This is a genomic window from Polaromonas sp. (genome assembly GCF_035638815.1).
GTDB lineage: Bacteria > Pseudomonadota > Gammaproteobacteria > Burkholderiales > Burkholderiaceae_C > Polaromonas.
In genome coordinates this window covers 1-55,097 of the sequence record NZ_DASQZG010000029.1, presented here as the reverse complement: position 1 = coordinate 55,097, position 55,097 = coordinate 1, and the positions used below count along the sequence as shown (strand labels likewise).

Annotated in this window: 58 protein-coding genes (1 of these 58 running past the window's edge); 32 read left to right on the top strand and 26 right to left on the bottom strand. The window is 59.7% G+C overall.

Annotated features, from left to right (window positions below):
* Nucleotides 1–449: the 3' portion of a glycosyltransferase gene (locus tag VE934_RS17275; RefSeq protein WP_324889827.1), read on the top strand. The gene continues 421 nt to the left of window position 1, outside the view; the window shows 449 of its 870 coding nt (coding positions 422–870); the start codon falls outside the window, past its left edge; it ends in the stop codon at nt 447–449.
* Here the strand turns inward: VE934_RS17275 and VE934_RS17270 are convergent.
* The 11 genes from VE934_RS17270 to VE934_RS17220 form a co-directional block, all read right to left on the bottom strand.
* Nucleotides 433–1,593, bottom strand: coding sequence for a glycosyltransferase family 4 protein (locus VE934_RS17270; RefSeq protein WP_324889825.1), 1,161 nt, complete (start codon nt 1,591–1,593; stop codon nt 433–435). The genes VE934_RS17275 and VE934_RS17270 overlap by 17 nt on opposite strands.
* The gene (locus tag VE934_RS17265) at nt 1,590–2,330 is read right to left on the bottom strand and encodes a polysaccharide deacetylase family protein (RefSeq protein ID WP_324889823.1); all 741 of its coding nucleotides are present in this window, start codon (nt 2,328–2,330) and stop codon (nt 1,590–1,592) included. The genes VE934_RS17270 and VE934_RS17265 overlap by 4 nt, the downstream gene beginning before the upstream one ends.
* A gap of 15 nt (nt 2,331–2,345) precedes the next feature.
* Nucleotides 2,346–3,818 (bottom strand): ribonuclease G, encoded by a 1,473-nt coding sequence (rng, locus tag VE934_RS17260; protein ID WP_324889821.1) that lies wholly within the window; start codon nt 3,816–3,818, stop codon nt 2,346–2,348.
* 15 nt (nt 3,819–3,833) lie between these two features.
* On the bottom strand, nt 3,834–4,436 hold the full coding sequence (locus tag VE934_RS17255) for a Maf family protein (protein ID WP_324889819.1): 603 nt from the start codon (nt 4,434–4,436) through the stop codon (nt 3,834–3,836).
* A gap of 492 nt (nt 4,437–4,928) precedes the next feature.
* Nucleotides 4,929–5,396 (bottom strand): 23S rRNA (pseudouridine(1915)-N(3))-methyltransferase RlmH, encoded by a 468-nt coding sequence (gene rlmH, locus VE934_RS17250; RefSeq protein WP_324889817.1) that lies wholly within the window; start codon nt 5,394–5,396, stop codon nt 4,929–4,931.
* Nucleotides 5,393–6,178, bottom strand: coding sequence for a ribosome silencing factor (rsfS, locus tag VE934_RS17245; protein ID WP_324889815.1), 786 nt, complete (start codon nt 6,176–6,178; stop codon nt 5,393–5,395). Before rsfS ends, rlmH begins: the two co-directional genes overlap by 4 nt.
* 29 nt (nt 6,179–6,207) lie before the next feature.
* Nucleotides 6,208–6,864 (bottom strand): nicotinate (nicotinamide) nucleotide adenylyltransferase, encoded by a 657-nt coding sequence (nadD, locus tag VE934_RS17240; protein WP_324889813.1) that lies wholly within the window; start codon nt 6,862–6,864, stop codon nt 6,208–6,210.
* A complete protein-coding gene (gene hemF, locus VE934_RS17235) occupies nt 6,861–7,772 on the bottom strand; it encodes an oxygen-dependent coproporphyrinogen oxidase (RefSeq protein WP_324889811.1) in 912 nt (303 codons plus the stop codon). The genes nadD and hemF overlap by 4 nt, the downstream gene beginning before the upstream one ends.
* Nucleotides 7,773–7,777: 5 nt before the next feature.
* The gene (locus VE934_RS17230) at nt 7,778–8,416 is read right to left on the bottom strand and encodes a 1-acyl-sn-glycerol-3-phosphate acyltransferase (RefSeq protein ID WP_324889809.1); all 639 of its coding nucleotides are present in this window, start codon (nt 8,414–8,416) and stop codon (nt 7,778–7,780) included.
* Nucleotides 8,417–8,421: 5 nt separating this feature from the next.
* Nucleotides 8,422–9,741: a phosphoribosylamine--glycine ligase gene (gene purD, locus VE934_RS17225; protein WP_324889807.1), complete on the bottom strand. Its 1,320-nt coding sequence runs from the start codon at nt 9,739–9,741 to the stop codon at nt 8,422–8,424.
* A gap of 24 nt (nt 9,742–9,765) precedes the next feature.
* Nucleotides 9,766–10,491 carry a YebC/PmpR family DNA-binding transcriptional regulator gene (locus VE934_RS17220; protein WP_324889805.1) on the bottom strand — a complete coding sequence of 242 codons (726 nt, stop codon included), beginning with the start codon at nt 10,489–10,491 and terminating at the stop codon, nt 9,766–9,768.
* A 62-nt stretch (nt 10,492–10,553) separates the two neighbouring features.
* On the opposite strand from VE934_RS17220, the gene VE934_RS17215 reads away from it, so the two are divergent.
* From VE934_RS17215 to VE934_RS17170, 10 genes are all read left to right on the top strand, one after another.
* On the top strand, nt 10,554–12,038 hold the full coding sequence (locus VE934_RS17215) for a DUF853 domain-containing protein (RefSeq protein ID WP_324889803.1): 1,485 nt from the start codon (nt 10,554–10,556) through the stop codon (nt 12,036–12,038).
* Nucleotides 12,039–12,042: 4 nt separating this feature from the next.
* Nucleotides 12,043–13,293: a GTP cyclohydrolase II gene (locus VE934_RS17210; protein ID WP_324889801.1), complete on the top strand. Its 1,251-nt coding sequence runs from the start codon at nt 12,043–12,045 to the stop codon at nt 13,291–13,293.
* Nucleotides 13,286–14,518, top strand: a complete 1,233-nt coding sequence (locus VE934_RS17205) for a URC4/urg3 family protein (protein WP_324889799.1) — start codon at nt 13,286–13,288, stop codon at nt 14,516–14,518. The genes VE934_RS17210 and VE934_RS17205 overlap by 8 nt, the downstream gene beginning before the upstream one ends.
* Before the next feature lie 17 nt (nt 14,519–14,535).
* Nucleotides 14,536–15,177 (top strand): uracil phosphoribosyltransferase, encoded by a 642-nt coding sequence (gene upp / locus VE934_RS17200; protein WP_324889796.1) that lies wholly within the window; start codon nt 14,536–14,538, stop codon nt 15,175–15,177.
* Nucleotides 15,178–15,238: 61 nt separating this feature from the next.
* Nucleotides 15,239–16,414 (top strand): hypothetical protein, encoded by a 1,176-nt coding sequence (locus VE934_RS17195; protein ID WP_324889794.1) that lies wholly within the window; start codon nt 15,239–15,241, stop codon nt 16,412–16,414.
* A complete protein-coding gene (locus VE934_RS17190; protein WP_324889792.1) occupies nt 16,411–17,535 on the top strand; it encodes a HupE/UreJ family protein in 1,125 nt (374 codons plus the stop codon). Before VE934_RS17195 ends, VE934_RS17190 begins: the two co-directional genes overlap by 4 nt.
* Before the next feature lie 224 nt (nt 17,536–17,759).
* Nucleotides 17,760–19,037: an amidohydrolase family protein gene (locus VE934_RS17185; RefSeq protein ID WP_324889790.1), complete on the top strand. Its 1,278-nt coding sequence runs from the start codon at nt 17,760–17,762 to the stop codon at nt 19,035–19,037.
* Between the two features lie 16 nt (nt 19,038–19,053).
* Nucleotides 19,054–19,263, top strand: coding sequence for a hypothetical protein (locus tag VE934_RS17180; protein WP_324889788.1), 210 nt, complete (start codon nt 19,054–19,056; stop codon nt 19,261–19,263).
* A 160-nt stretch (nt 19,264–19,423) separates the two neighbouring features.
* Entirely contained in the window at nt 19,424–21,865 is a 2,442-nt protein-coding gene (locus VE934_RS17175) for a PAS domain-containing protein (protein WP_324889786.1), read from the top strand.
* A gap of 114 nt (nt 21,866–21,979) precedes the next feature.
* Nucleotides 21,980–23,452 (top strand): RNB domain-containing ribonuclease, encoded by a 1,473-nt coding sequence (locus tag VE934_RS17170; RefSeq protein WP_324889784.1) that lies wholly within the window; start codon nt 21,980–21,982, stop codon nt 23,450–23,452.
* Between the two features lie 29 nt (nt 23,453–23,481).
* On the opposite strand, the gene VE934_RS17165 is transcribed toward VE934_RS17170, so the two are convergent.
* Nucleotides 23,482–24,903, bottom strand: a complete 1,422-nt coding sequence (locus VE934_RS17165; RefSeq protein WP_324889782.1) for a DUF2867 domain-containing protein — start codon at nt 24,901–24,903, stop codon at nt 23,482–23,484.
* 14 nt (nt 24,904–24,917) lie between these two features.
* Nucleotides 24,918–25,241: a metalloregulator ArsR/SmtB family transcription factor gene (locus tag VE934_RS17160; protein ID WP_324889780.1), complete on the bottom strand. Its 324-nt coding sequence runs from the start codon at nt 25,239–25,241 to the stop codon at nt 24,918–24,920.
* Between the two features lie 185 nt (nt 25,242–25,426).
* Here VE934_RS17160 and VE934_RS17155 point away from each other — a divergent pair, with 185 nt between their 5' ends.
* A complete protein-coding gene (locus VE934_RS17155) occupies nt 25,427–25,699 on the top strand; it encodes a YkvA family protein (RefSeq protein ID WP_324889778.1) in 273 nt (90 codons plus the stop codon).
* A gap of 15 nt (nt 25,700–25,714) precedes the next feature.
* On the opposite strand, the gene VE934_RS17150 is transcribed toward VE934_RS17155, so the two are convergent.
* A complete protein-coding gene (locus VE934_RS17150) occupies nt 25,715–26,575 on the bottom strand; it encodes a LysR family transcriptional regulator (RefSeq protein ID WP_324889776.1) in 861 nt (286 codons plus the stop codon).
* A 130-nt stretch (nt 26,576–26,705) separates the two neighbouring features.
* On the opposite strand from VE934_RS17150, the gene bla reads away from it, so the two are divergent.
* From bla to VE934_RS17135, 3 genes are all read left to right on the top strand, one after another.
* The gene (bla, locus tag VE934_RS17145) at nt 26,706–27,614 is read left to right on the top strand and encodes a class A beta-lactamase (RefSeq protein WP_324889774.1); all 909 of its coding nucleotides are present in this window, start codon (nt 26,706–26,708) and stop codon (nt 27,612–27,614) included.
* Nucleotides 27,615–27,665: 51 nt separating this feature from the next.
* Entirely contained in the window at nt 27,666–28,130 is a 465-nt protein-coding gene (locus tag VE934_RS17140; protein WP_324889772.1) for an EVE domain-containing protein, read from the top strand.
* A gap of 101 nt (nt 28,131–28,231) precedes the next feature.
* Complete coding sequence (locus VE934_RS17135) at nt 28,232–30,139, top strand: PAS domain S-box protein (RefSeq protein WP_324889770.1); 1,908 nt, start codon at nt 28,232–28,234, stop codon at nt 30,137–30,139.
* Between the two features lie 130 nt (nt 30,140–30,269).
* On the opposite strand, the gene VE934_RS17130 is transcribed toward VE934_RS17135, so the two are convergent.
* Both VE934_RS17130 and VE934_RS17125 read right to left on the bottom strand, forming a co-directional pair.
* Nucleotides 30,270–31,166, bottom strand: coding sequence for a 2-dehydropantoate 2-reductase (locus VE934_RS17130; protein WP_324889919.1), 897 nt, complete (start codon nt 31,164–31,166; stop codon nt 30,270–30,272).
* 26 nt (nt 31,167–31,192) lie between these two features.
* Entirely contained in the window at nt 31,193–31,696 is a 504-nt protein-coding gene (locus VE934_RS17125; protein WP_324889768.1) for a hypothetical protein, read from the bottom strand.
* A gap of 54 nt (nt 31,697–31,750) precedes the next feature.
* Here VE934_RS17125 and VE934_RS17120 point away from each other — a divergent pair, with 54 nt between their 5' ends.
* The 5 genes from VE934_RS17120 to VE934_RS17100 are packed head-to-tail and all read left to right on the top strand — an operon-like array spanning nt 31,751 to nt 35,382.
* Complete coding sequence (locus VE934_RS17120; protein WP_324889766.1) at nt 31,751–32,791, top strand: ABC transporter substrate-binding protein; 1,041 nt, start codon at nt 31,751–31,753, stop codon at nt 32,789–32,791.
* A 14-nt stretch (nt 32,792–32,805) separates the two neighbouring features.
* The gene (locus VE934_RS17115; protein ID WP_324889764.1) at nt 32,806–33,402 is read left to right on the top strand and encodes an SCO family protein; all 597 of its coding nucleotides are present in this window, start codon (nt 32,806–32,808) and stop codon (nt 33,400–33,402) included.
* Nucleotides 33,403–33,416: 14 nt separating this feature from the next.
* Nucleotides 33,417–33,860 (top strand): hypothetical protein, encoded by a 444-nt coding sequence (locus VE934_RS17110; RefSeq protein WP_324889761.1) that lies wholly within the window; start codon nt 33,417–33,419, stop codon nt 33,858–33,860.
* Nucleotides 33,861–33,899: 39 nt separating this feature from the next.
* Nucleotides 33,900–34,649 (top strand): ABC transporter permease, encoded by a 750-nt coding sequence (locus VE934_RS17105; protein WP_324889759.1) that lies wholly within the window; start codon nt 33,900–33,902, stop codon nt 34,647–34,649.
* Complete coding sequence (locus VE934_RS17100) at nt 34,639–35,382, top strand: ABC transporter ATP-binding protein (RefSeq protein ID WP_324889757.1); 744 nt, start codon at nt 34,639–34,641, stop codon at nt 35,380–35,382. Before VE934_RS17105 ends, VE934_RS17100 begins: the two co-directional genes overlap by 11 nt.
* Before the next feature lie 124 nt (nt 35,383–35,506).
* On the opposite strand, the gene VE934_RS17095 is transcribed toward VE934_RS17100, so the two are convergent.
* Nucleotides 35,507–36,682, bottom strand: coding sequence for a PHB depolymerase family esterase (locus tag VE934_RS17095; protein WP_324889755.1), 1,176 nt, complete (start codon nt 36,680–36,682; stop codon nt 35,507–35,509).
* A 208-nt stretch (nt 36,683–36,890) separates the two neighbouring features.
* Between VE934_RS17095 and VE934_RS17090 the strand changes: the two genes are divergently transcribed.
* Nucleotides 36,891–37,859 carry a rhodanese-related sulfurtransferase gene (locus VE934_RS17090; protein ID WP_324889753.1) on the top strand — a complete coding sequence of 323 codons (969 nt, stop codon included), beginning with the start codon at nt 36,891–36,893 and terminating at the stop codon, nt 37,857–37,859.
* Between the two features lie 3 nt (nt 37,860–37,862).
* A complete protein-coding gene (locus tag VE934_RS17085; protein ID WP_324889751.1) occupies nt 37,863–38,528 on the top strand; it encodes a glutathione S-transferase in 666 nt (221 codons plus the stop codon).
* Between the two features lie 105 nt (nt 38,529–38,633).
* Here VE934_RS17085 and clpA read toward each other — a convergent pair whose 3' ends face one another.
* The 3 genes from clpA to icd all read right to left on the bottom strand — a co-directional run bounded on the left by clpA (nt 38,634) and on the right by icd (nt 42,866).
* Complete coding sequence (clpA, locus tag VE934_RS17080; protein WP_324889749.1) at nt 38,634–40,970, bottom strand: ATP-dependent Clp protease ATP-binding subunit ClpA; 2,337 nt, start codon at nt 40,968–40,970, stop codon at nt 38,634–38,636.
* 78 nt (nt 40,971–41,048) lie between these two features.
* Nucleotides 41,049–41,432: an ATP-dependent Clp protease adapter ClpS gene (clpS, locus tag VE934_RS17075; protein ID WP_324889747.1), complete on the bottom strand. Its 384-nt coding sequence runs from the start codon at nt 41,430–41,432 to the stop codon at nt 41,049–41,051.
* A 180-nt stretch (nt 41,433–41,612) separates the two neighbouring features.
* On the bottom strand, nt 41,613–42,866 hold the full coding sequence (gene icd / locus VE934_RS17070; RefSeq protein WP_324889745.1) for an NADP-dependent isocitrate dehydrogenase: 1,254 nt from the start codon (nt 42,864–42,866) through the stop codon (nt 41,613–41,615).
* A 207-nt stretch (nt 42,867–43,073) separates the two neighbouring features.
* Between icd and VE934_RS17065 the strand changes: the two genes are divergently transcribed.
* Together VE934_RS17065 and VE934_RS17060 are read left to right on the top strand one after the other, a co-directional pair.
* Nucleotides 43,074–43,517, top strand: coding sequence for a cell envelope biogenesis protein TolA (locus VE934_RS17065; protein ID WP_324889743.1), 444 nt, complete (start codon nt 43,074–43,076; stop codon nt 43,515–43,517).
* Between the two features lie 90 nt (nt 43,518–43,607).
* Nucleotides 43,608–44,060, top strand: coding sequence for a DUF192 domain-containing protein (locus VE934_RS17060; RefSeq protein WP_324889741.1), 453 nt, complete (start codon nt 43,608–43,610; stop codon nt 44,058–44,060).
* A 67-nt stretch (nt 44,061–44,127) separates the two neighbouring features.
* Here VE934_RS17060 and VE934_RS17055 read toward each other — a convergent pair whose 3' ends face one another.
* A complete protein-coding gene (locus VE934_RS17055; RefSeq protein WP_324889739.1) occupies nt 44,128–44,709 on the bottom strand; it encodes a Fe-Mn family superoxide dismutase in 582 nt (193 codons plus the stop codon).
* 75 nt (nt 44,710–44,784) lie between these two features.
* Nucleotides 44,785–46,080, bottom strand: a complete 1,296-nt coding sequence (gene xseA, locus VE934_RS17050) for an exodeoxyribonuclease VII large subunit (protein WP_324889737.1) — start codon at nt 46,078–46,080, stop codon at nt 44,785–44,787.
* 341 nt (nt 46,081–46,421) lie between these two features.
* Here xseA and VE934_RS17045 point away from each other — a divergent pair, with 341 nt between their 5' ends.
* The 6 genes from VE934_RS17045 (at nt 46,422) to adk (ending at nt 50,308) form a co-directional block, all read left to right on the top strand.
* Entirely contained in the window at nt 46,422–47,063 is a 642-nt protein-coding gene (locus VE934_RS17045) for a MotA/TolQ/ExbB proton channel family protein (RefSeq protein ID WP_324889735.1), read from the top strand.
* Nucleotides 47,064–47,145: 82 nt separating this feature from the next.
* Nucleotides 47,146–47,574, top strand: coding sequence for a biopolymer transporter ExbD (locus tag VE934_RS17040; protein WP_324889733.1), 429 nt, complete (start codon nt 47,146–47,148; stop codon nt 47,572–47,574).
* Between the two features lie 2 nt (nt 47,575–47,576).
* Nucleotides 47,577–48,653 (top strand): tetraacyldisaccharide 4'-kinase, encoded by a 1,077-nt coding sequence (gene lpxK, locus VE934_RS17035; protein WP_324889731.1) that lies wholly within the window; start codon nt 47,577–47,579, stop codon nt 48,651–48,653.
* Entirely contained in the window at nt 48,592–48,774 is a 183-nt protein-coding gene (locus VE934_RS17030; protein ID WP_324889729.1) for a Trm112 family protein, read from the top strand. The genes lpxK and VE934_RS17030 overlap by 62 nt, the downstream gene beginning before the upstream one ends.
* A gap of 10 nt (nt 48,775–48,784) precedes the next feature.
* The gene (gene kdsB, locus VE934_RS17025) at nt 48,785–49,543 is read left to right on the top strand and encodes a 3-deoxy-manno-octulosonate cytidylyltransferase (protein ID WP_324889727.1); all 759 of its coding nucleotides are present in this window, start codon (nt 48,785–48,787) and stop codon (nt 49,541–49,543) included.
* Between the two features lie 108 nt (nt 49,544–49,651).
* Complete coding sequence (gene adk / locus VE934_RS17020) at nt 49,652–50,308, top strand: adenylate kinase (protein ID WP_324889725.1); 657 nt, start codon at nt 49,652–49,654, stop codon at nt 50,306–50,308.
* A gap of 58 nt (nt 50,309–50,366) precedes the next feature.
* Here adk and VE934_RS17015 read toward each other — a convergent pair whose 3' ends face one another.
* Genes VE934_RS17015 through VE934_RS17005 form a run of 3 tightly spaced genes read right to left on the bottom strand, consistent with a single transcriptional unit; the run spans nt 50,367 to nt 52,250 of the window.
* Nucleotides 50,367–50,849, bottom strand: a complete 483-nt coding sequence (locus VE934_RS17015) for a DUF6152 family protein (RefSeq protein WP_324889723.1) — start codon at nt 50,847–50,849, stop codon at nt 50,367–50,369.
* Between the two features lie 15 nt (nt 50,850–50,864).
* A complete protein-coding gene (locus tag VE934_RS17010; protein ID WP_324889721.1) occupies nt 50,865–51,284 on the bottom strand; it encodes a hypothetical protein in 420 nt (139 codons plus the stop codon).
* 9 nt (nt 51,285–51,293) lie between these two features.
* Nucleotides 51,294–52,250, bottom strand: a complete 957-nt coding sequence (locus tag VE934_RS17005) for an asparaginase (protein ID WP_324889719.1) — start codon at nt 52,248–52,250, stop codon at nt 51,294–51,296.
* 136 nt (nt 52,251–52,386) lie between these two features.
* Between VE934_RS17005 and lexA the strand changes: the two genes are divergently transcribed.
* Both lexA and VE934_RS16995 read left to right on the top strand, forming a co-directional pair.
* On the top strand, nt 52,387–53,079 hold the full coding sequence (gene lexA, locus VE934_RS17000) for a transcriptional repressor LexA (protein ID WP_324889716.1): 693 nt from the start codon (nt 52,387–52,389) through the stop codon (nt 53,077–53,079).
* Between the two features lie 717 nt (nt 53,080–53,796).
* Nucleotides 53,797–54,804: a D-2-hydroxyacid dehydrogenase family protein gene (locus VE934_RS16995; RefSeq protein WP_324889714.1), complete on the top strand. Its 1,008-nt coding sequence runs from the start codon at nt 53,797–53,799 to the stop codon at nt 54,802–54,804.
* Nucleotides 54,805–54,882: 78 nt separating this feature from the next.
* Here the strand turns inward: VE934_RS16995 and VE934_RS16990 are convergent.
* On the bottom strand, nt 54,883–55,097 hold a 215-nt coding region (locus VE934_RS16990), incomplete at its 5' end, for a hypothetical protein (RefSeq protein WP_324889712.1).

The window sequence follows — 55,097 nt, the reverse complement described above, 5'->3', positions numbered from 1 at the left end:
TCAGCCCGGGCTGGTACCGACGCGAATGCCGGATGATTCGCAACACGATTCGCTCCTACGCGCCCGATGGCCAGTACTGGCTGGTCACCACAGAACACAAACGTCCACGTAATCCCAAGGCGGCGCTGGCCAACGCGCACATCTTTCACTACGGCTGGATCCGCCGCAACGAAGACATGCAGAAAAAGCTGGATCAGGTCAGCAAATACTGGGCGACTGCACCGCTACAGATTCAGTACAGCCAGTTTGATGCGCGGGCGCTGGAGCCTTTCACGGGAACCCACCCTGCAGCAGTGCAGGAATGGCTGAAAACTGGTGCTGAGCAGGAACTGCGCATAGACCCGGCCTACAAGCCCACATCCAAAGAAAACAAATACCACCTGATCCGGAAAATCGAGCTATTGACCGGACGCGACTTCAGTCGCAAGCATTTCAAGCTGGTCGCTTGAGCAGGGAGAGGTATACCGCTTCCTGCTGCTGTGCGATATCAGCCCACCGGTACTGGCTGGCAAATGTTCGGGCTTGTTGACCCAATTGCTGCCTCAGCGCGGCGTCCCCTGAAAGCTGATTAAGTACCAAGCCCATTTGCTGCGCATCTTGCGGATTCTCAAGAATGAACGCGTTCTGCCCGGGGCTTAGCAAACCTGAGATGCCGCAATAGGCCGCGCTGCTGACCACCACCGGCAGGCCGTGCGCCATGGCCTCCAGCACCACCATGGCAAAGGTGTCTTCCAGCGTCGGATGCACCAACATATTGGCGGCCCGGTAGGCAGACATCACGTCGGGCAGCGCGCCCAGAAAAAATACCCGTTTGCCGAGACCCGCTGCTTCCGCCTGCGTTTTATAAGCAGCGATATGTGAGGCGCTCCCAACCACGGCCAGAACCACATCATCGGGCAGGCTGGTCATGGCTTGCAGCAAGGTGTCCAGCCCCTTCTTCTTGTAGTCGTTGCCGACAAACAGCAGGCAGGGGCCAGCTTCGGGCAGACCCAGTTGCTGGCGGGCGGTGCTCTTGTCCAGGTCAGTGACCATATCCGGCAAATGCACGCCCGGGGTGATGACGCTGGTCGCGGCCGCCGATGCGGGATAGGTTGCTGCCATGGTCCCCTGCAAACTGGGTGAGGTCACCACCACCCGGCGCTCAGGCTGGCTTTTGAAACGCACGCGCTCCAGCCACAGATAGGCAAGCAGGCGCGGGCTGGTCAGCACCTTGACCCATCGCAACACGCGCGTGATGCCGGTTCGCCCGTGAAAGAGGTTGTGTTTGACCGGCAGAACATGCACGGTCTGAACCTGGCCGTGCCAGGTGTTCTCGTGTGAGTGAACGATGTCAAAACCGCTGCGAGTGGCTCGCCAGGTGGACCAGGCGTACCAGAGCTGGTTGATCCAGCGCGGCTTGCGCATTGGCATGCTCACCTTGTGATACGAGACGCCCGGAAAGTCATGTTTGATCTGCTGCGCAAACACATGCACCTCATGGCGCTGCGACAGGTGCTCGACCAGCGCAATAGAGTACCGCTCTGCCCCGCCGCCGGTGGTCTCAAAGACCCGGTTCAGCACCGCAATGCGAAGTCTGGGCGACGGCGAATTCATGTGCGCTTGCGGTCTTCGTATCCGGTTGCTACCTTGAGCCAGAAGACCGGCAGACTGGTGGAGCGCACCACAGGCACGCGCGGCAGTTCCATCAAATCGCCCTGCACCGCACTGCGCCCGCGCCGCGTCGTTGTGACGGTTTGAAAGCCAACCTGCCGCGCCATTGCCACATGTTCTGGTGCGTATTCGCCATAGGGATAACAAAAATGCTGCACCGGCGCGCCTAGCAGGCCCTGCAGCGCAGCCTTGTCCTGAGTCATTTCAGCCAGCGCGGTGGGCGCATCGCATTGCAACAGCCGCACGTGGTTCTGGGTGTGCGAGCCAACCTCCTGTCTACCCCTCACCCACTGGCGGAGTTGATCGGCGTTCATGAGCGGCACCTGCGCAATGCCAATGCCCTGGTCCCAGATATTGGTTTTGCCTAACAAACTGCTGACCGCATAACAGGTTGATGAAAACCCGTTGCGCTGCAAAACCGGGAGGGCATGGGTCAGGTTGTTCAGATACCCATCGTCAAACGTGATGCCGACGACCTTGCCTGTTTTTATTCCTTGGAGATAGGGGAGCAAACCACTCATGGACAGACCCTGATAACCGAGCAGTTTGAGCAAAGCCATCTGGCGTGCAAAAGACGCGGGTGCAACGTACAGCCCGCGAAACGGCGCGCCTTTGCGCGGAGCCTCGCTAATCTGGTGGTAGACCAGGATGGGAATTGACGGCTGGCTGACAGAGGGCATGAAAGTTGTTGCGCTTCAGAGCAGCACGATATCGTATTGCTCTTGCGCCATTGCGGCTTCGGATTGCAACAAGATCGGCTTGCCAATGAAGTCGCTGAGGCCGGCCAAATGATGGCTTTCCTCATCCAAAAACAACTCAATGACTTTGGGTGAAGCAATCACCCGGAACTCTTTGGGATTGAACTGCCGTGCCTCGCGCAGAATCTCGCGCAGGATGTCATAGCCAATGCTGCGCGCGGTCTTGACCACGCCTTTGCCCATGCAGGCACTGCAGGGCTCGCACAGCTGGTGGGCCAGCGATTCGCGGGTGCGCTTGCGCGTCATCTCCAGCAAGCCCAGGGCAGAAAAGCCGTTCACGCTGGTCTTGATGCGGTCGCGCCCCAACTGCTTTTGAAACTCAGCCAGCACCGCGTCGCGGTGGTTGTCCTTGACCATGTCTATGAAGTCAACGATCACAATGCCGCCCAGGTTGCGCAGCCGCAGTTGCCGCGCAATCGCCTGCGCGGCTTCCAGGTTGGTTTTGAAAATGGTGTCGTCAAAATTGCGCGCGCCAACAAAGCCGCCGGTGTTGACGTCCACTGTGGTCAGGGCTTCAGTCTGATCAATGATCAAGTAGCCGCCCGACTTCAGGTCCACGCGCCGGCCCAGCGCCTTGGCGATTTCCTCGTCGATGTTGAAAAGGTCAAAAATCGGCCGCTCGCCACTGTGCAGCTGCAGCCGTTGCAGCGTAGCGGGCATGAATTCAGTGGCGAAGGTTTTGAGCTTTTCAAATTGCTCGCGCGAATCGAGGCGTATGGTCTGCGTGTCCTCCACAACCATATCTCGCAGCACGCGCTGCAACAAGCTCAAGTCCTGGTGCAACACCGAGGTGGGCGGCAAGCGCAGCGCCGCTTCCTTGATGCGCTTCCAGGTCTTTCGCAGATAGGCGATGTCTTCACCCAACTCTGCGTCAGTGGCCTCTTCGCCATTGGTGCGCAGGATAAAACCGCCACCCATGTCGCCGGCAAGGGTCTGCAGGCGCCTGCGTAACTCTTCGCGCTGTGCTGGCGGGATTTTTTGCGACACGCCGATGTGGTTGTCCTGCGGAAGAAAAACCAGCAAGCGGCCGGCAATGCTGACCTGCGCGGTGAGCCTGGCTCCCTTCGTGCCTATCGGGTCCTTGAGAACCTGCACCATCATGGCCTGACCTTCAAACAACTGCTTTTCAATCGGTTGTGAAGGCACAGATCCGTTGTCAGCATCGGCATGCCGGTTGTTGATGCTGCTCATCAGGTCGGCGACATGCAAAAACGCAGCACGCTCCAGACCAATGTCGATAAAGGCCGATTGCATGCCCGGCAGCACCCTGACGACCTTGCCCAGGTAGACATTGCCAACCAGGCCGCGCTCCAGCGTACGTTCTACATGCAGCTCTTGCACCGCGCCGTGTTCCACCACGGCCACACGCGTTTCCTGGGGCGACCAGTTGATCAAAATGTCTTGTTGCATGTTTTGTCTCGGGAACTAAATTTTCAGGCCAGCAGCCCTGAGTAAAAGCGCCGTCTCGTGTAGAGGCAAACCCATGATGCCAGAGTAGCTGCCGCTGATATGCGACACAAACATCGCCACCCTGCCCTGTATCGCATAGGCACCAGCCTTGCCCAGAGGCTCTCCTGATGCCACGTAGGCTGCTATCTCCGACCTGCTCATGGGGGCAAAGGTGACGCGCGACACACTCAATGCCTGCACGCGTTTGCGGCCGTACTGCACGGCTACGGAAGTCAACACCCGGTGCGTGCTGCCTGCCAGTTCGGCCAGCATGCGCTGAGCATCGGCGGCATCTTCTGGCTTGCCGTAAATGCGGCGACCCTTGGCCACGGTGGTGTCCGAGCAAAGAATCGGCGCGTTTGGCAAGTCCCGTAGCTTCAATCGTGCCGCTGCTGCGTCTAGCTTTAGCCCGGTGACGCGCCGGACATAAGTGGTAGGCGCCTCTTTGATATGCACGGCTTCCAGCGCTTCGCTGTCTTCAGAGGCATCTGGCAGCAGCAACTGGCAATCCACACTGAGCTGTTCAAGCAGTTGGCGGCGGCGCGGGCTTTGGGAGGCGAGGTATATGAATTCAGGCATGAGAAAGGATCAATCTGGTCAGGTTGTCATCCCGGCCTCCGAGCCGGGATCCATGGTGGCTATCCCGTGACCTCACTTCTTGCGAAGCATGGATCCCCGATCGAGTCGGGGATGACACCCTTTTCATCATTCTCTGTGATACGGATGGTTCACCGTGATGCTCCAAGCACACTAGAGCTGCTCGATCAGCAGCACACTCACGCAGGCTGTCATCCCGGCCACCGAGCCGGGATCCATCTTGGCGAGCTCCTGACATCACTTTTTGCAAGGCATGGATCCCGGATCTAGTTCGGTATGACGCTTTTATTGTCATCATTCTCTGTGGTGGGGGTGATTGACGGTAAAGCGTCAAGCGCAATAGAGCTCGATCAGCAGCACACGCACGCAGGCTGTCATCCCGGCCTCCGAGCCGGGATCCATGGTGGCTAGCCTGTGACATCACTTCTTGCGAAGCATGGATCCCCGATCGAGTCGGGGATGACACCCTTTTCATCATTCTCTGTGATACGGATGGTTCACCGTGATGCTCCAGGCGCGGTAGAGCTGCTCGATCAGCAACACACGCACCATGGCATGCGGCAGGGTCAGATCCGACAGGCGCAGCCGCTCATGGGCTGCCTGCTTGAAAGAGGGGTCCAGCCCGTCCGGGCCGCCAATGATGATGGCGACGTCGTCACCTTCAAGCTGCCAGCCTGTGAGTTTTGTCGACAGTGCCACCGTGGTGACTGCCGTTCCCCGCTCATCCAGCGCCACGATACGCGTACCCCTGGGCAGCACGGCTTCGATGCGCTGGCGCTCTGCGGCGAGCAGGTTCTCCAGTGTTTTGGAGGCGCGGGGCTCGGTCTTGACGGCCTTGAGCTCGACCTTGAGCTCGGGCGGGAAGCGTTTGGCGTAGTCGTCGTAGGCAGTCTGCGCCCAGTCGGGCACCTTCTGGCCGACGGCTACGATCGTCAGCCTCATTTGCTCCGGGTTGTTGTTTTCTTCGCGGCGGGTTTCTTGGCAGCAGTTTTGGCTGCGGTTTTAGCGGCCGTTTTGCTGGCAGCCACTTTTTTGGCCACAGGGATTTTGACAATCGGTGTTTTGGCCGGCGTTTTTTTGGCCGCTGCCCTGGCTGGGCGGGCAGCAGGCTCTGCAGCCGGCGCGGTGGCGTTGCGCTTGGCAGTCCAGTCGTTGGTTTTGCCGACCCGGCCCACATAGGTACCGTCGTCAGTACGCGCGGCTTTTTTGGCAGCTGGTTTCGCGGGGTCTTTGGCTGGCTTGACAGCAGACTTGGCACCGGCGCGGGCCCTGGAAGGCTTGGACGGCTTCGCGTCCTCATCTACCTCAGGTTTTGCCGCCTTAACCAGTGGCGCAGGCGCACCCAGTTTCAGCTTCACGGGCTTGTCGCCCCACAACTCTTCGAGGTGGTAATACTGGCGAATCACGGGTTGCATGATGTGCGCCACAGCGGCGCCGCAATCCACAATGATCCACTCGCCGTTGTCTTCGCCTTCGATACGTGGCTTGGCAAAACCTGCGTCGCGCACGGCGTCACGCACGCTGGCGGCCAAGGCTTTGGTTTGGCGGTTGGAGCTGCCCGAAGCAATGATGACCCGCTCAAACAACGAGGTGATGTGCTCGGTGTCAAACACCTGGATATCCACCCCTTTCACATCTTCCAGTCCATCGATGATGGCCCGCTGCAGTTTCTGGACGTCTTTTTTGGCAGCGGTGCTTGTGGTGTTGGCGGGGGTAGAGGTCATGCAGTGGGTTTGCTTAAAAATAAAGGGAATTAACGGGAAAGGTACAGCCTGTGGCGCTCAATATAACGCGCAACCGGCTCTGACACCAACTGGGCAATCTCTTCCGGGTCCGCGTCGCCTGAGCCAATTTGTCGCCGAATGTTGGTGGCGCTCACCGCCATCAGCGGCAAATGCAGGGTCAAAACAGCATGCCTGGCCCGGGATGCAGGGTCAAAACCGGGGTTTGCCCTTTCAGGATGGACACGGTTTGCTATACAAATTATAGCTATGTCCAGAATGTCTTCCCAGCGGTGCCAATTCTCCAGAGCCGCAAACTGGTCGGCGCCAATGATCAGGTAGATCTGCGCGCCCGGATGGTCCGCCTGCAGGGCCTCCAGGGTGTCGATGGTGAAGCTTGGTCCTTCACGCCTGAGCTCCCGGTCATCAACCACAACGCCGGGAAGGTCGGCAAAAGCCAGTTGGGTCATGGCCAGGCGGTGCTCAGGCGCACTAAGCACCCTCGCCTTGTGCCAGGCCTGCCCAGTTGGGACGATGTAAAGGGCGGCCAGCTCCAGCTGCTCAACAGCGGCCTCGGCCAGCGCCACATGCGCTTTGTGCGGCGGGTCAAAGGAGCCGCCAAAAACGCCAATGCGTTTTTGCGGGCCCTCGCCCATGCGTTTTTTGCCCCTAGCGGCGGGTGCGCTCAAAGCCAGTCCCGTCGCACCAAAAATTCGCTGGTCAGCCGCGCCTCGGCAGAATCCGCTTCGACGGGACGCTGATAAGACCAGCTCGCCAGTGGCGGCATGGACATCAGGATGGACTCCGTGCGTCCGCCGGACTGCAGGCCAAAGTGGGTGCCCCGGTCCCAGACCAGGTTGAACTCGACATAGCGGCCACGCCGGTAAAGCTGAAAGTCGCGCTCCCGCTCGCCATACGGTGTGTCTTTGCGGCGCTCGACGATGGGCAGATAAGCTGCCAGAAACGAGTCGGCCACCGAACGCATCATGTCCAGACTGCCCTCAAATCCCAGCTCCTGAAAATCGTCAAAAAACACACCACCTACACCGCGCTGCTCGTTGCGGTGTTTGAGATAGAAGTACTCATCGCACCATTTTTTGAAACGCGGGTACTTGTCTTCTCCAAAAGGCGTCAATGCAGCTTTGCAAGTCTGGTGAAAATGCACGGCGTCTTCTTCGAAGCCGTAATAAGGCGTCAGGTCCATGCCGCCGCCGAACCAGCAAGCTTTGGCGCCCGAAGCCGGCGTGGCAACCAGCATGCGCACATTCATGTGCACCGTCGGCACATACGGATTGCGCGGGTGAAACACCAGCGACACACCCATGGCCTCAAAAGGTGCGCCTGCGAGCTCCGGCCGGTGCTGTGTGGCGGAGGGCGGCAGTTTGGGCCCGCGCACATGCGAAAACCCGCAACCGGCGCGCTCAAACACCTCACCCTGCTCCAGAATCATGGTGATGCCATTGCCCTGCAGCGGCTCATCGGGCTCCTTCTCCCAGGGATCCGAAGCAAACACGCCGCCGTCGATGGCAGCAATGCTGCCGGTAATGCGCTGTTGCAGACCCAGCAGGTAGCTGCGAACGGAGGATGAATCAATCATGGTCGTCATTTCGCAATGGTATCGGCCTGTACACGCGCCGATTTGATCAAGCGCACAGGTGCTGCAGCGCTGGCATGCAAGCCGCGAACATCCTGCAGGGCTGCCGCGATGCGTTCAAGGTCCTGATCTTCGTTGCCGCTGAGCCGTACAAAATCGCGAAACACGAGGCGTTTGTGCGAGTAGTCGAGTCCGGCTAGTCCAACGGGCACATCGGCCTGCAGCGCAAGGCGGTAAAAGCCGCTGCGCCAGCCGCCCGTGAGCCGACGCGTCCCTTCCGGCGAAAGGGCCAGCCAGAAATACTGGCCCAAGGCCTTTTTCTGTTTTATCAGCGCGGTCATTTGTTCGACTACCCCTTGCGGTGACGAACGGCTGACCGGCACGCCGCCCAGCCAGGCCATCCAGGCGCCGAACAGCGGAATTTTGAACAGAGTGTCCTTGCCCCAAAACATCACAGGAATCCCAACCGCCCATTTCAGCAAGAGGGCGACGGGAAAGTCCCAGTTCGAGGTGTGCGGATAGACCACAATCACGCCCTGCTGCGTCGGCAGGCCCTGGAAGTCCACACGCCAGCCGATCACTCGCAGCAGCCAGCGGGCTACCCTGCTCCCGCGAAACTGCACGGAGTACGGGGGCCGAAAATCCATGCCCATCAGGGCTTGATCGCCCGATAACCGATGTCTTTGCGGTACTGGGCACCGTCAAAAGAGATGGACTGCGCCACGTCGTAAGCGCGGTGCTGCGCCTCTTTGACCGAACTGGCCAGCGCCGTGACGCAGAGCACACGGCCTCCGCTGGTAGCCACTGTTTTGCTGCCTGCCGGTCCTGAAGCAGTGCCGGCATGAAAAACCATCACGTCGTCCTGATCCGGATTGATTGAGTTGACCGGGGGCAAGCCGTTGACTGTATCGCCCTTGCGCGGGTTCAGCGGGTAGCCGTGTGCGGCCATGACCACACCCAGCGCCACGCGACGGTCCCATTCCAGCTCCACTTGGTCAAGCTTGCCAGATGTGGCGGCCATCATCACGTCAAAAAGGTCTGACTTGAGGCGCAGCATGATTGGTTGGGTTTCAGGGTCGCCCATGCGGCAATTGAACTCCAGCGTTTTGCATTTGCCCTGGGCATCAATCATCAGGCCGGCGTACAAAAAACCCGTGAAAGGAATGCCGTCTTTTTCCATGCCGCGCACGGTCGGCATGATGATCTCGCGCATGGCGCGGGCGTGAATGTCGGGGGTGACGATGGGTGCTGGCGAATAGGCGCCCATGCCGCCGGTGTTGGGGCCCTGGTCACCATCCAGCAAGCGCTTGTGGTCCTGGCTGGTCGCCATCGCCGTCACGTTTTTGCTATCACACATGACGATGAAGCTGGCTTCCTCGCCCTGCAAAAATTCCTCAATCACCACCCGCGCACCGCCCGCGTTGTGCTTGACGCCTAGCGGGTTGAAATCCGGATCAGGAGCCAGCATGAACTCAATCGCTTCATGCGCCTCGTGCAGCGTCATCGCCACCACCACGCCCTTGCCTGCCGCCAGCCCATCGGCCTTGACGACGATTGGAGCTCCTTTTTCGTCCACATACGCGTGGGCTGCAACCGCATCGGTAAAGGTTTCGTACTCCGCGGTCGGGATGCCGTGGCGCTTCATAAAGGCCTTGGAAAAAGCCTTGGAGCTTTCCAGTTGCGCTGCTGCCTGCGTGGGGCCAAACACGCGCAATCCATGCGCGCGGAATTCGTCCACAATGCCCGCGGCCAGCGGCTGCTCTGGCCCCACCACCGTCAACGCTATCTTTTCAATAGCAGCCCACGACCGCAACGCCTCGACATCCGTGATATTGATGTTCTCAAGACGGGCATCAAGCGCTGTACCGCCGTTGCCTGGCGCCACGTACACAGCCTGCACCTTGGGCGATTGCGCCAGCTTCCAGGCCAAGGCATGTTCACGGCCACCGCCGCCAACCACTAAAACTTTCATGCAAAAACTTTCATGATTTGATTCTTATTCCGAGATGGCGGCGTTGTGGAATACGTCCTGCGTGTCGTCCAGGTCTTCCAGCACATCCAGCAATCGCTGCATCTTCTGCGCATCGTTTCCTGCCAATTCAATGGGGTTCTCCGCGCGCATCGTGACTTCTGCCATTTCAGCTTTCAGGCCCGCCGCCTCCAGCGCGTGTTTGACGGCTTCAAAATCCGCATATGGCGTCAACACTTCAATGGCGCCGTCCTCATGCGTGATGACATCGTCGGCTCCGGCTTCCAACGCAACCTCCATGAGCTTGTCTTCACTGGTGCCGGGCGCAAAAATGAACTGTCCGCAATGCTTGAACTGGAAAGCAACCGAGCCTTCCGTGCCCATGTTGCCACCGTGCTTGGAAAAAGCGTGCCGCACCTCGGCCACCGTGCGCACCTTGTTGTCGGTCATGCAATCCACAATGATCGCAGCGCCGCCAATGCCATAACCCTCATAACGCACTTCTTCATAGTGCACGCCTTCCAGGCTGCCTGTGGCTTTGGCAATGCCGTACTTGACGTTTTCCAGCGGCATGTTGGCCGCCTTGGCTTTTTCAGCGGCCAGACGCAGGCGCGGGTTGGTGCCCATGTCGCCGCCGCCCATGCGTGCGGCCACCATGATCTCGCGCATCACCCGCGTCCAGATGCGCTGGCGCTTTTCGTCCTGGCGCCCTTTGCGGTGCTGAATATTCGCCCATTTACTGTGACCGGCCACGGAAATCCTTGGTTATTGCTTTAATCTACCTCTTCATTTTACTTTTTCATCACGGGAACCCCATGGCCGAACCCTTATTGATTGCAAAAAACGCGTCGGTCCAGTGTGAGCTTCTCCCCGGCTTGGCCAATCGCCACGGTCTCATCACCGGCGCCACCGGTACCGGCAAGACGGTCACCTTGCAGACCATGGCCGAGAACTTTTCCAAAATCGGCGTCCCGGTTTTCATGGCCGACGTCAAGGGCGATCTGACCGGCATCAGCCAGGCGGGCACCGTAGGCGCTAAACTGGCTGCGGTCCTGAAAGAACGCGGCATTGAGCCCGTTGAGTCACGCGCCTGCCCGACCACGCTGTGGGACGTGTTTGGCGAGCAGGGCCACCCGGTGCGCGCCACGGTGACAGACATGGGCCCGCTGCTGCTGGGCCGCATGCTCAACCTCAATGAGACGCAGGCGGGCGTCATCAACCTGGTGTTCAAAATTGCAGACGATGCGGGCATGCTGCTGCTGGACCTGAAGGACCTGCGCGCCATGCTGCAGCACGTGGGCGACAACGCCAGCAAGTTCACGACTGAATACGGCAACATCAGCGCCGCCAGCGTGGGAGCCATCCAGCGCGGTTTGATGCAAATCGAAACCCAGGGCGGCGACAAGTTTTTCGGCGAGCCCATGCTCAATATCAGCGACTTCATGCAAACCGACGGCGCGGGCCATGGCGTCATCAATGTGCTGGCTGCTGACAAATTGATGAACTCGCCGCGCCTGTACGCCACCTTTTTGTTGTGGATGCTGTCCGAACTGTTTGAACAGTTGCCGGAAATTGGCGACCCTGACAAACCCAAGCTGGTGTTTTTCTTTGACGAGGCTCATTTGCTGTTCAACGACGCACCCAAGGCGTTGATTGAGCGCATCGAGTTGGTCGTTCGGTTGGTGCGCTCAAAGGGCGTCGGCGTGTATTTCGTCACCCAAAACCCGCTGGACATTCCTGATTCGGTGTTGGCCCAATTAGGCAACCGGGTTCAACACGCGCTACGGGCCTTCACACCGCGTGACCAGAAAGCCGTCAAGGCCACGGCTGAGACCATGCGGCAAAAACCCGGGCTGGACATCGAAACCGCCATCACAGAATTGGCTGTCGGCGAGGCTCTTGTGAGCCTGCTTGATAGCAAAGGGCGGCCCAGCGTCACGGAGCGGGTGTTCGTGCTGCCGCCGGGCAGCCAGCTGGGCCCGATCACGCCGCAGCAGCGGCAAGCCCTGCTGGCGGGCTCGCTGGTGGCGGGCGTGTATGAAAAGGAAGTGAACCGCGAGTCGGCCTACGAAATGCTGAAGGCGCGCACCGAAGCCGTGCAAACCGAAACCGCCAAAACCGCCGAAGCTTCCGGCGGTTTCATGGGCGGACTGAGCGACGTGCTCTTCGGCTCCACGGGTCCGCGTGGCGGACAACGGGATGGGTTGGTGCAGTCCGTGCTCAAGTCTGAAGCCCGCGCACTGGGGCGGCAGGTGCTGCGCGGCGCGCTGGGTACCATCTTCGGCGGCAAGAAAAGGTAGCTGCATGTCTGCCGACACCCCGCCCCGCCATATCCGCCTGACCTCACACGCCGGAGGCTACGGCGCCCTGCCCCTCCACTGGGCGGCCGCCACCGCTGCAGAGCGCGCTCCGGTCGTTGGCACCACCACCACCCGCAGCCACCGCAACGTCATCGGCACACACAGCGGCTCTTACAGCGTTTACCGTGCGCTGGCTGTGGCATCGGGCGCGCTGTCGGCCAATCACAAGGCCGACCTGACCAATACCTCGCCGACCGACATCATTGGTCCCTACCCGCAATGGAGCGAGCCCGGTCGCATCGTCGCCATGGATCCCTGGGGCGCCACGGTGGCCGACGTTTTTGCCACAGAGCTGGCAGCGGGTTATGACATTCGCCCCACCATTGCCGTCACGCAAGCGCATGTGATCCTGCCCGAGGTGATTGAGGCGCTGCAATCCGGCAGGCTCAAGGCCGACGGCAAGTACCTGACAGCCGGCGGCGCGGCTATGGTGACCAAGGTGGCGGTGGAGCCGGTGTGGTTCTTGCCCGAGGTGGCCAAACGTTTCGGCTGCACCGAGGCCGACTTGCGCCGCGTGTTGTTCGAGGAAACCGGCGGCATGTATCCGGAGCTGGTAACCCGCAGCGACCTGGAAGTGTTTCTGCCGCCCATCGGTGGCCTCACTGCTTATATTTTCGGCAAGCCGCGTGATCTGGCCAACCCGGACATTGAACTCACAGCCCGTGTTCATGATGAATGCAATGGCTCTGACGTATTCGGCTCGGACATCTGCACCTGCCGCCCTTACCTCACCCACGCCATCGAAGAATGCATACGCGGCGCGCAGCGTGGCGGCGTAGGCCTGGTGTCTTACTTCCGCAAAGAAGGCCGGGCGCTGGGTGAAGTCACCAAGTTCCTGGTGTACAACGCGCGCAAACGGCAAGTCGGTGGCGACACCGCAGACCAGTACTTCAACCGCACCGAATGTGTGGCGGGTGTGCAAGATATGCGCTTTCAGGAGCTGATGCCCGACGTGCTCAACTGGCTGGGCATCAAGAAAATTCACCACCTGGTGTCCATGAGCAACATGAAATACGACGCCATCACCCGCGCCGGTATTGAGGTGGTGGAGCGCGTCAACATTCCGGATGATTTGATTCCCGCCGACGCTCAAGTGGAGATGGACGCCAAGATGGCGGCCGGCTACTTCACGCCCGGCGCGGTGCCCACGTCGGACGAATTGAAAAAAGCCAAGGGGCGGGGGCTGGATGTCTGAGGCCGCCACACACCTGCGCTTAACCACCACCATCCGTTCCCGCGCTGCAGCGCTGCTGGCCCGTGCGCGCCGTGGCGAGTCGTCATGGTTTACGGTGCATGACAGCGCCATGACACAGGCCGCAGCCCAGGTTGCCACCCTGACCCAGCAGCGCTACCCGGACTTGAAGATTCCGTATCACAGCCGCTGGCGGCATTTTGAAGCGGGTGGCGTGGACCGGCTCGCGCGATTCAATCACGCACTTGCCTCAGCCACGCCGGTTGAACGTGCCCGTGCACAGATTGACTTGGCGCTTGTGAGCGTGTTGCTCGACGCGGGTGCCGGACCGGACTGGCGCTACCTTGAGGCAGCGAAAGGCCACAACGCAGAGCAGGCCTACACCCGCTCTGAAGGACTGGGCGTGGCGAGTTTTCATGCCTTCATGGCCGGACTTTTCTCCAGCGACCCGCAGCACCCTCTGCAGGCTGATGCTGCCGGGTTGCAGGCCGTCACAACTGACAAGCTGGCTCAGGCTTTTCAAGTCAGCTCTGACAATCCACTGGTGGGCCTGGACGGCCGCGCTGCGTTGCTGCGCAGCCTGGGCAAAGCGTTGCAGGACGACGCCGCACTTTTTGGACAGCCCGGTCGGCCGGGACACCTCTTCGACCGGCTTGCACCGCCAGGTACCAATGCCATACGGGCGCATGATTTGCTGACTCTGCTGCTGACGGGCCTGGCTCCCATCTGGCCGGCGCAAAACGCGATCGACGGCGTCGCCCTTGGCGACTGCTGGCGCCACCCCGCAGCGGGTGCCGATGCCAATGACGCCAGCGCGGGCTGGATGCCTTTTCACAAGCTGTCGCAATGGCTGACTTACTCATTGCTTGAGCCCTTTGAATGGGCTGGCGTGCGAGTGGACGGTCTGGACGCGCTGACCGGCCTGCCGGAGTACCGCAACGGAGGCCTGTTTTTAGACGCGGGCGTCCTCAAGCTCAAAGACGCACAACAGGCAGATCGCTCGTTGGAGGCCGGTGATGAACTGATCGTCGAGTGGCGCGCACTGACCGTGGCTCTGCTCGACGAGATCGCGCCGCTGGTACGTGCACAGTTAGGATTGAGCGCCGAGCAAATGCCGCTGGCCTGTGTGCTGGAGGGCGGCACCTGGGCGGCGGGCCGCGCGCTGGCCCAGCAATTGCGTGAAGGCAAGCCGCCGCTGAACATCCGCAGTGACGGCACCGTTTTTTGAACTTTGAGGCATACACCATGACCACCCGCAGTGACAAAGTCCACCTAATCGACCACCCGCTGGTCCAGCACAAGCTCACCTTGATGCGGCGCAAAGATGCGTCAACCAACACCTTTCGCACGCTACTCAACGAGGTCAGCATGCTGATGGCCTACGAGGTCACGCGCGACATGCCCACGCAGGACATCGAAATCGAAACGCCGCTGGAAAAAACCACGCAAAAGATGATCGACGGCAAAAAACTGGTGTTTGTCTCCATCCTGCGCGCTGGCAACGGCATTCTGGAAGGCATGCTCAGCGTGGTGCCCGGCGCGCGCGTGGGCCATGTGGGCCTGTATCGCGACCCGAAAACACTCACTGCGGTGGAGTATTACTTCAAGATGCCGCACGACATGCAGGAGCGCGACATCGTGGTGGTAGACCCGATGTTGGCCACTGGCAACTCCGCCATTGCGGCGGTGGACCGTCTGAAAGAACTCAACCCCAAGTCCATCAAGTTTGTCTGCCTGCTGACCTGCCCCGAAGGCATCGCCGCCCTGCAGCAGGCCCACCCCGACGTGCCCATTTACACCGCAGCCATAGACCGAGAGCTCAATGAGCACGGCTACATCCTGCCAGGCTTGGGGGATGCCGGTGACCGCATCTTCGGAACAAAATAGCCACTCTGCCCTTTAATAGCAAGCGAAGTTTGCTATCAATTTAATAGTCTTCGGGTTTGACATGAGAACCATCGGCCTCGCCCTGCTTGTCTTTCTGGGAACAGCGCACTCAGCACCCTACACACCCGCCAGCGACAGCGAAGTGGTTGAGCGCCTGCCCGGCAGGGCTAGCGACCCGGCCATCGGCCGGGTGGAGTCGCTGCGCAAACAACTTGCGGCACGCCCTGAAGACACCGCCCTGCGGCTTGAAATTGCCCGCCGTTACTTTGACCTGGCCATGGCCCAGGGCGACCCGCGTTACGTGGGTTATGCCTCTGCCGCGCTGGCACCGCTTGCCACCTCCGCCGCAAACAACGCCGACTACTGGCTGCTGCGCGGGCTGATCCAGCAATACAGCCATGAGTTTGAAGCCGCGCTGACCAGCCTTGCCAAATCCAGCCAGCTCAACCCCACATCGCCCGAGCCTCTGTCCTGGCGCGCCGCCATCTACATGGTGCAAGCGCGTTATGCGGAGGCGCAGGCAGAGTGCGATCATCTGACCCCACTTGCCGACCCGCTGCTGGGTGCCGGCTGCAGCGCCTACGCCCGCGCGTCGTCTGGCCAGTTGTTGCCCGCGTTTGAATCGCTCGCCAAAGCCGTGGCCAGTGCCTCCAAAGCATCGCCGGAGATGCTGCTGTGGCTCAACACACGCCTGGCCGAGATGGCCGTTCGCCTGCAACGTCTCGATGCCGCAGAAACCCATTTCCGCAGCGCGCTTAAACAAGGGGTAACAGACCAATTTTTGCTGGGCGCCTATGCAGACTTTCTGCTGGCCAGGCAACGCCCCGCCGAGGTGCTGACGCTGCTGGCGGGCTGGGAAAGATCCGACATCCTGCTGCTGCGCCTGGCGCTCGCAGGCCGTGCTGCCAAAGACCCACGCGCAGCCGACTGGGCCACACAGCTGCGCGAGCGCTTTCAGGCAGCCGCCCTGCGCGGTGACAAATTACACGAGCAGGAAGCCGCGCGATTTGAGCTTGACATCGAAGGCCAGCCCGCCAAAGCGCTGGACCTGGCCACCCGCAACTACGCGGATCAGAAAGAACCCCGCGACGCCGAGGTATTGATGCGCGCGGCACTGGCCGCCAAGCAGCCGCGCGCCGCCGTGCCTGCGCTGGACTGGCTGCGCACCAGTAAATATGAAGACCCGGTGCTAACTGGCCTTTCAGAAAAGCTGTCCACGCCCGGGGCCGCCCGATGAAACGCTGCGCCCTCTTCCTGCTGGCACTGCTGCTGTCCACCACCGCCTGGGCGCACAAGCCCAGCGACAGCTACCTCACCCTGCGCGCAACCCAGGGTAGCAACAACATCGCCGTGCGCTGGGACATTGCCCTGCGTGACGTGGATTACGTGCTGCAACTTGACCGCGATGGCAATGGCGAGCTGAACTGGGGCGAAGTACGCCAACGCAGTGACGACATCACCAAGCTGGCCACGGGCCGCCTGGCCCTCAGCTCTGCCGACAAAGCCTGCACCCTGACCAGCACCGGCCCGCTGATGCTGGACAAACACAGCGACGGCAACTACGCGGTGCTCAGCCTCAGCGCGCAGTGCGAAGGCCTGGCTAAGGAAGTCAAAGCCGCCTACTCAATGTTTTTTGACGTAGACCCTACGCACCGCGGCCTGGTGCAGTGGATAGCTCCCGGCAGCGACAAGGCTCAGGCGCTCGTCTTCGGCACCGAGTCGGCCAGTCAGTTTCTGGCACTGCAGCCCACCGGCGTCTGGGAAACCCTGCGCCAGTACGTGGTGGAGGGTGTGTGGCACATCTGGATCGGGTATGACCACATCCTTTTTCTGCTGGCCCTGCTGCTGCCGGCGGTGCTGGTGCGGCGTGAAGGGCGTTGGGAGCCCGCGCCTCAGCTGGGCGGTGCGGTCAAGGAAGTTTTCAAGGTTGTCACCGCGTTTACGCTGGCGCACTCCATCACGCTGAGCTTGGCAGCGCTGGAAATTGTCACCCTGCCCTCGCGCCTGGTCGAGTCGGCCATCGCGGCCTCCGTCATCGTCGCCGCACTCAACAACCTGCGCGGCACGCTGGAGAACCGGCGCTGGGTCATGGCCTTTGTGTTTGGCCTGATCCATGGCTTTGGTTTTGCATCGGTGCTGGCAGACCTGGGCTTGCCCAAAGACGCGCTGGTACTGGCACTGGTGGGCTTTAACGTCGGCGTCGAGCTCGGTCAACTGGCCATCGTCGCCGCGTTTCTGCCGGTGGCCTTCTGGCTGCGCGCAACAAGGTTCTACCGCTTGGGGATACTCAAGGGTGGGTCCATCTGGGTGGCGATACTGGCAGGATGGTGGCTTGTGCAGCGGCTGTTTGATTTGTAGATTGGCGCATATCTGGCATTCCAACTCTCCTGCTTTTTGCACGTATGGCGGCATGCGGGCATGGATCCCGGATCTAGTCCGGGATGACGACTAAAGTCCGGGGATGAGCACTATGGCCCGGGATGACAGCCTTGCCCAAGCCACGGCCTAATGAACAAAATTGCCATCTCGCCAAATAAAGACGGGAAGAGTTCGCTATCGATTCAATAGCAGGAAACAGCCTCATGCTTGACCTACTCATCAAAAACGCCAGCTTGCCCGACGGCAGAACCCACATGTCCGTTGCCGTGCAGAACGGAAAAATCGTCAACGTACAAGCCAGCCTGGACGCCCCCGCCCACGTGACGGTGGACGCCAACGGCTACCTGCTGAGCCCGCCTTTTGTGGACCCGCACTTCCACATGGACGCCACGCTCAGCTACGGCCTGCCACGCGTCAACGAGAGCGGCACCCTGCTGGAAGGCATCGCGGTCTGGGGAGAACTCAAACCGACACTCAAAGCCGACGCCATCATCGATCGCGCCCTCACCTATTGCGACTGGGCCGTGGCCAAGGGCCTGCTCGCCATTCGCAGCCATGTAGACACCAGTGACGCCAGCCTGCTGGCGGTGGACGCACTGCTGGAAGTGAAGAAACAAGTCGCACCCTACATCGATCTGCAACTCGTGGCCTTCCCGCAAGACGGCGTACTGCGCAGCAAAGGCGGTGTCGACAACCTCCAACGCGCACTCGACAAAGGCGTAGACGTGGTCGGCGGCATTCCGCACTTTGAACGCACCATGGCTGAAGGCGCAGCCAGCGTGAAGCTGCTGTGCGAAATAGCCGCCGAACGCGGCAAGTTGGTCGACATGCATTGCGACGAAACCGATGACCCGATGAGCCGCCACATCGAAACCCTGGCGTTTGAAGCGCAGCGTCTCGGACTGCAAGGCCGCGTCAACGGCAGCCACTGCACCTCCATGCACAGCATGGACAACTACTACGTGAGCAAGCTGCTGCCGCTGATTGCCGAATCAGGCGTCAGCGTCAGCGTCATCGCCAACCCGCTGATCAACATCACCCTGCAAGGCCGCCACGACACCTACCCGAAGCGCCGCGGCATGACCCGCGTGCCTGAGCTGATGGCGGCAGGCGTCAATGTCGCCTTCGGCCACGACTGCGTGATGGACCCCTGGTACGGAATGGGCAGCGGCGACATGCTCGAAGTTGCGCACATGGGTTTGCATGTTGCGCAAATGACGAGCCAGAAAGGCATTCGTGATTGTTTTGATGCGGTGACGGTCAATGCGGCGAAGGTGATGCACCTCGAAGGCTACGGGCTGGAAGCTGGCTGTGATGCAAGTTTTGTGCTGCTGCAGGCGCGGGACGTGGTGGAGGCAATTCGCTTGCGGGCGAATCGGTTGAAGGTTTGGAAGAACGGCATGTTAGCCGCCGAAACGCCAGAAGTCGCGGCGAATTTGCGGTTGCCGAGGCGCCCATCCACCACCCGTTTTATGACTTGACGTCGGGGAGGTACTTGTGAAATCACCCATTGCCCATGCCGAGCTCATCGCCACTTTCAGGCGGGCGGAGGCAGAGGCGGCGCACAAATTCGGATTGATCAAAGCTGTTGCGACAAAGGGACCCAGGGCGATTCAGATGGCCGTCGAGACAGCAAAAAAAGCAGCAAAGCGCAGGGATGCGTATGCGAAAAAACTCGCCGCGCTGAAGGTGGACCTCAAGGATTGAGCAGTACTCAGCGCTCAGCCACCGATCTGCAAGGCAGAGAGGCAGAGACTATCAGCATGACAGTCAGGCGATTCGATTCCGCGCTTAAAAACCGGCGTGCCATCAGGTAAGCTTTACGCCTCGCCCTGAACCCATGCTCAGCCCTGTAGCCGACTGAACAATGACCAGCCTGCACGAAGTTACAACCGCCCCAGCCCAAGCTGCGGGTCAACCCACGGCTCTCCCGGCCCAGCCCTTTGTTTTGTCGGTACTCCCCGCCGACCAGCGCACGCGGAGGGCGACCCTCACCGTGATGCTCGTGTCGCTGGGACTATTCCTGGCGCTGGCCGTTTACGCCAAGGTGCCGCTTGCGCAGCATCCCATGTTCATCCCGATGGTGCAGACGGCGCTGATCATCAACAGCATCGTCACGGCCACGCTCCTGATTGGTCAAATGCGGGTCACGCAAAGCCGGGCTCTGTTGGTGCTGGCCTGCGGGTATGTTTTCGCAGCGCTGATGGCCTTCATGCACATGCTCAGCTTTCCCGGTGTGTTTTCACCCAAGGGCTTGCTGACTACCGGCCCGCAGACAACGGCTTACCTCTTCATCTTCTGGCATACCGGCTTTCCCCTGGCTGTAATGGCTTTCGCCCTTCGCAGACATCGGGCTGTGTCACCTGTATCCAGTTTTCTGGTTCCCGGATCCATCCTCGCAGTTGTGCTTGTGGTCGCGCTCCTGACCACCCTGGCATCTGCCGGCCATGACCTGCTGCCAGCCGTTCTGACCGGTAATCAGTACTCCACAGCCTTTGACATCGCGCGTTATGGCCAGTGGTTTATCGCCGCTTTGGCCGTCGCTGTGTTGTGGCGGCGCAAACCGCACTCGATTCTTGACCTGTGGATTCTGGTGGTGTTGTGCGGCTGGTTTTTTGAAATCGGTTTGGTTGCCATCTTTAATGCGGGCCGATATGACCTGGGGTTTTACGCCGGCCGGGTTTATGCGCTGCTTGCCTCCAGCCTCGTTCTGATTGTTCTGCTCACCGAGCAATCCCGGCTGTACGCCAGCCTTCTCTCAGCGCATGCCACCGCGCTGTCCGAGTCCGCCTTGCGGGAAAGCCGGGACGTTCTCAGTCTGGCCATGCAGGCTGGACGCATGGGGGCCTGGACGTATCACTACCCGGGCAATGGCGTGTGGTGGAGCACGGAGCTTGAAGAGATCTTTGGTCTGTCGCCGGGCGGCGCGCCGGGAACTGAAGAGGACTACCTGGCGTTCGTACACCCCGAAGACCGTGTCGGCATCAAACAATCGGTGGCAAATGCCCTGTCTGCCCGCCAGGACTTTGGTGTTGAGTTCCGCTTTCAACACGCGTCGGGTGAATGGCGCTGGATGGACTGGCGCGGCCGCGCGGCCTACGGGGACGACGGCCAGGCCCTGATGCTGCTGGGCATAGGCGTGGACATCACGGCGCGCAAACGCGGCGAGGAGGCAGCCCGGGACATTGAGAGCCGCTTTCGCGTCATGGCCGACGGCATGCCGCAGCTGGCATGGATGGCAAGCCCTGACGGATGGATCCACTGGTACAACAAGCGCTGGTATGCCTACAGCGGCACCACCGAAAAAGACATGGAAGGCTGGGGGTGGCAGTCGCTGCACGACCCCGACATGCTGCCGGCCGTGATGGCTGAGTGGCAACGCGCCATTGCCACAGGCGAGCAGTTTGAAATGGTTTTTCCCTTGCGAGGTGTGGACGGGGTGTTCAGGCCGTTTCTGACCCGGGCGTCCCCGCTCAAGGATGCCAGCGGCGCTGTCATGCACTGGTTTGGCACCAACACCGACATCACGGCCCAGCGCGACGCCGAAGAGGTACTGCGCGTGCAAGACCGCCGCAAGGACGAGTTTCTGGCAACGCTGGCCCACGAACTTCGCAACCCGCTCGCCCCCATACGCAATGCAGTCGCCGTGATGGCGCGTGTATCGCCGCTTCCAGAGCGTGCCGACTGGGCCCTGCAGATCATCGACCGGCAGTCCAGGCACCTCGCACGGCTGGTGGACGATTTGCTGGATGTCTCGCGTATTACCCAGGGCAAGATCAACCTCCAGAGAAAGCAGATATCGCTGCTGACTCCCCTGCGTGATGCGGTCGATGCGGTCAGGTCACTCGTAGATGCCGCAGGGCACGAGCTGGAGGTATCGCTGCCCGCCGAGTCACTGGAAATGAATGCCGACGCCACGCGCATCAGCCAGGCGCTTTTTAACCTGCTCAGCAACGCCGTCAAATTCACGCCCCCCGGTGGCAGGATATCGATAGGCGCGATGCGTCAGGGCCAGATGGCAAAAATTTGGGTGCGCGACAACGGCGTTGGCCTGACCGGGGACAACGCGCAAAGTATTTTCGAGATGTTCTCCCAGGTCGATTCCGCGCTGGAGCGCACACAAGGCGGTCTGGGCATTGGCCTGGCGCTGGTGCGCGGGCTGGTGGAGCTGCATGGCGGGACCGTGCAGGGCTATAGCGAAGGCATAGGTCATGGGAGCGAGTTCACCGTTTACCTTCCGCTGTCGGAAGTTGCTTCGCAGGCAAACGCGCAACATCCTCTGGAGTCGAATCAGTCTGTCCAATCATGAATCTGATGCCTTGCTGGGACTTTGTAAGCCAAATGTGCCAGCAGCCCTTTTCACACGGGCGCAGATGGCTATCAAATCGATAGCGACCGCAGCATCACTCAATTTCACCTTTCAATGAACCCCACCCACCTCCACCAGATCGCCGTAGAAGCCATGCGCTCCCGCGGCCTGCTGCCCGCCTTTTCCCCACATGCCTTACAAGAAGCGGAGGCGGCACGCCACACCGCCCCTGAGCGCAGTGCAGACATCCGCGACTTGCGGCATCTGACCTGGTTCTCAATTGACAACGACGACACACGCGACCTGGACCAGTCGAGCGTGGCCGAACCGTTGGCGGATGGCACCGCGCGCCTGCTGGTGGCGGTGGCGGATGTTGACTGGCTGGTGCAGCAAGGCGGTGCGGTGGACGACCATGCGGCTGCCAATACCACCTCGGTGTACACAGCAGCTGGCATTTTCCCCATGCTGCCCGAGGTGCTGTCTACCGACCTGACTTCGCTACACGAAGGCCAGGAGCGACTGGCCGTCGTGGTGGACATGCTGGTCGCCGCAGACGGCACGGTGGCTGAATCAGACATCTACCGCGCACTGGTCTTGAACCGTGCCAAGCTCACTTATGACGCCGTGTCGGCGTGGCTGGACGGCGAAGCAGCGCCGCCCCCGCAAATCGCAAGCGTGACTGGCCTTGAAGAACAGGTGCGTTTGCACGACGTGCTGGCTGGCAAGCTGCGGCAATGGCGCCAGTCCCGCGGTGCGCTGAACGTCAACACCATCGCGGCGCGGCCGGTGTTCAAAAACGGGCAGTTGACAGACCTGCGCCCTGACGAGAAAAACCGCGCCAAGGATTTGATTGCCGACCTGATGATTGCCACCAACGGCGCGACGGCGCGTTTTCTGGTGGACCAGGGCTTCCCGTCCATACGCCGCTTTTTACAGTCGCCCCGCCGCTGGGATCGCATCGTGGCGCTTGCTGCAGGCCATGGCGTGGCCTTGCCCGCGCTGCCGGACGCACTGGCGCTTGACCGATTTTTGACCGCTCGGCGCAGCGCCGACCCCAGCGGATTTGCGGACCTGTCGCTGGCGGTGGTGAAGCTGCTGGGCTCAGGCGAGTACGCAGCTGCGCCCGCAAGAGCCAAAGGCGCAGTATCAAACGGCGACGAGGCCGGCCACTTCGGTCTGGCCATCAACGATTACGCCCATTCCACGGCGCCCAATCGCCGCTTTCCGGATCTTGTGACACAACGCCTGCTCAAAGCAGCATTGGCCCGCGAAGCGCCCCCCTACTCCGCTGAACAGCTTGCCGACATTGCCAAACACTGCACACTGCAGGAGGACAACGCCAGCAAGGTCGAGCGCCAGGTGCTCAAAGCGGCCGGTGCGTATTTGCTCCATGGTCGTATAGGCGATGTGTTTGACGCCATCGTTACCGGCGCCGCACCCAAGGGCACGTTTGTGCGCATCAACAGCCCGCTGCTGGAGGGGCGCGTGGTGCGGGCTTTTGAAGGGCTGGACGTGGGTGACACCTTGCGGGTGCGTTTGGTAGCGGTGGATGCTGAAAAGAGTTTTATCGACTTTGAACCGGCCTGACCCGATCCGCTCAAACTTAATGAAGCAACTTAGGCGGTGGCCAACTTCGAAGACACGGGCAAATCTCTTTCCTGAACAATCGCATATTCCACTGAGAGCCGCAGCATCGTGGGCGTAACGTAGTGGCGGTGCACGTAGTCAATCGCGGCCATATAAAAGCGGCCAAACAGGTTTTTGCAATGAACGCGAGTACCCAGCATGACATCCACATGGTGGTTATCGACAATTTCCACACTCACGCAGGACCTGAACAGCAGGTGCTTGTCGTTGGCACCAAGAATGACCTGGGCTTTGGTGTCGGTGGCGTTGATGCTTTGGTCAAGCACGGGGTAACGATTGGCAAACAGGTTGCTGGTGTCCGGCGACAACAATGACGAAACCGGGCAACCCAGTGGCGATGTGCGCAAGCCCAGAGGTTTAACCAGCACGTTGCGCAGTGCCATGAGATTGGATACACCGCTTGGAGCATTGAGCAAAAATCCTTCCAGCACTGCGGCCAATAAGTTCGTGGCGCTGGCATGCCCAAAACTGGTGCCGGTCACACGCAGACTAAAGGTGTCCTCATGGTGGGCGCGTACCTCCGACAACTGCCGAAGCAACAATGAATCAACTGGTGGACTGGCGAGTTCCTTCACGCTTCGGGCGGAACCACCATGTGAAAGAAAGCCTGACGCCCCTTTCCAGGAACCCCACCAGCCGCGTACCAAGCCCGCACCGCATCGAACGGTGTTGCAGACCACCCGATGAAAGGTCCCGGGAGGTGCGTCCAGCGACAAGGTCGTGGTCGGAACAGCGTCTGCTTTGAAATCTTTTGCCTGAAGAAGCTGTTTCACCGAATCGGGCAGCAGCTCTGTCAACGCCGGAATACTGGCTTCGTTGCTCAGCACCTCTTCCTTCAAGGCTTCTGAGAGGTTGCCGCCCAACTCGTTGGTATGGCAGGACAGCGCAAAAAAGACCGGATGCAAAGAGTTGCGCGCAAGAGCAGAAAACTGGTGCCAGGTTTCTCCGCCAAACCGCACGGTGAACAGGCAGTCCGGCGGTATGTTCACGAAGCGAAGGGCGCGTATGAAATTTTCAGGATCTTCCTGAATCTGCTGTTCAGACACGCTAGAGAAACGCAACTGCGCCCCGCCGCTGCCCGACACCGCTGTAAAGATACGATGCCCTGCGTGGCGATGAAACGGATGCCCCTTGGGACCAACTACGAAAGAATACAGCGAGGTGGCGTCACCCTTGGAGAAATCGGTGCCGCCCAATTTGGCAGACGGCTCATCAAGTTCATCGACAAAGGCACTGTGCTGACGCTGCCTCGACGCCACGCTGGCAAACAAATGATTGCCAGCACCATGGCCGATTTGGGCAATCAGCGACACCTCCACGGCCAGCCCACCCGATTCAGATGGGATGCGAACCGACGGAAACGTTTCGACGACCTGTGTGAGATTGCGCATTGCGTCCTCCTTCTTTACTTGACTTTATGTGTTCTGGCGGCCACGCGATCCCGTTTCAGGGGGCGAGCCACCGGGCAGAGTTCAAATGCGTAGCCCGTGAGGCTGTTGACCAGGCTGTCGCCGTTGAGCTTGTAAAGCACAAACTGACCGCTGCGCTCACTGGTCACCAAGCCCGCGTTTTCAAGCACCGATAAGTGGCGTGAAATGGCGGGGGTGCTCATGGCAAAGCGCTCCGCCAACTCGGTGGTGCTGAGCTCCTTTTCGGTGAGATAGGCCAGAATCTGGCGCCGCGGGCCCGAGGCCAGGGCTTCAAATATTTTGTCTAGAGATGCAGTCATTTAATTATTAACTTATTTGTTAATGACTTTATTCAAACATTGAAGACCTGTCAAGGCTAAAGCCAAACCTGGAGGAGCGGGCGAATGTAACGCCCTGTGAAAGCCCCTTGCACAACGCGCCGCCATCGCCATCTGCGCATGAGTTGGCCCGCCGGGCTTCCCCTTCCCTCTATTAAGGAGCCACCATGTTCAAACGCCTGACCCTGCTGTGGGTATTGCTACGCGGCGACGCGCGTCAGCTGTGGTTTGCGCTTCGCCACCCCCAGGCACCGAGTTGGCTGAAATGGGGCACGGCAGCCGTTGCGGTCTACTTGTTTTCGCCCATAGACCTGATTCCCGACATGCTGCCGTTTTTTGGCATTGCAGACGATCTGGTGCTGGTTCCGATGGCCATCCGCGCCCTGCTTAAGCGCCTGCCGCCCGAACTGAAACAGGAAGCAACCCAGCGCGCTGGCTAATCCGGCAGCCGCCCTTTACCGCGCGCCGTTCTCCAGCAACCAAGCCTTGAACGCCAGCATGGCCACAGTCACCGGGCGCGACTTCAGCCGGGTCAGCCAATAGCGGCCGTTGCTGACCTCCACCTCGAAGGGCCGCACCAGCCGGCCCTGTTGCAGCTCCCGCGTAAACATGCGTACCGGCAACAGCGCAATGCCCGCTCCTTGCGCGGCGGCTTCTGCCATGGTTAACGAGGAGTCGAACACTGCGCCCCGCAGCAAGGGGCTTGGGGTCCCCGCCGCCGCAAACCAGTCCACCCAATCGTCAGCGCGGTAAGAACGCAGCAGCACCTGGCCGGCCAGGTCATCAGGGGTGTTCAAGGCCTTGCCCATCGCCGGCGTACACATGGGTGAGAGCGGCGCCGCCAGCAGGGCCTGGGCATCGGTGCCATGCCAGGCGCCGTCACCAAAACGGATGGCGTAGTCCAGGCCTTCCCCGGCAATGTCAACCCGGTTGTTGTTGGTGAAAAGACGGAAATCTACAAACGGGTGTCGCTGCTGAAAGTCGCGCAGCCGCGGAATCAGCCAGCCTACGGCAAAGGTACCCACGACGCCCACGGTCAGCACCTCGCGGGCTCGCCCGTCGCCAAACTGGTCCAGCAATTGGCCTATGCGCTCGAAAGACTGGGCCAACACCGGCAACAGCGCCAGGCCCTCGTCTGTCAGTGCCAGGCCGCGCGGGAGCCGGCGAAACAGCGGCACCTGGAGGCGATCTTCCAGGTTCTTGACCTGCTGGCTTACCGCCGCCTGCGAGACATTGAGCTCAAGCCCTGCTCGGGTAAAACTGAGATGTCGGGCTGAAACTTCAAAAGCGCGCAGGGCGTTCAAGGGCAGATGCATGGCAGTGAATCAATAGCAATCGATAGCAATGAGGCCAAGTTTTTCTTGGGTTTAAGCCTGAATATTACCGTTTGTGCCGCCGGCTCTACAAATGGATCATGAGGTCCCTTCAACTCCAATCCCCAAGAAAATGCATAGACGTCAATTTATTCGATCAGCCGGTGTGGTCACCTCAGCCCTGTTGGCCGGCGGGTGCGCCCAGACCCTGGGAGCGGCAACGAACGCTTCGCAGGCAAACCGTTTTCAACAGACTTTGCGACAGATCGAAGCAGCCAGCGGTGGCCGGCTGGGCGCGGCCATGCTTGATACCCAAACCGGTGCCTCCTACGCTTACAGGGGCACAGAGCGCTTCCCGATGTGCAGCACATTCAAATTTCTCGCGGCAGCCCAGGTGCTGTCCCGAGTGGACAAGGGGCAGGAGCAACTGGACAGGCGCATTCTCGTGCGTGCCTCTGACATCATTGAACACTCGCCTGCCACAAAGCCACGGGTGGGCGGTGTGCCGATGACCCTGGCAGAGCTGTGCGAAGCCACCATAACCTTGAGCGACAACGCAGCCGCGAATCTGATGCTGAAAGAGATGGGCGGCCCGCTGGGGCTGACGGCCTACATGCGCAGCCTGGGCGACGACATTACCCGGCTGGACCGATTCGAGCCAGAGCTGAACGAATCCACGCCCGGCGACCCGCGCGACACGACCACGCCCGAGGCCATGCTGCAGAGCATGCAAAGAATTGTGCTGGGCACGGCGCTGACGGCATCATCGCGGGCACAGATCACGCGCTGGCTGCAGGACAACAAAACCGGTGACCGTAAATTGCGTGCGCTGCTGCCCGCAGGCTGGAGGGTGGGCGACAAAACCGGCGGCGGCAACCACGGCAGCAACAACGACATCGGCATTTTCTGGCCACCGGGTCGGGCGCCGATTCTGGTGACGGCCTACCTGACGCAAACCAAAGCCGAGTTGCCGGTGCGCGACCGCGCGATTGCAGAGGTGGGACAGCTGGTGGCGGCGATGGTGACAAGCTCGTCGAGCTGATTCATCGGGTTCGGGCTGCGGTTTTGAAGGCCCGCCCATAAAATCGGCTGAATGAACTACTGGCTCATGAAGTCCGAACCCGAAGAATGTTCGGTTGACGATGCCCTTGCGGCGAAGAAATCAACCGTCCCCTGGGTCGGCGTGCGCAGTTACCAGGCGCGTAACTTCATGCGCGACGGCATGCAGGTCGGGGACGGCGTGCTGTTCTACCACTCCAGTTGTGCTGAGCCGGGCATCGTCGGTATCGCGGAAGTGGCTTCCACAGCCTACCCGGATCCAACCCAGTTTGATCCAAATTCGCACTACCACGACGCCAAGTCAAAACCAGCAGAGCCGCGCTGGCTGCTGGTGGATGTGAAGGTTTTGAAGAAAACCCGGAACCTGACCTTGCCTGAGCTGCGTGCGACGCCAGCGCTTGAAGACCTGCTGATTTTGCGCAAGGGCAACCGCCTGTCCATCACACCAGTGGAGCCCAGGCACTGGCGCCTTATCTGCGGGTTGTTTGTGGCCGACTGACAAGCGACGCGACCGCCGCCATTTGTAGGACAAGGGAGCGATTTGCAGCATCGGGGCGACTGCCTTTACGGATTTCGAGCTTCACTCGCTATCATTCTTTCATGTCAATTTCGTCACCTCCTGCCCGGGAACAGGCATCGACCGACCGCTTCCGTTTGCTGGTAGACGCAGTTCAGGATTACGGCATTTTCATGCTCGACCCCACGGGTGTGGTGGTGTCATGGAATATTGGCGCGCAGCGTATCAAGCAGTACCGGCCCGACGAGGTAATTGGCCGGCATTTTTCCCTTTTCTATCCCAAGGAAGCCGTCGACGCGGAGTGGCCCACCGAGGAGTTGCGGCGTGCAGCGCGTGACGGACGGTTTGAGGAAGAAGGTTGGCGCCTGCGCAAGGACGGTACACGCTTTTGGGCCAATGTGATCATCACCGCCCTGCGCGACCCCGACGGTACGTTGACAGGTTATGGCAAGGTGACGCGCGACCTGACAGAACGCCGCCAGGCGGAGGAAGCGGTTCGCGAAAGCGAGCAGCGCTTCAGGCTGCTGGTTGAAAGCGTGCGGGACTATGCGATCTTTATGCTCAATCCACAGGGCATCATCGAAAGCTGGAAAAGCGGCGCCCAACTGATCAAGGGTTTCAGCGCCGAGGAAGCGATTGGCCGGCATTTCCGGATGCTCTACCGGCCGGAAGATCAGGAAGCCGGCACGCCTGAGGCGCAACTCAAGTCGGCCCTTGCGGCGGGCCGCGCCGAAATGGAAGACTGGCGTGTGCGCAGGGACGGCTCGGCATTTTGGGCCAACGTGGTCATTTCGCCCGTGTACGACGCGGCAAAGCAACTCCGTGGGTTTGCCAAAGTGACACGCGACATGACCGAAAGGCGCCGGCTCCACGAGCTTGAAAGCTCCAGCAAGCGAATCAGCGAATTTTTGGCGATGCTGGCACATGAGCTGCGCAACCCACTGGCGCCCATTCGCAATGCCGTCACCATCCTGCAGCTGGAACCCTCCCCCAGCCCGATGGTGCGCAGCAGCCGCGACATGATTGACAGGCAACTTTCCCACATGACGCGGCTGGTCGACGACCTGCTGGATGTGGGGCGCCTCACCACGGGCAAGATTCGATTCAAGGCTGAGCAGGTGGCTTACGCCCAGGTGGTGTCACGGTCGGTAGAGGCTGTGCGCCCGCTGATGGACGCGCGCCGGCACCAGCTCACGGTCAGCATGCCGGATGCCGGTTTCTGGGTGCAGGGTGACTCCACCCGGCTGACGCAGGTTTTGCAAAACCTGCTTACCAATGCGGCCAAATACACACCCGAAGGGGGCGAGATTGAGTTGAAGGTCTGGCAGGATGGTGGCGATCTTCACACGTCTGTGCGGGACAACGGCGTGGGCCTTTCCAAACAGGCGATCCGGGACATTTTTGAGTTGTTTGCGCAGGGCGATGCCCAGACAGCTGCCAAAGAAAGCGGCCTCGGTATTGGCCTGACGCTGGCCCGCTCGCTGGTTGAAATGCACGGGGGGGTCCTTACCGCCACCAGCGACGGTCCGGGTCTGGGCAGCACCTTCCGATTTTTCCTTCCCAACGCGGGCGTGGCGCAAAGCAGCACCGACGAAAGCCCGGCCGGGCCGCCCGCACCCCAAATCCTGATCGTTGACGACAACCGTGACGCCGCCAACAGCCTGGCAGAAGTCCTGCGCCTGATGGATTGCCAGGTGAAGGTGGCGTACGACGGCCCCGCTGCGCTGGAGATAGTACGCAAGCAACTGCCCCAGGTCATGTTGCTGGACATCGGCATGCCCGGCATGAACGGCTACGAAGTCATTGCCGCCCTGCGCGCCATGCCCGGCGCGGAGCGGGTGACGGTGGCTGCGCTCACAGGCTTTGGCACCGATGAAGACAAAACCCGGACCAAAGCCGCCGGATTTGATACCCACCTGACCAAGCCGCTGGATTTTTCGGTTCTGCAAGCGTTTTTACAGTCGGCTGGCGCCCTGCCCGCCGCAACCTGACTCCATATGGAAATTATCCAGAGTGGTATTTTGCTATAACTATCATAGCAAACTATGCCCGCCGATAAAAGGCAAATGGCCATTTTTGCTCACATCCCGCCCTGAGTGAGGCATAAGCTGCAACGAGACTTTAAAGACTCTTGCTCTCAAGCAGCTTTACCAACGCCCACAACACGCGGTTGGCCGGTGTTGTGATACCAAGCGCTTTTCCGCGCGTAACGATCAGCCCATTGAGGTAGTCAATCTCACTGCGCTTGCCGCGCGCGAGGTCTTGCGCGGTGGATGAAAACTGATTGGGCATACTGGCCGCCAGCTTGTCTACCGCTGCGTGGACATCGCCAGCCACCTGCACACCTTCGGCTTTGGCGACAGCCAGGCATTCAGCCACCACGTCGCCCATCAGGTCTCTCACGCCCTCTCCGTCCACCGTTTTGCCGTAAGGCAGCTGGGTGATGGCCGATACCGCGTTGTAGGCACAGTTCAAAATCAGCTTGGACCACAACGCACCGCGCACGTTGTCCGAGATTTCCGTAGGCACGCCCGCTGCAATCAGGGCCTTGGCGGCGGCTTCGCTGCCACCCGCGGGCTCTATGACCAGATCTCCGCGGCCATGGTGCAGTACGTGGCCGGGGCCCGCCATTTCGGTGGCAACGTACACAACAGCGGCGGCTATAGCGTGACGAGGTAACGCCCTGCGTAGACGCACGGCGTTATCCACGCCATTTTGCAGCGTCAGAATCAATGCGTCTGGCGCCAGGTGCGGGCGCATCAGTTCGCCTGCGGTTTCGGTGTCCGTTGACTTGACGCAGAACAAGACCACCTGTGCGCCCTGCACTGCACTGGCCTCAGCACTGGCCTGCACGGGCACTTGCTCGTCGAAGCTGGTGGTTTGCATGCGCAGTCCATCTTTAGCAATGGCCTCCACATGCTGCGCCCGGGTGATCAACACGACGTCGTGACCGGCGCGCGCCAACATGCCGCCAAAATAGCTCCCCACCGCGCCAGCGCCCATGACGGCGACCTTCAGAGGCGCGCCAACAAGTGAAGGTTTGTTCATGCGGACAGGCCTTTGCGTACGGTGGATGCCGCAAAGCCGGCCTCACCCCACGCGGTGGCACTTGCGCGCGTGAGCTTGAACGACGGCGCCACGCGGACCTCTGCCAGCAACGCGCCTGCTGAGTCCCTGGCGCGCAGCATGGCGGACGGGTTGTCCTCGTCGGGTTCGATGTCCAGCGAGACGCTGAAGTGCCCGCTGCTGTTGGCAATATCCACGCTCTGGTGCAAGGTGGCATGCAGTTGTTGCTCATGGCGGCGCACAAACTCTGCTGCCGTTTTAACCAAAGTGCTGAAGGCCGATGAGTCCAGCGGTTTGGGATTTTTCTTGTCGCGACCCATGGTCCAGGGCCCCACCAGCGCCGGCTCCGTCTGGCCATGTGGCGTCATGGCCACCGCCCAGCCATCGTCGTCATCGTTCTTGATAACGCGTGCGGTCCAGCCGTTGTCCCGCCACATGCGGGCTTCGTTGATTTTTTGGTCGAGATCGTCTTGATCAGTCATTTGCATGCCTGTATTTAACCCCAGACGCTGGGGCGTAGCCGGTAAGATGCTGCAATGCCCACAGATCGTCACGCCATTCCAAAGCAGCTGCAGCGTCGGCATGTGCTGGGCGCGGCCATGGCCGCCGTTCTGCCAGGTGTAACCGGCATTGCTACCGCCGCGTCGCCGAAACCCATCCTGGTGGGCGGCCTGCCTGTCACCTGCAACCTCACCCTTCCGGTGGCGTGTGTAGCCAAAGCCGCTGCCAATGCCAGGGCGGGCATTACAACGGTCGACTACGAATACAGCAAGTACAACGGCTGGCCGGAAATCAAGGAGTCGCTCATGACCGGCCGCATACAGGCGGCCTACATGCTTGCCCCGCTGGTGATGGACCTGACGGACAAAAAGATACCGCTCAAAATTGTCTCGCTCGGGCACCGCTCGGGGGCGGTCATCATGGTACGGACCGACTCCACCCACAAGCGTTTTGCCGACCTGAAAGGCAAACGCATCGCCATTCCAAGTCGTTTTGCGGTCGACTTTCTCTTCTTGCGCAAGATGCTGGCGCGCGAAGGCATGACGCCCAAGGACATCGAGATCATCGAAATGGCGCCGCCCGACATGCCAGCCGCGCTGTATGCCAAGGCTGTCGATGGTTATTGCACCGGCGAGCCTTTTGGCGCGGCGGCGCAGCGCGCAGGTTACGCCCGGCCCCTGTCCATGACGCGTGACGAGTGGCGCAACTACATCTGCTGTGTGCTCACCGTGCGCGAGGAACTGATCCGTGACAACCGCCCGCTGGTGCAGGACCTGGTCAACCACGTTCAGGCAGCAGGCACATGGCTTGACAAAGGCCCAGCCAGCCGCAACAAGGCGGTGGAAATTGCATCAGGCCGGAAGTTTTTCAACCAGGACCCCAACATCATCCGCTTCGTGATGGAAAATCCGGCGGACCGGGTCACGTACGGCGATCTGCGCATGATCCGCGCCGAGTTCGACGAACTGATGAAGCTTTCCATAGAGGCCGGCACTCTCAAGCGGCCCGTCGCCTATGAAACTTATGTTGACGAAAGCTTCGTCAAGGGCATCAAGCCCGTCAACATCACCCTTTGATTCCAGGATTCACTTTGAAACGCGCACTTTCTGCATTTTTTTCGCTGGTCATGTGTGTGGGCCTGGCAAGCGCCGCCGCCCCGCCATCAAACGCCGGCCTCAAGTCGGGCGCTTTTGACCCACCGCGCGCAGCCCCCGATTTCAACCTGCGTGGTTCAGACGGTACCGAGCTGAAGCTGAGCCGCTTTCGCGGCAAACTTGTGGTGCTGGAGTTTGGCTACACCTTCTGCCCCGACGTCTGCCCCGTGTCGCTGGCCATGCTGGCCGAAGCGCGCAAAAAGCTGGGCCCGCTGGCTGCGGATATGCAAGTAATTTACGTGACGGTGGACCCGGAACGCGACACTGCAGAGCACATGCGCAAGTTTCTGGCGGCCTTTGACCCCACTTTCATCGGCGCGACTGGCACACCGGCGCAGCTTGAAAAGGTGCGCAAGGACTACGGCATCACCGCGACCAAAAAAATGGTCGAGGGCAGCAAAACCGCTTACACGGTGCACCACTCCTCCTACCTGTATTTTGTGGACAGCAAGGGAAGTCTGCGCGCTCTGATGCCCTTCGGGCGCACCGCCGACGACATTGCGTACGACGCCAGAATCCTGCTCAAAAAATAAGCGGTGGTTTGCTGATGTCCTTGCGCCGCTTCTGGCATGTCCTTCTTTTGGTTGCCACCTTGTCCGCGCTGGGCACGATGGGCTGGGCGGCCTTCGCGCCGCTGAGCGCTGAATCCAGAGACGAACTGTTTGAAATCCCCAAAGGCACCTGGGCCCGGCGCATGGCGGGCGACAAGGTGGAAATTCTGCCGTCTGAAGTGCGCCTGACCCTCGGCGTGAAAGACGTGCTTTTGCTGCGAAACCTGGACGAAGTGCCGCAGATCTTTGGCCCAACGCTGATCATGCCGGGACAAAGCTTTCGCCTGCCCTTTGACGTGGCGTCGCGCTACGATTTCGCATGCAGTGCGCATGCCAGCGGGGAGATGAGCGTGCTCGTGGCGCCCATGCCCGCCACCCCGGTTGAGCGGCTTCGCTGGCGTGCCGATGCAGCCTACGCAGCCTTGAAGAAACAATTTTGATGAGTGAACTGTGATGAGTGAAAGGTTTGAGTGGAAAAAATGAAAAACATTCTTGCGCCACTGTCCGTGCTGGTGGCGTTGGTCGCCTGCTGGTGGGTGGTGGTGGTGCAGACCGAAAGCGTGATCTTTCCGACCCCGTTGCAGGTTGTGACTGGCACCATGGAGCTGGTAGAAGACGGAACGCTATGGGAACACATAGGCGCATCCCTGTTCAGGGTCGGCACGGGCTTCTTGATTGCCACGCTGGTTGCGTTGCCGCTGGGCCTGTGGATGGGCCGGGTGGCTGGCGCCTACCGCACGCTCAACCCGATTTTTCAGATCTTGCGGCCGATATCGCCGATTGCATGGATTCCCCTGGCCATTTTGTGGTTTGGCGTGGGCAATGTGTCGCCCATCTTCCTGATTTTTCTGGCCTCGGTTTTTCCGATGATTGTGCAGACGGCAGCTGGCGTGCACACCATTGAAAAGCGTTACTTGCGTGCAGCGGATAACTTTGGCGTATCGCGCTACGCGCTGTTCAGGCAGGTGATCATCCCTGCAGTGCTGCCAGAAATCATTGTGGGCATGCGCATTGGCCTGGGTGTGGCCTGGCTGGTGGTGGTGGCGGCCGAGATGATTGCGCTGCGATCCGGCCTGGGCTACCTCATCATGGATTCACGCAATGCGGGCAACCGTTATGACCTGGTCATTGCGGGCATGGTGATCATCGGACTTATCGGCCTTTTGCTGGACGGCAGCATGCGCCGTCTGGAAGGTTTCAAATTTATCAGGTGGCGCTATGGTCGCTAAGATTTCACTCGACAACATCCGCAAGAGTTTTGCGTCCGGCAAGGAGGCCTTGCCAGTAGTGAACGGCGTCAGCCTTTCTGTGGCCGATGGCGAGTTCGTCGCCATCGTCGGGCCATCGGGTTGCGGCAAATCCACCCTGATGAACATTGTTGCCGGCTTTGAGCGCGCCGACTCGGGTTCGGTCAACATTGACGGCGTGCAGCGCGACGGACCCAGCCCCAAAGGCATCGTCATTTCGCAGCACGGCTCTGTTTTCCCGTGGCTCACCGTACAACAGAACCTGATGTTTGGCCTGAATGGCGACGGCCACGGCGACAAGGCCGCGCTGGCCGATCACTATGCCGACATGGTGGGCCTGAAGGGCTTTGAAAAGAGTTATCCGCACGAACTGTCCGGCGGCATGCTCAAGCGCGTGGAGCTGGCGCGCGCCCTGGTCGTCAAGCCCGAAATCCTGTACATGGATGAGCCGTTTTCTGCGCTGGATGCGTTGATGAACCTGCGCATGCGCACGGAGTTGATGCGCATCCTGTCTGAAGAGCGCCACACCGTGCTGCTGATCACACACGACGTGGAAGAAGCTCTCTTCATGGCCGATCGCATCCTCGTGTTGTCCCCGCGGCCCGCCCGCATACAGGCGACGTTTGCAGTGCCTTTTGCACATCCGCGCAAGCTCTCAAGCCCTGCAGTGCAGCAACTGAAAGAGCAAATTCTGGCGGAGCTCGGGGTAAGCTGACAGCAATCGACATGTCATCCCGGACTCGATCCGGGACCCATGCTGGTTTCACCAAGACAGACTGTTCACGCGGTAAGGATTGTGGATCAGGCCCGCAATGACACACAAAACATTCGTCGACGGCTCAGCTTGCCGCATCCGTCGGGCGCCGATGGTGCAAGGCAAAAAAGTTCCACATCATCAATGTCGCGTTGGGGCCCTCGCGCACGCTGAATGCAACGCCGCTGTCGCCCCCGCTCCATGCATGACCCAGCGTGGAAATGTCACAGCGCACAAGTTGCGGCTTTCGCCCCGCGTAATACGTCTCGGTTTGCCAGGCATGGTGCGGGCTTCGCCCATCGGTGCGCGCGGTGTATTTGCGGTGCACGGGCTCGGAGCGAGTGATGTATGCGGCATTCACAATCGCCAGTTGTTTTGTCAATTGCTCCACGTTGATGCGCCGCACCACATCGTCGCGCACCCCATGAATCAGGATGGCGGGCATGCCGGGAAATTGCGGAAGCGCACGACCCAGTGCGCGGGCTGTCTCCATGTGCGACAAAGCCGAGCCATGTTGCATGGCCCGATAGGCATTCATGGCGGAGTCCGTGGTCCCGAAAACCGGGGCCGAGTGCAAGCCCACCGCTGCGAACAGCCTGGGGTAGCGCAAGGCCACGATGGTTGCAAGCGCTGCGCCAGCCGACAGCCCCGCGATATAGGTGCGCGATGCGTCCAGACCGTGTTTGTGCTGCACGTAAATGGTCATCTCTGCAATTAATTTGGCCTCGCCCTGCCCTTGCTGAGTTGTACGCTGGTACCAGTGCCAGCAACGGTGAGAGTCTTTGGTTGCAGATTGCTGCGGGTAAAGCACGGCAAAACCCTTGCGCTCCGCCAGTTTGTTCATGCGTGTGGAGGTGGCAAAGTCCAGTGCCGTTTGCTGACAGCCATGCAACATCACAACCACCGGACGCTGTGTAGCAGTATCAGACCGCGCACTGGCTGGCAAGTACAACCAGTAAAGAAGGCGTCGAGCTGCAGATGGTCGCCCCGCACCCGGTGGCGGAAAAGTGAACTTTTGCCAAGTCCCGGGCAGCCCCCGGTCAGCTTGCGCTGGTGTCGCTGCTGTCTTTCGTTTGGCGGTGACGGTTTTGGCGGGAGGCAGGACGACTCTGGCAAGTTGGGGCGCTTTCGGCCGGCGCGTAACCGGTGCGCGCACCGGTTTGGGCAGCATGCTCTTGAGGAGCTTGCGCCCCTGCGTTTGCTGTGATTTGCTCAGGCGCTTGATACTTTTCAGCCAGAGGCTGCTCAGGCTTTTAGCCATGGAGAGTGCTCACGGAAATTTTAGAAAGGAGTGTCATGAATCAGCATGGATGCGGGCTGGCCTTAAATCAGCATAGTCGATAATTGCTGCGCTGCAGCATAAAAAGCCTGTCGTCCGACGAAAGACGTAGGAACTTGCCTAGGCGTCGAAAACGAACCCGTTACGATTGATGCTGTGACGCCCTGAAGCGCCCCGCTATTTCCATCCCATGCCCCAATTCCTCACTGCTGCCCTCTATAAATTCGTCGAACTGCATGACTTTGCGGCCTTGCAAGTACCCTTGCAGGCGTTTTGCGAGGTCCATGACGTCCGCGGCACCCTGCTGCTGGCTGAAGAAGGCATCAACGGCACCATTGCCGGCCCTGCCGAGGGGGTGCATGCGGTGCTGGCCTATTTGCGCACTGACAAGCGTCTGGCTGACCTGACTCACAAGGAGTCCTGGTCGCACAAGCTGCCGTTCTACCGAATGAAGGTGCGCCTGAAGCGTGAAATCGTCACGCTTGGCGTTCCCGGAATCAACCCGAACGAGATGGCCGGCCAGTACGTTAAGCCCGAAGCATGGAACGCACTGATTGCCGACCCCGACGTTGTGGTGGTGGACACACGCAACGACTACGAAGTTGGCATAGGCACCTTTGAAGGCGCTGTCGATCCGCACACCAAAAGCTTCTCAGAGCTCCCCGCGTGGGTGGAAGCGCAGTCCGCCCCGGGGGGTGTGCTGGCCGAAAAGGATGGCAAGAAGCCCAGGGTGGCGATGTTTTGCACAGGCGGCATCCGCTGTGAAAAATCCACCGCCTTCATGCGCACCAAGGGCTTTGACGAGGTTTACCACCTGGAAGGCGGCATTCTCAAATACCTGGAAACCGTGCCCGAGAACGAAAGCCTGTGGCACGGCGAATGTTTTGTGTTTGACGAGCGCGTCTCCGTCGTGCACGGCCTGGCCACCGGGCATTACGACCTGTGCCGCGCCTGCCGCGACCCGATCAGCGAGGCCGACAAGGCTTCCCCGCTCTATGTGCCGGGCGTCAGTTGCCCGTCTTGCCACGACAAGAAAACCGCGGAGCAAAAGCGTGGCTTCATCGAGCGGCAAAAACAGGTGGACTATGCGAATCGGCGCCGTCAACCGCACATCGGCATGCGGCAAGTTCCAGCGCCTTTGAGCGACACAGAGGACTGAATCATGGACGCCGCCCTGCCCGTGCTCTATTCGTTTCGCCGTTGCCCATATGCCATGCGGGCGCGTCTTGCGCTCGCAAGCAGTGGGCAGACTGTGGAGCTGCGCGAGGTGGTCTTGCGCGACAAGCCAGCTGAATTAATTGCCACATCACCCAAAGCTACCGTGCCCGTGCTGGTGCTACCGGATGACGTCGTCATTGACCAGAGCCTGAACATCATGTTGTGGGCGCTCAAGCGCAGCGACCCCGCTGGATGGATGGCTCCGGAGACAGAATCAACAGCATCCATGATGGCGCTCATCGCGCAATTTGATGAAGGCTTCAAGCCGCATCTGGACCGGTACAAATACCCAGGGCGCTACGTCGATTCGACCGCTGAGAGCGCTCGCGTCGGAGGGTCTGGCTATCTCAAGCAACTCGAAGATCGACTCCAGGTCAATTCGCATCTGTTCGGCGCCCGCGTGTCGATGGCAGACATGGCCATTGCACCCTTTGTGCGGCAATTCGCTCAAACAGACAAAGCGTGGTTTGACGCGCAGCCATGGCCGGCCTTGACAGCCTGGCTGGAGGCTTTTGTCAGCTCAGCGCTTTACAAGATGGTTATGCAGAAGTACAGCCAATGGGTGCCGGGCGAGCCAGGCATCCGATTCCCCGAAAAGCAATCGCTATAATTTCAATAGCAATGTTTGTCCGTGAACAAAGGGCAGACGGGCAATTTGACAATGAAAAAGCCCGCTGGCTCCTGCCAGCGGGCTTTTTTACGACACAGGCAACACTTAATCGGTGGTCGCTTCTTCAGCCTCGGGTTTCGCCTTGCCCTCTTTCTTGGGCAGAGGCAGGATATCCAGAACCACATCGCCGGTCTCGACGCCTTTTTCATCGGTGGTCAGTTTGATATCCACTGTCAGTCGTCCACCGTCCATCAGGCGGCCAAAGAGCAACTCGTCCGCCAGCGCGCGGCGAATCGTGTCCTGAATCAGGCGCTGCATGGGACGTGCACCCATCAGCGGGTCAAAGCCTTTCTTGCCCAGGTACTTGCGCAGGCCGTCGGTGAAAGTAACCTCCACTTTCTTCTCGGCAAGCTGAGTCTCCAGCTGCAGCAGGAACTTGTCGACCACGCGCAGGATGACGGTTTCGTCCAGCGCCTTGAAGCTGACAGTCGCGTCCAGCCGGTTGCGGAACTCAGGCGTGAACAGACGCTTGATGTCAGCCATCTCGTCGCCCGCCTCGCGCGGATTCGTAAAGCCAATCGTCGCCTTGTTCATGGTCTCGGCGCCAGCGTTGGTCGTCATGACAATGATCACGTTGCGGAAATCCGCCTTGCGTCCGTTGTTGTCCGTCAGCGTGCCATGGTCCATGACCTGAAGCAGCACATTGAAGATGTCCGGATGAGCCTTTTCGATCTCGTCCAGCAGCAGCACGCAATGCGGCTTCTTGGTGACAGCCTCGGTCAGCAAACCGCCCTGGTCAAACCCGACATAACCCGGAGGCGCGCCAATCAACCGGCTCACGGCATGGCGCTCCATGTACTCGGACATATCGAAGCGAATCAGCTCAATGCCCATGATGTAGGCCAGCTGTTTGGCCGCTTCTGTTTTACCAACGCCGGTGGGGCCGGAGAACAGGAAGGAACCAATCGGCTTGTCGTCGCGGCCCAGGCCGGAGCGCGCCATCTTGACCGCAGACGCCAGCACGTCAAGCGCCTTGTCCTGGCCAAACACCACGCTTTTCAAATCGCGTTCCAGCGTTTTGAGTTTGCCGCGGTCGTCGTTGGACACGTTGGCGGGCGGAATGCGCGCTATCTTGGCCACAATCTCTTCGACCTCGGCCTTGGTGATGGTTTTCTTGCGTTTGGACGGCGGCAGGATGCGCTGCGCAGCACCCGCCTCGTCGATCACGTCAATCGCCTTGTCGGGCAGATGGCGGTCGTTGATGTACTTGGCGCTGAGTTCGGCCGCGGCTTGCAGAGCCGCGACGGCGTACTTGACGCTGTGGTGCTCTTCAAAGCGGGATTTAAGCCCCTTGAGTATTTCCACTGTTTCCTGCACGGTCGGCTCGACAACGTCGACTTTCTGGAAGCGGCGTGACAGGGCTGCGTCTTTTTCGAAGATGCCACGGTACTCGGTGAAGGTGGTGGCGCCAATACATTTGAGCTGGCCCGAGCTGAGCGCGGGTTTGAGCAAATTGGACGCATCCAGCGTGCCGCCCGAAGCCGCACCCGCACCGATCAGCGTATGAATTTCGTCGATGAACAAAATACCATTGGGCTTGTCTTTCAACGCCTTGAGCACGCCTTTGAGGCGCTGCTCGAAATCGCCGCGGTATTTGGTGCCCGCCAACAAAGCGCCCATGTCCAGCGAGTAGACCTGCGCCTCGGCCAAAATTTCAGGCACGTCTTTTTGCGTGATGCGCCAGGCCAGGCCCTCGGCAATGGCGGTCTTGCCAACACCGGCTTCTCCCACCAGCAAGGGGTTGTTTTTGCGTCGGCGGCAGAGAATCTGGATCACACGCTCAACTTCGTACTGCCGACCGATCAGCGGATCGATCTTGCCGTCTTTGGCAAGCTGGTTCAGGTTCTGGGTGTACTGCTCAAGTGGCGAAGTTTTTTCATTCTTTTCGCCGCCCTCTTCGTTTTCGGCCGCGCTCTCGCCAGCCTTGGTCGGCTCGGGCGGGTCACTCTTCTTAATGCCATGGGCAATGAAGTTGACAACGTCCAGACGCGTCACGCCCTGCTGGTGGAGGTAGTACACCGCGTGGGAATCTTTCTCGCCGAAGATGGCAACCAGCACATTGGCGCCAGTGACTTCTTTCTTGCCATTGCCGGTGGATTGCACGTGCATGATGGCGCGCTGGATCACGCGTTGAAAACCCAGCGTGGGCTGCGTGTCCACGTCATCACTACCCGCGACCTGCGGTGTGTTGTCCTTGATGAAGTTGGCAAGCGACTTGCGCAGATCATCGATGTTGGCGGAGCATGCGCGCAGCACTTCCGCGGCGCTTGGGTTGTCGAGCAAGGCAAGCAACAGATGTTCAACAGTGATGAACTCGTGGCGTTGCTGCCGGGCTTCAACAAAGGCCATGTGCAAGCTGACTTCTAGTTCCTGGGCAATCATTGCGTTTCCTTTCGGCTTGCTGCTTGGCTATCTGACTGAATCATTGAATCACTGTAGGAGATATGGGCGCCGTTTTCATTATTCAATGGGCTCACACACACACTGCAAGGGATGACCATTTTTTCTCGCAGCTTCCGTGACCTGGTCCACTTTGGTAGAAGCTACGTCTTTGGAGAACACGCCGCAGACACCTTTACCATCCAGATGGATCTTCAGCATGATCTGGGTTGCGGTCTCGCGGTCTTTGCCAAAAAACTCCTGGATCACCACGACCACAAACTCCATGGGGGTGTAGTCATCATTGAGCAGCGCTACCTGGTACATCTGTGGCGGCACAGTTTTGGCCCGCTTGGGGCGGCGCTCCATCACAGCCGAATCGCCTCCCATGCCATCGTCGGGCTTGAATACAGGGGCCTTGGGCGGTACGGGTAGCTTCGGGGGTGGGGTTGCCATGGATTTCATTCTAGCCACCCGGATTGGGCAATGCGGCCGGTAGGGAAATTGGTGGCTTGAACGCCACATCAGGACGCTGCTGATTGACTTTTGGCACGCTTTGCGAATGCACAAGAAAAAACCGCCAGGGCCGAGACCCGGGCGGTTGTGCGGCAAGCCTCGCCTTGTGAAGCGAGGGGAGAAGTCCGCTTACATGTGATCGATCATCACCTGGCCGAAGCCTGAGCAGCTCACTTGCGTTGCGCCTTCCATCAATCGCGCAAAGTCGTAGGTGACCTTTTTGGACTCGATCGACTTTTCCATCGAGCTGATGATCAGGTCGGCGGCTTCGATCCAGCCCATGTGACGCAGCATCATCTCAGCCGACAGGATTTCGGAACCCGGGTTCACGTAATCTTTACCTGCATATTTGGGAGCCGTACCGTGCGTCGCTTCAAACATGGCGATGGTGTCGCTGAGGTTGGCGCCGGGTGCAATGCCGATGCCGCCAACCTGCGCAGCAAGCGCGTCAGAAACATAGTCGCCATTGAGGTTGAGCGTGGCAATCACGCTGTACTCGGCGGGACGCAACAGGATCTGCTGCAGGAAAGCGTCAGCAATGGAATCCTTGATGGTGATTTCCTTGCCGGTCTTGGGGTTCTTGAACTTCATCCACGGACCGCCGTCGATCAGCTCTGCGCCAAACTCCTTGCCAGCCAACGCGTACGCCCAGTCACGGAAACCACCTTCGGTGAACTTCATGATGTTGCCTTTGTGGACAATCGTCACACTTGGCTTGTCATTGTCAACGGCGTACTGGATGGCCTTGCGCACCAAACGCTCGGTACCTTCGCGTGATACTGGCTTGATACCGATGCCGGAGGTGTTGGGGAAACGAATCTTTTTGACACCCATCTCGTCCTGCAGGAACTTGATGAGTTTTTTGGCCTTGTCGGACTCGGCTTCGAACTCAATACCGGCGTAGATGTCTTCCGAGTTTTCGCGGAAGATAACCATGTTGGTTTTGTGCGGCTCTTTCACGGGCGATGGCACGCCGGCAAAGTACTGAATGGGGCGCAAGCAGACATACAAGTCCAGTTCCTGACGCAATGCAACGTTCAGCGAACGGATACCGCCGCCGACCGGCGTTGTCAAAGGGCCCTTGATGGAGACCACGTAGTCTTTGACTGCGTGCAGCGTTTCTTCTGGCAGCCACACGTCAGGACCGTAAACCTTGGTTGATTTTTCACCGGCATAAACTTCCATCCAGTGAATTTTTTTCTTGCCACCGTAGGCCTTGGCCACAGCAGCATCAACCACCTTGAGCATGACCGGCGTGATGTCTGCGCCCGTACCGTCACCTTCAATGAACGGAATGACCGGCTCGTCCGGAACATTCAGCGAATTGTCGGCATTGACCGTGATTTTCTGACCCTGGGCGGGCACCTTGATGTGCTGGTACATGTAGTGAAGTCTCCGGTATGCGCTTGAAAAGGCAGGCGTGCTGCCCGGCGCGGTTTAGGTAAAAACCCCTAAATTCTAGCCGCAAAACATGCTCAAAGAAGTTTTTGCAAGCGGCCTGTCAACCGCGAGCGAACGACCCTCGTTACGGTAGGGCCTCCGACGAACTCGGGGTAGCTTTTCAAATAATCATTACCTAGGAAAATTCAAATGAACAAGATCCTCGCTGCCCTGATCACTGGCCTGTTCGCCGCGTCCACGTTTGCCGCTTCACACGCTGGTGCCCCTATGGCCGGCACGCCTGCGCAGCCAGCACAGCCGGCCAAGCCAGCTATGCCTGCAATGCCAGCAACGCCTGCTACTCCGGCAACACCTGCTACTCCAGCAACACCTGCGGTGCCAGCTGCTAAAGATGCCAAGGCTGATGCCAAAGCCGCCAAGGCGGAAAAAGCCGCCGCTGCCAAGAAAGCCAAGGAAGACAAAGCCGCTGCCGCCAAGATTGAAAAAGCTGAAAAGGCCGCCGCTGCCAAGAAAGCTAAAGAAGACAAGGCTGCTGCTGCCAAGAAAGCCAAGGAAGACAAGGCTGCTGCCGCCAAAAAAGCTAAAGAAGACAAAGCTGCAGCCGCTGCTACTGCTGCTGCCGCCAAGAAGTAATTCCCGGCATCAGTCTGAAAATGCCCGCTCCGCGGGCATTTTTTATGGCCGTCGTTTATGCTGGAACCCAGCACAACCCATATTCATGCCATGTTGAAAAAATCAGCCGCAAGTCTGCTCCTCGCCGTTCTCACCACCGCCGTGCTGGCCCAGGAAGGTCCGCAACTCAAGCTTCAGCGGGTGCCACTCGCGGCCGGCATGCACAGGATTGACGCACAAGTGGCATCAACTCCCGAACAGCGACAGATTGGCCTGATGTTTCGCACGGAGATGCCGCGTAATGAAGGGATGCTGTTTGTGTTTGAGGAAGCCAACAAGCAGTGCTTCTGGATGAAAAACACGCCCCTTCCCCTGACGGCAGCCTTTGTTGCCGACGACGGAACCATCGTGAACCTGGCCGACATGAAACCCAGGACGACGGACTCGCACTGCTCGGATAAACCGGTGCGCTACGTGCTGGAGATGAATGCGGGCTGGTTTGCAAAGAACGGAATCAAGGCTGGCAGCAAACTCTCGGGCCAGCCGTTCCAGAAGTCGCTCTAGTCGCAGCTTTAACGAGGACCACAAAAAAGCCGACATGAAAGTCGGCTTTTTTTATGCGCAGCTTTGATTAAGCGAAATTGGCTTCGGCAAAGGACCAGTTCACCAGGTTGGACAGGAAAGTCTCGACAAACTTGGGACGCATGTTGCGATAGTCGATGTAATAGGCGTGCTCCCACACATCAACTGTCAGCAAGGCCTTGTCGGCGCTCGTCAGCGGCGTGCCGGCCGGACCTGTGTTGACGATGTCAACCGTACCGTCTGCCTTTTTGACCAGCCAGGTCCAGCCTGAACCGAAGTTGCCAACGGCGGACTTGACGAAGGCTTCCTTGAACGCGGCGTAGGAGCCAAATTTGGCATTGATGGCTTCGGCCAACGCGCCACTGGGCTCACCGCCACCAGCGGGTTTCATGCAGCTCCAGAAAAAAGTGTGGTTCCAGATTTGGGCCGCGTTGTTGTAAATACCACCGCTGGATTTTTTGACGATCTCTTCCAGCGTCATCGCCTCGAACTCCGTGCCTTTTTGCAGGTTGTTGAGGTTCACCACGTACGCGTTGTGGTGCTTGCCATGGTGGTATTCAAAAGCCTCCTGGCTGTAATGAGGGGCCAGCGCATCAATGGCGTATGGCAGTGCGGGCAGTTTGTGTTCCATGTTTTCTTCCTCGTGGGTGTTGTGATGGTTAAAAAAAGCAGATTGGAAAGCGATTTTCAACAACCATTGTAAAAACTAAATAAGTCGAGGCGCAGACACCGTTAAATCGACCTCTCCGTCGGCAAGGGTAGCGCGCAAGGCCTGCCCCGGTTTTGTTGCCATGACGCTCGTAACGGGGCGGCCTTGCATGTCCGCAAGCCATGCGTACCCACGCTGGAGTACAAGCCCCGGGTCCAAGGGCTCAAGACGCAACTGGGCGCGCTCAAGCTTTCTGTGCGCAAACGCAAGCGATTGCGACAACGCCTGGGGAAAGGCATTCTCCAGCCCCTGCAGGCGATTTGATTCCCGCTGAAGACGTTTACCGAGCCCGTGCCGCAAGCGTTGAGCCACACTTTCAAGCCTGCCCTGCTGGCGGGTCACCAGATGGGAGGGGCGACTGACGCGCGACGCGGCCCAGTCGAGCCGCTGGGCATTGGCCTGCAATTGCCTCTCAACGCTGCGCTGCAAACGCCGCTGCACATCGGATAAGGCGTCCAGCCCGGCTTTTTGCGCCTCCACACACATCTCCGCCGCTGCCGTCGGCGTGGGGGCGCGCACATCGGCGCAGAAGTCGGCGATCGTGAAATCGGTTTCATGCCCCACACCGCAAATCACCGGCAAAGGCGACTCAACCAGCGCGCGGGCCAACTGCTCATCATTAAACGCCCAAAGGTCCTCCAGCGCACCACCGCCTCGCACCAGCAGCAGCACATCCACCTCGGCCCGTTGCCAGGCGGTGCGCAGGGCCTGACGCAGTTCTTGCGGAGCTTGAGCGCCCTGCACACTAGCGGGGTAAATCACAACAGGAATATGCGGTGCGCGTCGTTGCAGCGTGGTGACCACATCACGCAGGGCCGCTGCACCCAGCGACGTCACAACTCCGATCGCTTTGGGCAGCACCGGCAATGCTCTTTTTCTACCCGCATCAAACAACCCCTCGGCCTCCAGCTTCGCCTTTAGCTGCAGGAATTGTTCAAACAGGTTGCCCTTGCCTGCCAATTGAATAGCTTCAACGATAAGCTGCAGTTCGCCGCGCGGCTCGTAGACTCCGAGCCGGCCACGCACCTCCACCAATTGGCCGTCGCGCGGAGAAAAGTCCATCAAGCCGGCCGCACGGCGAAACATCGCGCAGCGAACCTGACCCTGCTCGTCCTTGAGGGAAAAATAGCAATGGCCGCTCGCCGCCCGCGAAAACCCGCTGACTTCGCCCCGCACGGCCACGGGGTTAAACCGCGCCTCAAGGCTGTCGGCAATGGCGCGAAGCAGCGAGCCGACGGGCCAGACACGTACGCCTTGAACCCCTTCGACGGGCGTGACACCTGTTTCAAACATGCCCAAAGCCCTTGATTTTGCGGGGGTAATACTCCACAGAGCGGCATGCCCAGACATCGAAACAGCATGTTTGCTGGGGAAGATCACATGAATTCGTGAAAGTCATTGATTTATATGGAGATTATTCTGCTCAAAATTTCATCGTTTTGTCACACGCCCCAATTGGCGCGGCTTGCGGGCACTCCAAGGGGTAATTGCTCACAAAGTTATCCACAGCTTCTGTGAGTTACGTCCTACAGTCCCCATTTGCATCACCCAGAGCTACTGACGTTACAGCGAGGCGTCGTTTCAACACTGCGGTAGTCCATAATCCACAGCAATCATCTGCCGGGAGATTTGCTTTGTTTTCCATCATACAAGCCGCAGGCTGGCCTATCTGGCCTCTGGTGGCCTGCTCGATTTTGGCTCTGGCCCTGGTCATTGAGCGCTTTTTCAGCCTTAAAACCGCAAAAATTGCCCCACCCCAGCTTCTCGATGAGGCCATGACCGTGTCTCGCGCGGGTGTGCCCAGCCCGGATGTGGTTTCACACCTGGAGCAAAACTCGCTGCTTGGCGAGGTGCTCGCCAGCGGGTTCAGGGCCTTGAACGTCAACCCCCGCATCAGCGAAGAAGACCTGCGGTCCACACTGGAAGGCACTGGCCGGCGCGCTGCCCATACGCTGGAGCGTTATCTGGCGGCGCTGGCCACCATCGCCTCTGCCGCGCCCCTGCTCGGCCTGCTTGGCACGGTGATCGGCATGATCGAAATCTTTGGCTCCCAGGCGGGATCAGGCGGCGTGGTCAGTGCCAACGGCGGCAATCCCGCGCAGCTCGCACAAGGTATTTCCATCGCGCTGTACAACACGGCTTTTGGACTGATCGTGGCCATTCCGTCGCTGATCTTCTGGCGTTACTTTCGGGCACGGGTCGACGGCTACCTGCTGACCATGGAAATCGCCTCTGAGCGCTTTGTGCGGCATCTCAACACCCTGCGCAAAGCATGAGCCCCCACGCTTGTCACTGCGTGTACTACGCTGCCCCCCAAAGGGGCTACGACTCCTTGGGACGGCCCGGCGGAGCGGCGTCATGAGATTTCACGGTACATCGCGGGATGAGCCGGAGATCAACCTGATCCCGTTCATCGATGTCCTGCTGGTCGTTTTGATTTTCCTGATGCTGTCCACCACCTACAGCAAGTTCACCGAGCTGCAGATCAAGTTGCCCGTTGCCGATGCCGAGCAGCAGCGCGACTATCCCAAGGAAGTCATTGTGTCGGTCAGCAGTGACGGGCGCTACATGGTTAGCAAAACGCCGGTTGAAGGCCGTAGCATCGAGGCTATCAGCGCAGCCCTTGTCGCTGCTGCCAAGGCAGGCAAAGACAGCGTGATCATCATCAGCGCTGACGCCAGTGCGACCCACCAATCGGTGATCACCGTCATGGAAGCCGCGCGGCGTAGCGGCATGAACCAGATCACCTTTGCCACGCAAAGCACGGCTCAGGCCGGCGCCAAATAAACGTGGAGCAAACGCTGCAGCGGGCCTGGCTGCGGCGCGGCCCCCTGGCTTGCCTGTTGTGGCCGGTGTCGCTGTTCTACGGTCTCCTGGTTCGGCTCCGTCGCCTGCTTTACGCCACTGGTTTCCTGCGCTCGGAACGGGCGGCAGTCCCCATCGTGGTGGTGGGCAATGTGATTGCGGGCGGAGCTGGAAAAACCCCGGCAGTCATTGCCCTTGTTCGTCATCTTCAGGCGCGCGGTATCCGGGCAGGTGTGGTCTCGCGCGGCTATGGGCGAAGCAGCGAACAATGCCTGGAAGTTCTGCCAACAACGCCGATTAACGAGTCGGGCGATGAACCTGCCCTTATCCGGCGGGCGACGGATGCTCCTGTATTTGTAGCAAATGCCCGCAACGATGCGGTTCGCGCTTTGCTCAAGGCGCACCCCTTTGTGCAGGTCATTGTTTGTGATGATGGCTTGCAGCACTATGCCCTTGAGCGCGACATCGAGATCGCAGTGTTCGACGAACGTGGCGTAGGAAATGGCTGGCTATTGCCTGCGGGGCCGCTGCGGGAGCCGTGGCCGGCACGCCTGCGGACCGGCCGCAAGGGCCGAGGTGTTGACCTTGTTCTCCATACCGGCGCGATTGCTGCCTTTGCGGGGTTCACATCCAGCCGCCGCCTGAAGAACTATGCAATGCGCGCTGATGGCAGCCAGGTCGCCCTCAGCAGCCTGACTACCCAACCTCTGCTGGCATTGGCCGCCATTGCCAAACCCGAGGCTTTTTTTACCATGCTCACAGCCAGCGGCCTGCAGTTGGCTGAAACACGCGCGCTTCCCGATCACTATGATTTTGATAGCTATCCGCGCCCGTCAGATAAGGGCAAAGTAGTGATTTGCACAGAGAAAGATGCGGTGAAGCTCTTTCCACGCATGCCAGGGGTGCTGGCTGTGCCGCTGGAGTTCTCGCCCGAGCCTTCGTTCTTCGCAGCGTTTGACGCCCTGCTGCTGCCCCTGCTTTCTCAATTACCATCCCACCATGGACACCAAACTGCTTCAACTACTGGTCTGCCCCGTGACCAAGGGCCCCCTGGACTATGACCGCGAAAAACAGGAACTGGTCTCACGGAGCGCGCGTCTTGCCTATCCCATTCGGGACGGCCTGCCCGTGATGCTGGAAAACGAGGCCCGCGCCCTCACCGACGAAGAACTCGGCCTGTGACAGCTGCGGCATGAGCTTTACTGTTATTATCCCGGCCCGTCTCGCCTCCACCCGCCTGCCAAACAAGCCGCTGGCCGACATTGGCGGCATGCCCATGATCCTGCGGGTAGCCCAGCGCGCGTTGAAGAGTGGCGCGTCCCGCACCGTGGTTGCAACCGACAGCACAGAAATTATTGACATCTGCAAAGCCTCCGGCGTTTCTGCCGTACTGACGCGTGTTGACCACGCAAGCGGCAGCGACCGCCTGGCCGAGGCCTGCGATGTGCTGGGCCTGCGCGATGACGAGCGCGTGGTAAACGTGCAAGGTGATGAGCCGCTGATCGACCCGGCTTTGATCGACGCCGTGGCCGGGTTGCTTGCGCAGCGCAGCGATTGCGTCATGAGCACGGCTGCCCACGCAATTGGCACGCTGGAGGAACTGCTCAATCCCAACGTGGTCAAGGTGGTGGTGGATGCGCACAACACGGCGCTCTACTTCAGCCGCTCGCCCATTCCTGCCGCGCGGGATTTCCCCGCACAGGCCTGGTGGGAAGCAGGCTCCACCCTACCCGCCCCGCTACGCCATGTGGGAATTTACGGCTATCAGGTGGGCTTTCTGCGGAAGTTTCCGGCCCTTCCCCAAGCGCCACTGGAGCGGCTTGAGCAGCTTGAGCAACTGCGCGCGCTTTGGCACGGTCATCGCATCTCGGTGCATGTGACGCATGAGGCGCCCGGAACCGGTGTGGACACCGCTGAGGATCTTGAGCGGGTGCGCCGGCTGTTTGTGTAAGCCCTGCGCTGGGCGTGCATGTTATTCTCAAGCCCAGAATAATGCGGGTGGGCCCCGGCGCAGGGCCAGTCATTCCGCTTTTAATTCATCAGAAATCCGAGGACATCCATGAGACTGATTTTGTTGGGCGCACCAGGCGCGGGCAAAGGAACGCAAGCGACCTTTATTTGCCAGAAGTATGGGATTCCCCAGATATCTACCGGCGACATGTTGCGCGCCGCCGTCAAGGCGGGCACACCGCTTGGCGTTGAAGCCAAGAAAATCATGGACTCTGGCGGGCTTGTGAGCGACGACCTGATCATCAATCTGGTCAAAGAGCGAATTGCGCAGCCCGATTGCGCCAAGGGTTTTTTGTTTGACGGGTTCCCGCGCACCATTCCGCAGGCTGATGCCATGAAGGCGGCCGCCGTGCGACTTGACTACGTACTTGAGATCGATGTTCCTTTTGAAGCCATTATTGAGCGCATGAGCGGCCGCCGCTCGCACAGCGCATCGGGCCGAACTTACCACCTCAAGTACAACCCGCCAAAGCTTGAAGGCAAAGACGATGTCACGGGTGAGCCCTTGATTCAGCGCGACGACGACAAGGAAGAGACCGTGCGCAAGCGCCTGGAGGTCTACAGCGCGCAAACCCGTCCGCTGGTGGACTACTACTCAAACTGGGCCAAAGGCGCACCCGACGCGGCGCCAAAGTACCGCGCGATCAGCGGCATGGGTGGCGTTGATGAAATCACCGACAGAGCTTTCAAGGCCCTGGTGAGTTGATTCATTGCTCAAGCAAAAAAGCCGTCTTCTGACGGCCTTTTTCATGGGCGGGCACAAGTCACGCGGGGCTGGATCTCAACCCGTAGGTTTTGCCATCCACAAAGAGATATTCGGCACGCACGATCGCCTCGCCCTTTTCTGCCGTAAAGGTAAAACCAACCATTGCAACGGAAGCGCCGGGCTTGATCTCGGCGACTTTCCATGCTTCCAGCCGCGTCAAGGGCGCCAATTCAACCTCCCATCGCTTGTCTTTGCGATTGGGCACCACAGTTTTGGCCAGCAGCGCCTTGCCGTCCACTGGCGCAGTCTGCGCTGGCAAACTGCGTTGCGCCAGTTCTGCCGGCAGCTTGAGGCCAGCAGGTACTTCAATAACCAGCTCCGAGTGCGGGTTCTGCCAAACCACCTTGACGACCTTGCCTTCGACATAAATCGGGCGGTCCTGGTCAAAACTGCTCCAGCCGTGGTGAGCCCACGCGACGATTGGCAGGACGCCGGCGGCGGAGGCCGCAAACGAAGCCTTGATCACATCACGTCTTTTCATGAGACTCCTTCCGAATTAAAGATAAGCAATCCAGCGGCCACAGGCGACGACGGCCAGCCAGATCAACGTGGACACAACCATTTGGCCTCTAGCCAATGCATCAAGCTTGCGCAGTGACTCGCGGGCATGAAACCATGCCGCATTACACCCTGCGGCCATTAACAACAGCATCTTCAGGGTGAATGCCCGATTGGCCAACAACTCCGCAGGCTGTGATGCAAACATCAAAAGCCCGGAGGCTGCCGCCAGACCGAACCCGACAAACGCCACGCCCAGACTCAGACGCGCCAGTTCTTTCACCTGCAAGGCCGCGCCCAAGCCGAATACCCGCAGCTCCAGCAGGACCAGATTGCCCAGGAGCAGCGCAATGCCGCTGATATGCACGATCTCCAGCACCGGATAGGCCCAGACATGGGATTTGAGCGCGGCAAACATTGACTCAGCCTACAAGACCATCAAGCTCAACATGAGCGCCACGCGAGCCTTGACCGGACCCAGGCCGCCTGAGTCCGGGAAGATGTCACCGGGCGTTGCCAACACGCGGCCCTGCAGACACCTTGTTGAACGCACCACTCTCACGCCCGCGTCTCTGGCTTTGAGCAGCGCGGCCTCCAGCGCGTGATGGATGGTCCCGTTGCCTGTTGCTGCCACAACCAGTCCCTGCACCCCGCCCTGCACGAGCAAAGCATCGACCAGCGCACCGCTCGCGCCAGCATGGCTCATGACAATTTCGACGCGCGGCCAGCCTGGACCCGCGCCCAATTTTGCTATCGTTTTCATAGCTGCAATCGCTCGTTCTTCCTGGGCCGATGGCCAATTCCGCAACAATCTGAGGGACCCAGCCTCAACATAAGCGGTGGGACCGGCATCGCCGGAGCTGAAAGCATCCAGCTGATAGGTATGCGTTTTCTGCACGTCAAGCGCGCTGTGGACAACGCCCGCGCACACAGCCACAACGCCACGCGCGCCTGAGTGGCGTGCGACAGCTACTGCATCCAGCACATTTTGTGGTCCGTCGGGGAAAAGAGCAGTCGCCGGTCGCATGGCACAGGTCAGCACCACGGGCTTGTCGGGGTTGCACACCGCGTGCACAAAATACGCCGTTTCCTCCAGCGTATCGGTACCGTGCGTGATGACAATTCCTTGAACCTCTGCACGCGCAAGGTGGTGGTTAACCCGGTTCGCAAGCTCCGCCCAGATGGCAAAACCCATGTCCTTGCTGTCGATCTGCGAAACCTGCTCGGTTTCAACCGGCCCGTTGTCCGTGATCGATGGAATATCAGCGACCAGCTGGTCAATACCCACCTGGGCAGCCACATAAGCCAGTGCTTCTGAGGGGCGAGCCGCACGTCCGGCGATGGTCCCGCCAGTGCCCAGAATCACAATTGTTTGAGGTTTCATAAATGAAGAACTTGCATTTCAGCTAAAACTGGATGAAAATACAGTTACTGGGTATTAAAACAGTCCTGCCCAATGACCAGATCAAGCAAGGGATTGTCCACGTGTTTGCCTACTGTCAGTCCTAGGAGTTCCCGATATGAGCAGCTTTCAAGATTCGGCCGAAATGCCCAAACTCACAGCGCGGCAGCAGCAGATCCTCGAACTCATCCAGAGCGCCATTGCACGCACCGGTGCCCCTCCTACCCGGGCTGAAATCGCCAATGAGCTTGGCTTCAAGTCTGCCAACGCCGCTGAAGAGCACCTCCAGGCACTGGCCCGCAAGGGCGTGATTGAGCTGGTCAGCGGCACGTCCCGCGGTATTCGCCTTCGCACCGACACCCTTCGCTCCATCCATGAGTTCCGTTTCAAGCAGTTTTCCTTGCCGTTGCAAAGCCTGGCCCAACTCGCCCTGCCTCTGGTGGGGCGGGTTGCTGCTGGCAGTCCCATTCTTGCGCAGGAACATGTGGACCATACCTACTACTTCGAGAGCAGCCTTTTTCAGCGCAAACCTGACTACCTCCTCAAGGTACGTGGCATGAGCATGCGTGACGCCGGCATCATGGACGGCGATTTGCTGGCCGTGCAGCAAACCAAAGAAGTCAAAAACGGCCAGATCGTGGTGGCGCGTCTGGGAGACGAAGTCACCGTCAAACGGTTTCGCCGCAACAAGCACCTGATTGAACTGCTCCCGGAAAATCCTGATTTCAAAACCATTGTGGTCGAGCCCGGTGAAGCGTTTGAACTTGAGGGGCTGGCCGTAGGCCTGATCAGAAACACGATGCTGATGTAAGCCTGCGAATTGCCTCGACCCAAGTGGCCGCGGGCAGTCACGCCGTTCCCCCATTTCCGCGCAGCAGGTGGCGGGCGTTTGGTCAAACCATTGACCAACACCCTGCTTTCGCGGATCGCCTAGTAGATGTAATCCTGCCTGTGTAAACCTCTAAATTTAGGAGTTCTCATGGGAATCACCAGTTTTTCACGTTCGCCGGTTTTGACTGTTCTGTTGGCACCGCTGCAGGCGTTGGCTGCTTTGTTTATGCCGGCCTCAACCGCTTCTTCTCCGTCATCTACCCACCCGGTGTCGCCGCGCCGGACAGTACCCAGACATCCGTTGAATCAAGCAATCCCCTCCAATACAGGGTTTGCTTTAAAAGCGGCAGCACTTAACAACCGTTCCGCGAGAGCCGACGGTCACAAGCCTTGCCAAACCGTGGTCCGGGCGACCTCCCCCAGGCGCCTGAAAGTCGTGCGTGAATTTGAAGCGGGCATCAGCCCTTCATGCGCCGGTCGCATGGTCATTTCGGGTCGCATGGCTGACGTGTGCGCAGAGCTCGATCGCATGGCCCAAAAGGAAGCAGCCACGCAGACTGCTTGACCCTGACCCGCGAACTGTTCGGGCAAAGAGGTCAACAACAGGGGCTAACCGGGCAGGCGGGCCTGTTTCTCCCCGGTACAAGTTGGACCGCGCCTGACCGCTCACAGTAGAACTTGCAGGCACAATATCGGGATGAATATTGTGATCCTTGACGACTACCAGGACTCTGTGCGCAAGCTTGACTGCGCTGCCAAGCTAGATGCGTATCAGGCCAAGGTGTATACCAACACCGTCAAAGGTATCGGACAGCTTTCTGTCCGCCTCAAGGATGCCGATGTCGTTGTGTTGATTCGCGAGCGAACCCACTTGCATCGCCAGTTGATCGAAAAGCTTCCAAAGCTCAAGATGATTGCGCAAACCGGCCGGATCGGAAGTCATGTGGATGTTGCAGCCTGCACCGAGCGCGGCATTGTTGTTGCCGAGGGCATAGGCTCTCCGACCGCACCCGCTGAACTCACGTGGGCGCTCATCATGACGGCGATGCGCCGCATTCCGCACTATGTGGCACACCTCAAGCACGGGGCCTGGCAACAAGCCGGGCTTAAAAACGCCTCCATGCCCACCAACTTTGGCTTGGGCTCGGTGCTCAAGGGCAAAACATTGGGGATTTGGAGTTACGGCAAGATCGGCCAGATCGTTGCCGGATATGGCAGGGCGTTCGGGATGCGCGTGTTGGTCTGGGGCAGCCCCGCCTCGCGCGGAAGAGCCCAGGCCGACGGGTTTGAAGTGGCCTCCTCCAAAGCCGAATTTTTCCAGGAAAGCGACGTGCTCACCCTGCATTTGCGCCTGCTCGACGACACGCGTGGCGCAGTCACGCTGGACGACCTGTCCCGTATGAAGCCCTCCGCCCTGCTGGTGAATACGTCACGAGCCGAACTCATTGAGCACGACGCGCTGATCGCCGCACTGAACCGCGGCCGCCCCGGAATGGCCGCGGTCGATGTCTTTGAATCGGAACCCATTTTGCAAGGCCATGCCCTGCTGCGCCTGGAAAACTGCATCTGCACCCCACACATTGGTTACGTGGAGCAGGAAAGCTACGAGATGTATTTCAGCTCTGCGTTTGATAATGTCGTCAACTTCATCAAAGGCACACCAACAAATATTGTTAATCCTGGCGCCTTACAGGTCCGCCGCTGACCCCCCTCAGCCAGGCATGGTTGTCAGTGCGAGGACCCCGGGTGCACACCAATACGCAGGCACGCAAGTTAAAAGCATTCAGGAACGCGCGGGCTTTTCGAAGCCGTCAGGCCTGAATCCGGTATCGTAATCATCGAAATCAACCAGCGAATCGAGCACGGTTGACCCCCCGGGCACGCTGCTGTCACCGGACGCGCCCGATCCGGTGGGCGCAAAATTGCGTCGGCTTACCTGTGCCCCGCCAGCAGCACCACGGCGTCTGGCTGTTCCGGAAGTGCTCTCACCTCCTTCCG

What these genes read in the sequence shown, in the direction of transcription:
- VE934_RS17270 (WP_324889825.1), bottom strand. Translation starts at nt 1,593, where the DNA reads ATGAATTCGCCGTCGCCCAGACTTCGCATTGCGGTGCTGAACCGGGTC.
- VE934_RS17265 (WP_324889823.1), bottom strand. Translation starts at nt 2,330, where the DNA reads ATGCCCTCTGTCAGCCAGCCGTCAATTCCCATCCTGGTCTACCACCAG.
- rng (WP_324889821.1), bottom strand. Translation starts at nt 3,818, where the DNA reads ATGCAACAAGACATTTTGATCAACTGGTCGCCCCAGGAAACGCGTGTG.
- VE934_RS17255 (WP_324889819.1), bottom strand. Translation starts at nt 4,436, where the DNA reads ATGCCTGAATTCATATACCTCGCCTCCCAAAGCCCGCGCCGCCGCCAA.
- rlmH (WP_324889817.1), bottom strand. Translation starts at nt 5,396, where the DNA reads ATGAGGCTGACGATCGTAGCCGTCGGCCAGAAGGTGCCCGACTGGGCG.
- rsfS (WP_324889815.1), bottom strand. Translation starts at nt 6,178, where the DNA reads ATGACCTCTACCCCCGCCAACACCACAAGCACCGCTGCCAAAAAAGAC.
- hemF (WP_324889811.1), bottom strand. Translation starts at nt 7,772, where the DNA reads ATGATTGATTCATCCTCCGTTCGCAGCTACCTGCTGGGTCTGCAACAG.
- VE934_RS17230 (WP_324889809.1), bottom strand. Translation starts at nt 8,416, where the DNA reads ATGGATTTTCGGCCCCCGTACTCCGTGCAGTTTCGCGGGAGCAGGGTA.
- purD (WP_324889807.1), bottom strand. Translation starts at nt 9,741, where the DNA reads ATGAAAGTTTTAGTGGTTGGCGGCGGTGGCCGTGAACATGCCTTGGCC.
- VE934_RS17215 (WP_324889803.1), top strand. Translation starts at nt 10,554, where the DNA reads ATGGCCGAACCCTTATTGATTGCAAAAAACGCGTCGGTCCAGTGTGAG.
- VE934_RS17210 (WP_324889801.1), top strand. Translation starts at nt 12,043, where the DNA reads ATGTCTGCCGACACCCCGCCCCGCCATATCCGCCTGACCTCACACGCC.
- VE934_RS17205 (WP_324889799.1), top strand. Translation starts at nt 13,286, where the DNA reads ATGTCTGAGGCCGCCACACACCTGCGCTTAACCACCACCATCCGTTCC.
- upp (WP_324889796.1), top strand. Translation starts at nt 14,536, where the DNA reads ATGACCACCCGCAGTGACAAAGTCCACCTAATCGACCACCCGCTGGTC.
- VE934_RS17195 (WP_324889794.1), top strand. Translation starts at nt 15,239, where the DNA reads ATGAGAACCATCGGCCTCGCCCTGCTTGTCTTTCTGGGAACAGCGCAC.
- VE934_RS17190 (WP_324889792.1), top strand. Translation starts at nt 16,411, where the DNA reads ATGAAACGCTGCGCCCTCTTCCTGCTGGCACTGCTGCTGTCCACCACC.
- VE934_RS17185 (WP_324889790.1), top strand. Translation starts at nt 17,760, where the DNA reads ATGCTTGACCTACTCATCAAAAACGCCAGCTTGCCCGACGGCAGAACC.
- VE934_RS17175 (WP_324889786.1), top strand. Translation starts at nt 19,424, where the DNA reads ATGACCAGCCTGCACGAAGTTACAACCGCCCCAGCCCAAGCTGCGGGT.
- VE934_RS17170 (WP_324889784.1), top strand. Translation starts at nt 21,980, where the DNA reads ATGAACCCCACCCACCTCCACCAGATCGCCGTAGAAGCCATGCGCTCC.
- VE934_RS17165 (WP_324889782.1), bottom strand. Translation starts at nt 24,903, where the DNA reads ATGCGCAATCTCACACAGGTCGTCGAAACGTTTCCGTCGGTTCGCATC.
- VE934_RS17160 (WP_324889780.1), bottom strand. Translation starts at nt 25,241, where the DNA reads ATGACTGCATCTCTAGACAAAATATTTGAAGCCCTGGCCTCGGGCCCG.
- VE934_RS17155 (WP_324889778.1), top strand. Translation starts at nt 25,427, where the DNA reads ATGTTCAAACGCCTGACCCTGCTGTGGGTATTGCTACGCGGCGACGCG.
- VE934_RS17150 (WP_324889776.1), bottom strand. Translation starts at nt 26,575, where the DNA reads ATGCATCTGCCCTTGAACGCCCTGCGCGCTTTTGAAGTTTCAGCCCGA.
- bla (WP_324889774.1), top strand. Translation starts at nt 26,706, where the DNA reads ATGCATAGACGTCAATTTATTCGATCAGCCGGTGTGGTCACCTCAGCC.
- VE934_RS17140 (WP_324889772.1), top strand. Translation starts at nt 27,666, where the DNA reads ATGAACTACTGGCTCATGAAGTCCGAACCCGAAGAATGTTCGGTTGAC.
- VE934_RS17135 (WP_324889770.1), top strand. Translation starts at nt 28,232, where the DNA reads ATGTCAATTTCGTCACCTCCTGCCCGGGAACAGGCATCGACCGACCGC.
- VE934_RS17125 (WP_324889768.1), bottom strand. Translation starts at nt 31,696, where the DNA reads ATGACTGATCAAGACGATCTCGACCAAAAAATCAACGAAGCCCGCATG.
- VE934_RS17120 (WP_324889766.1), top strand. Translation starts at nt 31,751, where the DNA reads ATGCCCACAGATCGTCACGCCATTCCAAAGCAGCTGCAGCGTCGGCAT.
- VE934_RS17110 (WP_324889761.1), top strand. Translation starts at nt 33,417, where the DNA reads ATGTCCTTGCGCCGCTTCTGGCATGTCCTTCTTTTGGTTGCCACCTTG.
- VE934_RS17105 (WP_324889759.1), top strand. Translation starts at nt 33,900, where the DNA reads ATGAAAAACATTCTTGCGCCACTGTCCGTGCTGGTGGCGTTGGTCGCC.
- VE934_RS17100 (WP_324889757.1), top strand. Translation starts at nt 34,639, where the DNA reads ATGGTCGCTAAGATTTCACTCGACAACATCCGCAAGAGTTTTGCGTCC.
- VE934_RS17095 (WP_324889755.1), bottom strand. Translation starts at nt 36,682, where the DNA reads ATGGCTAAAAGCCTGAGCAGCCTCTGGCTGAAAAGTATCAAGCGCCTG.
- VE934_RS17090 (WP_324889753.1), top strand. Translation starts at nt 36,891, where the DNA reads ATGCCCCAATTCCTCACTGCTGCCCTCTATAAATTCGTCGAACTGCAT.
- VE934_RS17085 (WP_324889751.1), top strand. Translation starts at nt 37,863, where the DNA reads ATGGACGCCGCCCTGCCCGTGCTCTATTCGTTTCGCCGTTGCCCATAT.
- clpA (WP_324889749.1), bottom strand. Translation starts at nt 40,970, where the DNA reads ATGATTGCCCAGGAACTAGAAGTCAGCTTGCACATGGCCTTTGTTGAA.
- clpS (WP_324889747.1), bottom strand. Translation starts at nt 41,432, where the DNA reads ATGAAATCCATGGCAACCCCACCCCCGAAGCTACCCGTACCGCCCAAG.
- icd (WP_324889745.1), bottom strand. Translation starts at nt 42,866, where the DNA reads ATGTACCAGCACATCAAGGTGCCCGCCCAGGGTCAGAAAATCACGGTC.
- VE934_RS17065 (WP_324889743.1), top strand. Translation starts at nt 43,074, where the DNA reads ATGAACAAGATCCTCGCTGCCCTGATCACTGGCCTGTTCGCCGCGTCC.
- VE934_RS17060 (WP_324889741.1), top strand. Translation starts at nt 43,608, where the DNA reads ATGTTGAAAAAATCAGCCGCAAGTCTGCTCCTCGCCGTTCTCACCACC.
- VE934_RS17055 (WP_324889739.1), bottom strand. Translation starts at nt 44,709, where the DNA reads ATGGAACACAAACTGCCCGCACTGCCATACGCCATTGATGCGCTGGCC.
- xseA (WP_324889737.1), bottom strand. Translation starts at nt 46,080, where the DNA reads ATGTTTGAAACAGGTGTCACGCCCGTCGAAGGGGTTCAAGGCGTACGT.
- VE934_RS17040 (WP_324889733.1), top strand. Translation starts at nt 47,146, where the DNA reads ATGAGATTTCACGGTACATCGCGGGATGAGCCGGAGATCAACCTGATC.
- VE934_RS17030 (WP_324889729.1), top strand. Translation starts at nt 48,592, where the DNA reads ATGGACACCAAACTGCTTCAACTACTGGTCTGCCCCGTGACCAAGGGC.
- kdsB (WP_324889727.1), top strand. Translation starts at nt 48,785, where the DNA reads ATGAGCTTTACTGTTATTATCCCGGCCCGTCTCGCCTCCACCCGCCTG.
- adk (WP_324889725.1), top strand. Translation starts at nt 49,652, where the DNA reads ATGAGACTGATTTTGTTGGGCGCACCAGGCGCGGGCAAAGGAACGCAA.
- VE934_RS17015 (WP_324889723.1), bottom strand. Translation starts at nt 50,849, where the DNA reads ATGAAAAGACGTGATGTGATCAAGGCTTCGTTTGCGGCCTCCGCCGCC.
- VE934_RS17010 (WP_324889721.1), bottom strand. Translation starts at nt 51,284, where the DNA reads ATGTTTGCCGCGCTCAAATCCCATGTCTGGGCCTATCCGGTGCTGGAG.
- VE934_RS17005 (WP_324889719.1), bottom strand. Translation starts at nt 52,250, where the DNA reads ATGAAACCTCAAACAATTGTGATTCTGGGCACTGGCGGGACCATCGCC.
- lexA (WP_324889716.1), top strand. Translation starts at nt 52,387, where the DNA reads ATGAGCAGCTTTCAAGATTCGGCCGAAATGCCCAAACTCACAGCGCGG.
- VE934_RS16995 (WP_324889714.1), top strand. Translation starts at nt 53,797, where the DNA reads ATGAATATTGTGATCCTTGACGACTACCAGGACTCTGTGCGCAAGCTT.